This is a genomic window from Tritonibacter litoralis (assembly GCF_009496005.1).
Lineage (GTDB): Bacteria > Pseudomonadota > Alphaproteobacteria > Rhodobacterales > Rhodobacteraceae > Epibacterium > Epibacterium litoralis.
The window spans coordinates 1-56,805 of the sequence record NZ_WIBF01000003.1; the positions used below are offsets into that span (position 1 = coordinate 1).

Annotated in this window: 53 protein-coding genes and 1 tRNA gene (1 of these 54 only partly in view); 23 read left to right on the plus strand and 31 right to left on the minus strand. The window is 58.6% G+C overall.

What is annotated here, in order from left to right; translation table 11 throughout:
• Positions 1-159: 159 nt before the first annotated feature.
• The 3 genes from msrQ to GFB49_RS06285 form a co-directional block, all read right to left on the minus strand.
• Positions 160-792, minus strand: a complete 633-nt coding sequence (gene msrQ, locus GFB49_RS06275; RefSeq protein ID WP_153215009.1) for a protein-methionine-sulfoxide reductase heme-binding subunit MsrQ — start codon at positions 790-792, stop codon at positions 160-162.
• Positions 792-1,697 carry a protein-methionine-sulfoxide reductase catalytic subunit MsrP gene (gene msrP / locus GFB49_RS06280; RefSeq protein WP_153215010.1) on the minus strand — a complete coding sequence of 302 codons (906 nt, stop codon included), beginning with the start codon at positions 1,695-1,697 and terminating at the stop codon, positions 792-794. The genes msrQ and msrP overlap by 1 nt, the downstream gene beginning before the upstream one ends.
• Before the next feature lie 70 nt (positions 1,698-1,767).
• Positions 1,768-3,258 (minus strand): FMN-binding glutamate synthase family protein, encoded by a 1,491-nt coding sequence (locus GFB49_RS06285; RefSeq protein ID WP_153215011.1) that lies wholly within the window; start codon positions 3,256-3,258, stop codon positions 1,768-1,770.
• Positions 3,259-3,559: 301 nt separating this feature from the next.
• Between GFB49_RS06285 and GFB49_RS06290 the strand changes: the two genes are divergently transcribed.
• Positions 3,560-4,039, plus strand: coding sequence for a fasciclin domain-containing protein (locus GFB49_RS06290; protein WP_153215012.1), 480 nt, complete (start codon positions 3,560-3,562; stop codon positions 4,037-4,039).
• 66 nt (positions 4,040-4,105) lie between these two features.
• Here GFB49_RS06290 and clpB read toward each other — a convergent pair whose 3' ends face one another.
• Positions 4,106-6,724, minus strand: a complete 2,619-nt coding sequence (clpB, locus tag GFB49_RS06295; RefSeq protein ID WP_153215013.1) for an ATP-dependent chaperone ClpB — start codon at positions 6,722-6,724, stop codon at positions 4,106-4,108.
• Positions 6,725-6,956: 232 nt separating this feature from the next.
• On the opposite strand from clpB, the gene pyrF reads away from it, so the two are divergent.
• The gene (pyrF, locus tag GFB49_RS06300) at positions 6,957-7,685 is read left to right on the plus strand and encodes an orotidine-5'-phosphate decarboxylase (RefSeq protein ID WP_153215014.1); all 729 of its coding nucleotides are present in this window, start codon (positions 6,957-6,959) and stop codon (positions 7,683-7,685) included.
• Positions 7,686-8,097: 412 nt separating this feature from the next.
• On the opposite strand, the gene GFB49_RS06305 is transcribed toward pyrF, so the two are convergent.
• Entirely contained in the window at positions 8,098-8,517 is a 420-nt protein-coding gene (locus GFB49_RS06305) for an NUDIX hydrolase (protein ID WP_153215015.1), read from the minus strand.
• Between the two features lie 80 nt (positions 8,518-8,597).
• On the opposite strand from GFB49_RS06305, the gene GFB49_RS06310 reads away from it, so the two are divergent.
• Positions 8,598-9,851, plus strand: a complete 1,254-nt coding sequence (locus GFB49_RS06310; RefSeq protein WP_153215302.1) for a DNA polymerase IV — start codon at positions 8,598-8,600, stop codon at positions 9,849-9,851.
• A 1-nt stretch (position 9,852) separates the two neighbouring features.
• Here GFB49_RS06310 and GFB49_RS06315 read toward each other — a convergent pair whose 3' ends face one another.
• Complete coding sequence (locus GFB49_RS06315) at positions 9,853-10,713, minus strand: N-formylglutamate amidohydrolase (protein WP_153215016.1); 861 nt, start codon at positions 10,711-10,713, stop codon at positions 9,853-9,855.
• Between the two features lie 157 nt (positions 10,714-10,870).
• On the opposite strand from GFB49_RS06315, the gene GFB49_RS06320 reads away from it, so the two are divergent.
• The 3 genes from GFB49_RS06320 to GFB49_RS06330 all read left to right on the plus strand — a co-directional run bounded on the left by GFB49_RS06320 (position 10,871) and on the right by GFB49_RS06330 (position 12,405).
• Positions 10,871-10,945: transfer RNA gene (locus tag GFB49_RS06320), tRNA-Val, on the plus strand.
• Positions 10,946-11,032: 87 nt separating this feature from the next.
• Positions 11,033-11,158 (plus strand): type B 50S ribosomal protein L36, encoded by a 126-nt coding sequence (gene ykgO / locus GFB49_RS06325; protein ID WP_008755722.1) that lies wholly within the window; start codon positions 11,033-11,035, stop codon positions 11,156-11,158.
• Positions 11,159-11,391: 233 nt separating this feature from the next.
• Positions 11,392-12,405 (plus strand): extracellular solute-binding protein, encoded by a 1,014-nt coding sequence (locus GFB49_RS06330; RefSeq protein WP_153215017.1) that lies wholly within the window; start codon positions 11,392-11,394, stop codon positions 12,403-12,405.
• Between the two features lie 57 nt (positions 12,406-12,462).
• On the opposite strand, the gene GFB49_RS06335 is transcribed toward GFB49_RS06330, so the two are convergent.
• The 7 genes from GFB49_RS06335 to GFB49_RS06360 all read right to left on the minus strand — a co-directional run bounded on the left by GFB49_RS06335 (position 12,463) and on the right by GFB49_RS06360 (position 19,400).
• Positions 12,463-14,139, minus strand: coding sequence for an ABC transporter permease (locus GFB49_RS06335; RefSeq protein ID WP_153215018.1), 1,677 nt, complete (start codon positions 14,137-14,139; stop codon positions 12,463-12,465).
• Positions 14,140-14,286: 147 nt separating this feature from the next.
• Positions 14,287-14,412 (minus strand): hypothetical protein, encoded by a 126-nt coding sequence (locus GFB49_RS20995; protein ID WP_194269280.1) that lies wholly within the window; start codon positions 14,410-14,412, stop codon positions 14,287-14,289.
• 106 nt (positions 14,413-14,518) lie between these two features.
• On the minus strand, positions 14,519-15,715 hold the full coding sequence (locus GFB49_RS06340) for a phenylacetate--CoA ligase family protein (RefSeq protein ID WP_153215019.1): 1,197 nt from the start codon (positions 15,713-15,715) through the stop codon (positions 14,519-14,521).
• 13 nt (positions 15,716-15,728) lie between these two features.
• Entirely contained in the window at positions 15,729-16,565 is an 837-nt protein-coding gene (locus GFB49_RS06345) for an ABC transporter ATP-binding protein (protein WP_153215020.1), read from the minus strand.
• Between the two features lie 55 nt (positions 16,566-16,620).
• Positions 16,621-17,904 (minus strand): ABC transporter substrate-binding protein, encoded by a 1,284-nt coding sequence (locus GFB49_RS06350; RefSeq protein ID WP_153215021.1) that lies wholly within the window; start codon positions 17,902-17,904, stop codon positions 16,621-16,623.
• A gap of 90 nt (positions 17,905-17,994) precedes the next feature.
• Positions 17,995-19,071 (minus strand): branched-chain amino acid ABC transporter permease, encoded by a 1,077-nt coding sequence (locus GFB49_RS06355; protein WP_153215022.1) that lies wholly within the window; start codon positions 19,069-19,071, stop codon positions 17,995-17,997.
• 41 nt (positions 19,072-19,112) lie between these two features.
• Complete coding sequence (locus tag GFB49_RS06360; RefSeq protein ID WP_153215023.1) at positions 19,113-19,400, minus strand: hypothetical protein; 288 nt, start codon at positions 19,398-19,400, stop codon at positions 19,113-19,115.
• 99 nt (positions 19,401-19,499) lie between these two features.
• Here GFB49_RS06360 and GFB49_RS06365 point away from each other — a divergent pair, with 99 nt between their 5' ends.
• Positions 19,500-19,841 carry an SHOCT domain-containing protein gene (locus GFB49_RS06365; RefSeq protein ID WP_153215024.1) on the plus strand — a complete coding sequence of 114 codons (342 nt, stop codon included), beginning with the start codon at positions 19,500-19,502 and terminating at the stop codon, positions 19,839-19,841.
• A gap of 30 nt (positions 19,842-19,871) precedes the next feature.
• Here GFB49_RS06365 and GFB49_RS06370 read toward each other — a convergent pair whose 3' ends face one another.
• From GFB49_RS06370 to GFB49_RS06380, 3 genes are all read right to left on the minus strand, one after another.
• On the minus strand, positions 19,872-20,858 hold the full coding sequence (locus tag GFB49_RS06370) for a branched-chain amino acid ABC transporter permease (protein ID WP_153215025.1): 987 nt from the start codon (positions 20,856-20,858) through the stop codon (positions 19,872-19,874).
• A gap of 29 nt (positions 20,859-20,887) precedes the next feature.
• On the minus strand, positions 20,888-21,706 hold the full coding sequence (locus tag GFB49_RS06375) for an ABC transporter ATP-binding protein (RefSeq protein WP_153215026.1): 819 nt from the start codon (positions 21,704-21,706) through the stop codon (positions 20,888-20,890).
• 87 nt (positions 21,707-21,793) lie between these two features.
• Entirely contained in the window at positions 21,794-23,767 is a 1,974-nt protein-coding gene (locus tag GFB49_RS06380; RefSeq protein WP_153215027.1) for an AMP-binding protein, read from the minus strand.
• Between the two features lie 229 nt (positions 23,768-23,996).
• On the opposite strand from GFB49_RS06380, the gene GFB49_RS06385 reads away from it, so the two are divergent.
• The 7 genes from GFB49_RS06385 to GFB49_RS06415 all read left to right on the plus strand — a co-directional run bounded on the left by GFB49_RS06385 (position 23,997) and on the right by GFB49_RS06415 (position 30,613).
• Entirely contained in the window at positions 23,997-25,898 is a 1,902-nt protein-coding gene (locus tag GFB49_RS06385) for a hybrid sensor histidine kinase/response regulator (RefSeq protein WP_153215028.1), read from the plus strand.
• Positions 25,895-26,599, plus strand: coding sequence for a response regulator transcription factor (locus GFB49_RS06390; RefSeq protein WP_153215029.1), 705 nt, complete (start codon positions 25,895-25,897; stop codon positions 26,597-26,599). The genes GFB49_RS06385 and GFB49_RS06390 overlap by 4 nt, the downstream gene beginning before the upstream one ends.
• 87 nt (positions 26,600-26,686) lie before the next feature.
• On the plus strand, positions 26,687-26,926 hold the full coding sequence (locus tag GFB49_RS06395; RefSeq protein ID WP_153215030.1) for a WGR domain-containing protein: 240 nt from the start codon (positions 26,687-26,689) through the stop codon (positions 26,924-26,926).
• Positions 26,927-27,091: 165 nt separating this feature from the next.
• Complete coding sequence (locus GFB49_RS06400) at positions 27,092-27,745, plus strand: histidine phosphatase family protein (protein WP_153215031.1); 654 nt, start codon at positions 27,092-27,094, stop codon at positions 27,743-27,745.
• A gap of 19 nt (positions 27,746-27,764) precedes the next feature.
• The gene (locus tag GFB49_RS06405) at positions 27,765-28,379 is read left to right on the plus strand and encodes a glutathione S-transferase family protein (protein WP_153215032.1); all 615 of its coding nucleotides are present in this window, start codon (positions 27,765-27,767) and stop codon (positions 28,377-28,379) included.
• 13 nt (positions 28,380-28,392) lie between these two features.
• The gene (locus GFB49_RS06410; RefSeq protein WP_153215033.1) at positions 28,393-29,445 is read left to right on the plus strand and encodes a saccharopine dehydrogenase; all 1,053 of its coding nucleotides are present in this window, start codon (positions 28,393-28,395) and stop codon (positions 29,443-29,445) included.
• 25 nt (positions 29,446-29,470) lie between these two features.
• On the plus strand, positions 29,471-30,613 hold the full coding sequence (locus tag GFB49_RS06415; protein WP_153215034.1) for a saccharopine dehydrogenase family protein: 1,143 nt from the start codon (positions 29,471-29,473) through the stop codon (positions 30,611-30,613).
• Positions 30,614-30,649: 36 nt separating this feature from the next.
• Here GFB49_RS06415 and GFB49_RS06420 read toward each other — a convergent pair whose 3' ends face one another.
• From GFB49_RS06420 to GFB49_RS06450, 7 genes are read right to left on the minus strand one after another with little or no spacing between them, the layout of a single operon-like run.
• The gene (locus tag GFB49_RS06420; protein ID WP_153215035.1) at positions 30,650-31,987 is read right to left on the minus strand and encodes an adenylate/guanylate cyclase domain-containing protein; all 1,338 of its coding nucleotides are present in this window, start codon (positions 31,985-31,987) and stop codon (positions 30,650-30,652) included.
• Positions 31,980-33,395 (minus strand): DNA recombination protein RmuC, encoded by a 1,416-nt coding sequence (locus GFB49_RS06425; protein ID WP_153215036.1) that lies wholly within the window; start codon positions 33,393-33,395, stop codon positions 31,980-31,982. The genes GFB49_RS06420 and GFB49_RS06425 overlap by 8 nt, the downstream gene beginning before the upstream one ends.
• 13 nt (positions 33,396-33,408) lie before the next feature.
• On the minus strand, positions 33,409-35,322 hold the full coding sequence (gene mutL / locus GFB49_RS06430) for a DNA mismatch repair endonuclease MutL (RefSeq protein WP_153215037.1): 1,914 nt from the start codon (positions 35,320-35,322) through the stop codon (positions 33,409-33,411).
• Positions 35,323-35,378: 56 nt separating this feature from the next.
• Positions 35,379-36,308 carry a metal ABC transporter permease gene (locus GFB49_RS06435; protein ID WP_153215038.1) on the minus strand — a complete coding sequence of 310 codons (930 nt, stop codon included), beginning with the start codon at positions 36,306-36,308 and terminating at the stop codon, positions 35,379-35,381.
• Positions 36,305-37,510, minus strand: coding sequence for a metal ABC transporter permease (locus tag GFB49_RS06440; protein WP_153215039.1), 1,206 nt, complete (start codon positions 37,508-37,510; stop codon positions 36,305-36,307). The genes GFB49_RS06435 and GFB49_RS06440 overlap by 4 nt, the downstream gene beginning before the upstream one ends.
• Before the next feature lie 4 nt (positions 37,511-37,514).
• Positions 37,515-38,318 (minus strand): metal ABC transporter ATP-binding protein, encoded by an 804-nt coding sequence (locus GFB49_RS06445; RefSeq protein ID WP_153215040.1) that lies wholly within the window; start codon positions 38,316-38,318, stop codon positions 37,515-37,517.
• Between the two features lie 3 nt (positions 38,319-38,321).
• A complete protein-coding gene (locus tag GFB49_RS06450) occupies positions 38,322-39,275 on the minus strand; it encodes a metal ABC transporter solute-binding protein, Zn/Mn family (protein ID WP_153215041.1) in 954 nt (317 codons plus the stop codon).
• A 205-nt stretch (positions 39,276-39,480) separates the two neighbouring features.
• On the opposite strand from GFB49_RS06450, the gene deoC reads away from it, so the two are divergent.
• Together deoC and GFB49_RS06460 are read left to right on the plus strand one after the other, a co-directional pair.
• A complete protein-coding gene (gene deoC / locus GFB49_RS06455) occupies positions 39,481-40,464 on the plus strand; it encodes a deoxyribose-phosphate aldolase (protein WP_246149641.1) in 984 nt (327 codons plus the stop codon).
• Between the two features lie 14 nt (positions 40,465-40,478).
• Entirely contained in the window at positions 40,479-42,815 is a 2,337-nt protein-coding gene (locus GFB49_RS06460; RefSeq protein WP_153215043.1) for an aldehyde dehydrogenase family protein, read from the plus strand.
• 118 nt (positions 42,816-42,933) lie between these two features.
• Here the strand turns inward: GFB49_RS06460 and GFB49_RS06465 are convergent, their stop codons facing one another.
• From GFB49_RS06465 to GFB49_RS06495, 7 genes are all read right to left on the minus strand, one after another.
• A complete protein-coding gene (locus tag GFB49_RS06465; protein ID WP_153215044.1) occupies positions 42,934-44,250 on the minus strand; it encodes a M16 family metallopeptidase in 1,317 nt (438 codons plus the stop codon).
• Complete coding sequence (locus GFB49_RS06470) at positions 44,247-45,590, minus strand: M16 family metallopeptidase (protein ID WP_153215045.1); 1,344 nt, start codon at positions 45,588-45,590, stop codon at positions 44,247-44,249. Before GFB49_RS06470 ends, GFB49_RS06465 begins: the two co-directional genes overlap by 4 nt.
• 174 nt (positions 45,591-45,764) lie before the next feature.
• A complete protein-coding gene (locus GFB49_RS06475; RefSeq protein WP_153215046.1) occupies positions 45,765-46,268 on the minus strand; it encodes a DUF3035 domain-containing protein in 504 nt (167 codons plus the stop codon).
• A 52-nt stretch (positions 46,269-46,320) separates the two neighbouring features.
• On the minus strand, positions 46,321-46,794 hold the full coding sequence (gene lspA, locus GFB49_RS06480) for a signal peptidase II (protein ID WP_153215047.1): 474 nt from the start codon (positions 46,792-46,794) through the stop codon (positions 46,321-46,323).
• An 18-nt stretch (positions 46,795-46,812) separates the two neighbouring features.
• The gene (gene purH, locus GFB49_RS06485) at positions 46,813-48,402 is read right to left on the minus strand and encodes a bifunctional phosphoribosylaminoimidazolecarboxamide formyltransferase/IMP cyclohydrolase (RefSeq protein WP_153215048.1); all 1,590 of its coding nucleotides are present in this window, start codon (positions 48,400-48,402) and stop codon (positions 46,813-46,815) included.
• 24 nt (positions 48,403-48,426) lie between these two features.
• Positions 48,427-50,169: a heparinase II/III family protein gene (locus GFB49_RS06490; protein WP_153215049.1), complete on the minus strand. Its 1,743-nt coding sequence runs from the start codon at positions 50,167-50,169 to the stop codon at positions 48,427-48,429.
• A gap of 113 nt (positions 50,170-50,282) precedes the next feature.
• The gene (locus tag GFB49_RS06495) at positions 50,283-51,545 is read right to left on the minus strand and encodes an RsmB/NOP family class I SAM-dependent RNA methyltransferase (protein ID WP_153215050.1); all 1,263 of its coding nucleotides are present in this window, start codon (positions 51,543-51,545) and stop codon (positions 50,283-50,285) included.
• A 96-nt stretch (positions 51,546-51,641) separates the two neighbouring features.
• Between GFB49_RS06495 and GFB49_RS06500 the strand changes: the two genes are divergently transcribed.
• Together GFB49_RS06500 and GFB49_RS06505 are read left to right on the plus strand one after the other, a co-directional pair.
• The gene (locus tag GFB49_RS06500; protein ID WP_153215051.1) at positions 51,642-51,842 is read left to right on the plus strand and encodes a DUF1674 domain-containing protein; all 201 of its coding nucleotides are present in this window, start codon (positions 51,642-51,644) and stop codon (positions 51,840-51,842) included.
• 17 nt (positions 51,843-51,859) lie between these two features.
• Complete coding sequence (locus GFB49_RS06505; RefSeq protein ID WP_153215052.1) at positions 51,860-52,192, plus strand: putative quinol monooxygenase; 333 nt, start codon at positions 51,860-51,862, stop codon at positions 52,190-52,192.
• 150 nt (positions 52,193-52,342) lie between these two features.
• On the opposite strand, the gene dapB is transcribed toward GFB49_RS06505, so the two are convergent.
• Positions 52,343-53,152 carry a 4-hydroxy-tetrahydrodipicolinate reductase gene (gene dapB, locus GFB49_RS06510; RefSeq protein WP_153215053.1) on the minus strand — a complete coding sequence of 270 codons (810 nt, stop codon included), beginning with the start codon at positions 53,150-53,152 and terminating at the stop codon, positions 52,343-52,345.
• An 89-nt stretch (positions 53,153-53,241) separates the two neighbouring features.
• Between dapB and rbfA the strand changes: the two genes are divergently transcribed.
• The 5 genes from rbfA to GFB49_RS06535 all read left to right on the plus strand — a co-directional run.
• Positions 53,242-53,637 carry a 30S ribosome-binding factor RbfA gene (rbfA, locus tag GFB49_RS06515; RefSeq protein WP_153215054.1) on the plus strand — a complete coding sequence of 132 codons (396 nt, stop codon included), beginning with the start codon at positions 53,242-53,244 and terminating at the stop codon, positions 53,635-53,637.
• Positions 53,638-53,669: 32 nt separating this feature from the next.
• Entirely contained in the window at positions 53,670-54,389 is a 720-nt protein-coding gene (locus GFB49_RS06520) for a phosphodiester glycosidase family protein (RefSeq protein WP_343032516.1), read from the plus strand.
• A 90-nt stretch (positions 54,390-54,479) separates the two neighbouring features.
• Entirely contained in the window at positions 54,480-55,388 is a 909-nt protein-coding gene (gene truB, locus GFB49_RS06525) for a tRNA pseudouridine(55) synthase TruB (protein WP_153215055.1), read from the plus strand.
• A gap of 42 nt (positions 55,389-55,430) precedes the next feature.
• On the plus strand, positions 55,431-55,937 hold the full coding sequence (locus tag GFB49_RS06530) for a DUF1643 domain-containing protein (protein WP_153215056.1): 507 nt from the start codon (positions 55,431-55,433) through the stop codon (positions 55,935-55,937).
• 104 nt (positions 55,938-56,041) lie between these two features.
• Positions 56,042-56,805 carry the 5' portion of a calcium-binding protein gene (locus tag GFB49_RS06535; RefSeq protein ID WP_194269281.1) on the plus strand. 235 nt of this gene lie beyond the right edge of the window, so 764 of the gene's 999 nt are visible here — the first part of the coding sequence; the start codon lies at positions 56,042-56,044; the stop codon falls past the right edge of the window.

The window sequence follows — 56,805 nt, forward strand, 5'->3', positions numbered from 1 at the left end:
CTCCGGTGTGTCCCGCAGCGTCCCCGCCGCGCCCCGCAGCGCCTCAGCGCCGCCGGTGAAGGGGCTTTTACGGGTAAGGCGGGATAGGCGCAACCCCTTTTTTCAAGAATTTCGCATTTTTTTCATACGCACGTCACTTTGCGTAAAAAACTGACATTCTCAGAGTGTTTGCGCTGGTGACAAACGGCGCTTCACGAGGTCGACCAGAGGCATGCGCAGCAACAGCAGCACCGCGATCCCGCAGAGATAAGCCAAGGGCTCGATCTGGAACCCCTTTGCGAGCCAGACATAGTGAACTCCGCCTAAAACCGCTGCGGGATAGACCAGGCGGTGCAATTTACGCCAGCGGCTGCCCAGTTTGCGGATCGAGGCTGTGTTGGAGGTCACCGCCAGAGGCAGCAGAAGCAAGAAGCTGCCCATGCCAATGGTCACAAATGGGCGTTTGAGGATGTCCGTGACAATCTGTGAGAGGATCTGAACATCCAGGACCAGCCAGACCAGAAGGTGGCAGCACACATAGAAGAAACACAGCAAGCCAATCGCCCGGCGAAACTTCATCAGATTGAGCCCCAGATAGCGTCGCAGCGGGGTGATCGACAGGGATGCAATCAGGAACTGCAACGCAAGTTCGCCATAGCGGTGCTCAATCGCCTTTACGGGATCCACGCCCAAGCCGCCTGTAACCCCAAGGTAAAACAGCCAGGGGGCAGGCAATGCCCCCAAGACATATAAACACCAGGTCGGGATCCAGCGGACCAGCCGGTTCAGCTGGTCCCGGGCAATTGTGAGCATCAGTAGAACTTTCGCAGATCCATTCCATCGTACATATGCGCGACTTCTTTTTCATAACCATTGAACATTAACGTCGGCTGACGCTGGGCAAAGATGCCGCCCCCCAGAAGACGTTCGGAAGCCTGGCTCCAACGGGGGTGATCCACATTTGGGTTCACGTTGGAATAAAAACCGTATTCGCGGCCATTGGCCATGTTCCAGCTGGTATCCGGCTGCTCTTCGGTCAGGGTGATTTTGACGATCGATTTGATCGACTTGAACCCGTATTTCCAAGGCACCACCAGACGCAGGGGCGCCCCGTTTTGATTGGGGAGCGGTTTGCCAAAGATACCGGTGGCCATCAGCGTCAGCGGGTTCATCGCCTCATCCAGGCGCAGGCCTTCGCGGTAGGGCCAGTCCAACACAGGATAAGCGGTGCCGGGCATTTCCGCAGGGCGATACAGTGTTTCAAAGGAGACGTATTTCGCCCCATCCTGAACGCCTGCCAAATTCAACAGGTCGGCCAGTTCAAATCCGTTCCACGGCACCACCATGGACCAGGCTTCCACACAGCGAAAGCGATAGATGCGCTCTTCGATTGTCATCTCGGACAGGATGTCGCCCAACGCATAGTCACCGGGATTGTCCACCAGACCATCGATTGTCACGCTCCAGGGCGTGGTTGTCAGTTGACCTGCGTTATCTGCTGGGTCGGTTTTGCGGGTGCCGAACTCATAGAAATTGCAATAGTTCGTGACCTCTTCCCATGTATTGGGCGTCAGCGTCTCTTGGGCCTGCGCGGCGGTGCCCGCCATCCCGGACAAGCCGGCACCTGCCAGACCTGCCAGGATTTTACGGCGGTTCCAGAACAGATCTTCTGGGGTCACATCTGCGGTCGTGAGGTCGTTTTTCCAACGGTATGCCATGCCGGGCTCCTTTACGTGCTTAAGGCGAAGTCATAGCTAAGGCTACGCTCTGGGCTCAAAGAATATTCCATCACGACTCCGCGACAGCGCTGTAACTTGGCATCAGCTCGTTCATGGGACGCGAGTGCCCGCCCTCTTGCATGATGCGGACATGGCGGCGGCGGATCTGGCGCGGTTCCGCAACACCTACGGAATGTGCGATCACCTCAACCTCATGCACCAGCTCCTGGGCATAACGGGCGACACGCGCGTGTTTTTCCTCAACCACAAGACCTTTTTGAAACCGCGGGTCATGGGTAGTGATGCCGGTTGGGCAGGTGTTCTTGTTACATTTCAAAGCCTGGATACACCCCAATGAGAACATAAAGCCCCGCGCTGAGGTGACAAAATCTGCCCCCGCGGCCAGGGCCCAGGCCACATCGCCGGGGTTCACCAGCTTGCCACTGGCAATCAGACGGATACGGTCGTGCAGTGCATATTCGTCGCGCAGGTTACAAACCATTGGCAGTGCTTCGCGCACGGACATGCCGACCAGATCCATCAGGGGCATGGGGGCCGCGCCGGTTCCGCCTTCGCCGCCATCAATGGTGATAAAATCAGGCGCATCCTCGGTACGGCTGGCGATGTTCATGAACATCTCGCGCATCACCGCCTCTCCCCCCACCACGGTTTTGATGCCAACAGGCTTGCCGGTAACCTCACGCACATGAGCGATCATATCCAGTAGATCATCCCAGCTGGCGATCTCTGGATGGCGGTTCGGAGAAATGCTCGCCTCGCCTTCGTGGATCCCGCGGATTGCCGCGATCTCGGCGCTGACCTTCTCGGCTGGAAGGATGCCGCCCTTGCCCGGTTTGGCCCCCTGAGACAGCTTGATCTCAAACATACGCACCTGGTCATGGGCCGCAGCTGCGCGCAGCTTGTCGTCGCTGATCCCACCTTCGGGGTTGCGCACACCGTATTTAGCGGTGCCGATTTGGAAAACGATGTCACAGCCGCCTTCCAGGTGAAACGGGCTGAGACCACCTTCGCCCGTGTTCAGCCACACGCCTGCCTCTTTGGCCCCGCGGCTCAGCGCTTGAATAGCCGGTTTGGACAGCGCGCCATAGCTCATGCCCGAGATATTAAAAATCGAGGGTGCATGAAACGGAACCCGCGCCGTGGGACCAATTTCCAAAGGTTCCGTCTTGGCAAAATCGGCGTCCAGCTTGGGGAAGGGGTCGTTCACAAAGATCGCCGTGCCAGGTACCGCAATGTTACGCGTCGAACCAAAGGCAATGGTGTTGCCCGCCCCAACGGCGGCGCGGCCAACCCAATCACGTTGGGCCCGGTTAAATGGCAGCTCTTCGCGGTCCATGGCAAAGAAGTACTGGCGAAAGAATTCGCCCAGTTCGGAAAACAGATGCCGGAAACGCCCGATCACCGGGTAATTGCGCCGGATCGCATCCTTGGTCTGGCGGCGGTCGATGACAAACAGGCCCAGCCCCACAAAAGCTCCGACCCCAATCATCAATACAAAGACATAGACCAGCACTTCCAACGCGTGCAAAGCAAAACCCATGGCACCCTCCAAACAAATTCAGCATTAGGTCGCGCCCAACGCATGGCTTCTATATATAGGTGAAGTGATAACCGCGCCCTTTCCAGGCCGCGCCCTCACGGAACTTTGTTTGCCCTGCAAAGTCGCGAAACAAACATCACATCACCGTGAATTGAAATTTTTTCCCGACCGAGCTTAGGACATGCAGCTCCGTGGTCCAGAAAATCTTTTGCACAGGCTGCGTGAACCAAATCGCCAGATCCCCCGTAGCAGCGTCAATGTTTCCAACGCGGGAGCATTTTACTGCAACAGGAGATCACCCATGCTACGCCGTACTTTTATGACCCTCAGCGCCGTGACTGTTTTTGCTCTGCCCGCATGCGCGGACGGACATTCCAAAGACATCGTCGACACCGCCGTGGGCGCCGGCAGTTTCACCACGCTGGTTGCCGCTGTTCAGGCAGCAGGCCTTGTAGAGACCCTCAAAGGCGACGGACCCTTTACCGTTTTTGCTCCCACCGATGACGCCTTTGCCGCGCTGCCCGATGGCACGGTGGACTCACTGCTGAAACCTGAAAACAAAGATCAGCTGGTGTCGATCCTCACCTATCATGTGGTACCGGGCAAGGTCATGTCTGGCGATCTGAGCGACGGGATGAAGGCTGCCACCGTTCAGGGCAGCGAGGTGACCATTGGAACCTCCGACGGCGTAACCGTGAATGGCGCGAATGTGGTGCAGGCGGATATCGCTGCCTCAAATGGTGTGATCCATGTGATCGATCAGGTCATCCTACCGGAATAACCCATAAAAAGAACGCGCCGGAGATCCGGCGCGTCCTCACATCAAATATCGCTTCGTGCAAAGCGGTCAGTGCACAACCGCGTCATCCGGGCGGGGCTTGCCAGAGTTTCCAACCCGATCCCCGATCACCAGACCCTCTTTCCCAGCCGAGACCGTCACGGTATCGCCATCCATGATGTCACCGCCCAGCAGCATCTCAGCCAACGGGTTTTGCAGCGCGCGCTGGATCACCCGTTTCAAAGGCCGCGCGCCAAAGACCGGGTCATAGCCTTCGTCCGCCAGCCAGGTTTTGGCGGCCTCATCCAGCACCAGATCAATCTTGCGCCCGGCCAGACGTTTCAGCAGACGCGCCAGCTGGATCTTGACAATACCATCCATGTCTTCGCGCGCCAGGCGGTCAAAGATGATGGTCTCATCCAAGCGGTTCAGGAACTCAGGCCGGAAGTGCGCTTTGACCGCATCCATCACATCCCGCTTGGCATCCGAGGCATCGGCCCCTTCAGGCAGCTGGCTCAGCGCTTGTGCCCCCAGGTTCGAGGTCAGGATAATCAGCGTCTGTTTGAAATCCACAGTCCGCCCTTGCCCATCGGTCAGCTGGCCATCATCCAGGACCTGCAACAAGACGTTGAACACATCCGGATGCGCCTTTTCGACCTCATCAAACAAGACCACCTGATAGGGTTTGCGCCGCACGGCTTCGGTCAACACGCCACCCTCATCATAGCCGACATAACCCGGAGGGGCACCGATCAGACGCGCAACCGCGTGTTTCTCCATAAACTCGGACATATCCACGCGCACCATGGCGCTGTCGTCGTCAAACAGGAAATTGGCCACGGCTTTGGTCAGCTCAGTTTTACCGACACCGGTGGGGCCAAGGAACAGGAACGATCCCAGCGGGCGGTTTTCATCATTCAGACCCGCACGCGCCCGGCGCACCGCATTGGACAGGGCCGTCACCGCTGCGTTTTGGCCGATGACCCGCGCGTGCAGCTCCTCTTCCATCCGCAACAGTTTCTCACGCTCGCCTTCCAGCATGCGCGAGGTCGGAATTCCGGTCCAGCGCTCCACAACGGCGGCGATCTGTTCCGGGCGCACGGCCTCTTCGACCATCAGCCCCTGTTGTTCCTTGTCTTCGGCATCCGCCAGCTGTTTTTCCAGCCCCGGAATAACCCCATAGGACAATTCACCCGCGCGGGCAAAATCGCCGTTTCGAGTCGCAATCTCCAAGTCAGAGCGCGCCCTTTCCAGCTGTTCCTTGACCTCGGTCGCAGACGCCAGCTTGTCTCGTTCGGCCTGCCACTGGGCGGTCATCTCGGCAGACTGCTCTTGCAGGTCCGAGAGTTCCTTTTGTAGACGCTCCAGCCGATCCTGTGAAGCGGCGTCTTCTTCCAGTTTCAACGCCTCTTCCTCGATCTGCAGTTGCAGGATCTGGCGGTCCAACGCATCCAGCTCTTCTGGTTTGCTGTCCACCTGCATGCGCAGACGGCTGGCAGCCTCATCGACTAGATCAATCGCCTTGTCCGGCAGGAAGCGGTCGGTGATATAGCGGCTCGACAAGGTCGCGGCCGAAACCAGCGCCGCATCTGCGATCCGCACACCGTGGTGCAGCTCATATTTTTCCTTAATGCCGCGCAGGATGGAAACGGTGTCTTCAACCGTTGGCTCCTCTACCAACACCGGTTGGAACCGGCGGGCAAGGGCTGCGTCCTTTTCCACATATTTACGGTATTCATCCAGGGTGGTCGCGCCGATACAGTGCAACTCACCCCGCGCCAGCGCCGGTTTGATCAGGTTCGCCGCATCCATCGCACCGTCTGATTTCCCGGCACCCACCAGCGTGTGCATCTCATCAATGAACAGCACAATCTCACCAGCGGCTTCGCCAACCTCGGTCAGGATCGCCTTTAGACGTTCCTCAAACTCACCCCGGTATTTGGCACCGGCAATCAGCGCGCCCATGTCCAGCGACAACAGCTGTTTGTCGCGCAAGGATTCCGGCACGTCCCCATTGACGATCCGCAGGGCCATCCCTTCGGCGATCGCGGTTTTACCCACGCCGGGTTCACCAATCAGCACCGGATTATTCTTGGTCCGGCGGCTCAACACCTGCATGGCGCGGCGGATTTCCTCGTCACGTCCGATGATCGGGTCAATCTTGCCCTCACGCGCGCGTTCGGTCAGGTCCAGAGCGTATTTCTTCAGCGCGTCATAGCCTTCCTCGGCGGTGGCACTGTCTGCGGTTCGGCCTTTGCGAATGTCGTTGATCGCCTCGTTCAGCTTCTGAGCAGAAACATCCCCCGCCACCAGCGCATCCTTTGCCTTGGATTTGACCAAGGCCAGCGCCATCAACAGACGTTCCACCGGAACAAAGCTGTCGCCAGCCTTTTCCGCAATCTTGGCCGCCTCATCCAGAACCTTGGCGGTTTGGCCATCCAGGTAGATCTGACCGGCATCGCCCGAAATCTTGGGCAATTTATCAACCGCTGCCTGCGCCGCTTCGGCAACCCGGGCTGCATCGCCGCCCGCACGCGAAATCAGGTTGCTGGCCAGCCCCTGATCATCATCCATTAGTGATTTCAAAAGATGTTCCGGCATCATCCGTTGATGCCCTTCACGCAGCGCAATGGTCTGCGCCGCCTGCACGAATCCCCGTGCCCGCTCTGTGAACTTGTTCAAGTCCATCACGTTCTCCTTTTCCAAGCGCCCGGTTATGGTGGAACGCCCGCTTGGCAGCACGTCCCGGTTCGGGCCTCATCCTCAAATTTGGGCAGATTCCCCGCCACTTCAAGACTATGCGCCAAATTCGCTTAGATTTCCCTGATATGGCGCAAATTGGGGAAGGATCGGGGGTTTTCAGCCGCGCCCGTCCCGATTAGGAAAGCGCAAGTTCCCCTAAAAGCCCGGAGTACAAAAGATGACCCAGCCCACAGCAGACGACCGCCTGATTGTTGCCATGGATGTTCCCGACGCGCTGGCCGGGCTGAAGCTGGCGGAGCAGATCGGCGATGCCGTCTCCTTTTACAAAATTGGTCTGGGCATGCTGACAGGCGGCGGTCTGGCGCTCGCCAATGAGCTGAAACAGGAACACGGCAAGCGTATCTTCTTGGACATGAAGCTGTTTGATATTGGTGCCACGGTGGAGAACGCGGTGCGGGGGCTGGCTCAGTTTGATCTCGATTTCCTGACTGTGCACGGCGACCCCTATGTGGTCAAAGCCGCCAAAGAGGGCGCGGGCGGCAAGGATCTCAAGATCCTTGCAGTGACCATCCTGACCTCACTGGACCGTCAGGATCTGGACGGAGCACTGATCAAGGACGGTGCGGTCAAAGATCTGGTGATCGAACGAGCCGGGAATGCCCTGGCCGCGGGCGCAGATGGTGTGATCGCCAGCCCGCAAGAGGCCGCGCTGATCCGCGCCCTGCCCGAAGCCGAGGGCAAGCTGATCGTGACCCCGGGTGTCCGTCCGGCTGGTGCGGATCTCGGCGATCAAAAACGCGTTGCAACTCCTGCCAATGCCATTGCAGACGGAGCGGACCATATTGTTGTGGGACGACCAATTTGGAAGGCCGAAGATCCGCGGGCCGCAGCCGCAGCCATTCTGACCGAACTGCAAAGCCCCCAAGCACAAAAACCAAACCGATAACATGTGAGCCGCGCAGCTCAACTCAAGCGTTATCGAAGCAGTTAACCTTTTGCTAAGGAAATTGCTTAAATTTGCGCCGCCGAGAAATATTTTCCCGTCGGCTAAAGTCCGCCCAAATCACTTCAGTTGACGTTCACGGCAATTGCGTCAACTGACTGGGAATGCGGAATTTTTCCGATCCTCACCAGTTTTCCTAAAAAAATTGCATGTGATAGAAAAAGCACAGGTGATTCTTCCGCCTTTGATTCCGGAACCGCAAACCTTTGCGAAATGGCGAAAACTGCGGGAACCTGTGACTAGGACACTCCCCTGACGGGTTGTTCTTCCTGTAACCCGTCAACTTCCCCCGCATCTGCGGGGGACTTTGTTTTGGGGCGTTGGATTTCACTCACAAGCGGCAATACGCCCAAGCTCAATCCCAAAATTCTACGCTTTTGGCATCCAAGTAATCCTGCAAGCGCAGTTTGAAGTTGGGAACCGCCTTGGGATGTGCGCAGTAATCCTCGGGCGACATCATCTCCCAACGCTGACCTTCATCTCCCAGCCGCACATCATCGATGGCGCTGTCCGGTAGATGGGCCGCAAAGAACCATGTCACCTCAGCGCCGGATTGGTATTCCCGTGCCCAGACGATGTCGATCTCTTCCAGCGCAAGGCCGATTTCCTCCTCGGTTTCCCGCAAGGCGCAGGCCTTGGGGGTCTCATCCCCTTCACGCCCGCCTCCCGGCAGATCCCAAAAGGCCGGAAAAGGAATGTCAGGCTTGTCATCGCGCAGAATAACCACCAGTTTTGCGCCCAGAAACAGGGCCAGTTTTGCGCCAGTAAATGACATTCTCGCCTCGGTAATCGCTAAAGACAAATCCCTGCCGCATAGATAGGATGGGATGTTCCCTCCCGCAACCGGACATGAAAATGGAAGCCCTCTGCCGCGATTGTTTGAGCGTTATTGCGCCGGCCCGCCGCTGCCCGCATTGCGGCAGCCCCCGGATCCTAAAACATAAAGAGCTGTTTTCCCTGTCGATCGCCCATATGGATTGCGATGCCTTCTTTGCCAGTGTCGAAAAACGGGACAATCCGGAACTGGCCGACAAACCAGTCATTGTGGGGGGCGGCAAACGCGGCGTGGTCTCCACAGCCTGTTATCTGGCCCGTATTCGTGGCGTACGCTCGGCCATGCCGATGTTTCAGGCGCTGAAGCTCTGCCCGGATGCCGTTGTCGTCAAACCACGCATGCAGGCCTATGTGGAGGTCAGCCGACAGGTGCGCGCAATGATGGATGAGCTGACGCCGGTGGTGGAACCATTGTCACTGGACGAAGCCTTTATGGATCTGACGGGCACCGAAAAGCTGCACAATGCGCCCCCGGCCATTATGCTGGCGCGGCTGGTCAAACGGATGAAGGATGAATTGGGCATCACCGGCTCTATCGGTCTCAGCCACAACAAATTCCTGGCCAAAGTGGCCTCAGATCTCGACAAACCCCGCGGATTTTCGGTGATCGGCCTGGAGGAGACGCAGGAGTTTCTGCGCGATAAACCGGTGCGGTTGATCTGGGGCATTGGGCCGGCAGCCCAAGAATCGCTGGCCAAGGCTGGCATTCGCACTTTTTCAGATCTCATCAGATGGGAACAACAAGATCTGGTCCAGCGTTTTGGCAGCATGGGCGAACGGCTGTTTCACCTTGCACGGGGCCAGGACCGGCGCCGCGTGTCTTCTCGCACTCCGATGAAGTCCATTTCGACCGAGACGACATTCTTTGAAGACACCCAGAATCTGAAGGTGCTGGACGGTCATCTGTGGCGGCTGGCTGAAAAAGTCGCGGACCGCGCCAAGGCCAAGGGGTTGGCGGGCCGTGTGGTCACGTTAAAGCTGAAACGCGCCAACCACTCCACTCTGACCCGCCGCACCTCGCTGCGCGATGCCACTCAGATCGCCGATCAGATCTACCGCACTTCGCGGGACATGTTGGACAGCGCGGTGGCCGAAGGACCGTTTCGACTGATTGGCTGTGGGATTTCAGATCTGGTTCCAGAATCGCAGGCCGATATGACCGCAGACCTTCTGGACCCCAAGGCCGGGCAACGCGCAAATGCAGAGCGGGCCGCCGACAAGATACGTGCCAAATTCGGAGATGGCGCGATCCTGAAAGGGCGCGCTTTGCGCTAGGCTACTCTGCCGCAATGGGCAGCTGGTCTTGTCCCATGGACACCAAATCCGCCACCACATCCGTCAGCACCCGGCGCAGCGCGTCAAAACCGCCATGCGGCTCGATCGAGCGTTCGTCCATATAAAGCGAGCGGTCGATTTCAACCTGAACCGCGTGTTGATTATGGGAGGGCCGCCCATAGGTCTGGGCAATGTAAGCCCCCGCAAACGGCGCATTGCGTGCAACTGTCAGCCCCGCACGCACAAAGGCCGATTCGACCTGATCCATTACCTCCGAACTGCAGGATGCGCCAAAACGATCCCCCAATACTACTTCTGGTTTGCGCTGGTTGCGCAAATGCGGCTCACCGATGGCCTCGTGGGGCATCGAATGGCAATCAATCAAAACGCTCGCCCCAAACTGGCGTTTTCCCTGCTCCATGAGCTGTTTGAGCTGGCGATGATATGGGTGCCAATACTGCGCCAGCCGGTCTTCGGCTTCTTGCCGTGACAACTTGCCAGAATAGATGGCCCGGCCATTTGCAACCACCCGCGGGATCACCCCAAGGCCCGAGGCAACCCTCGGATTTTGCGCCTTTTTTGGTACATCCCGGATCAAGGCTGGATCCAGTTCATCCGGCGCGCGGTTCAGATCCACAAAAGCACGCGGCACCTTTGCGGCCAGCAAAGGCGCGCCAAATTTTGGAGCCATCGCAAACAGGGCATCCACATAGGCATCGGAAGAGCTGCGAATCTGCAAGTCGTTTAGAATCGAGCGATCCAAGAAGCTGCCGAGGTAATTGTCACCGCTGTGGGGTGAGGCAAATACAATGCCAGAACGCAGAACACGCGGCATTTCCAATCGAAAAGCTTTCTCCGTCATTCCGGCTCCGACAATTTGTTACAAGAAACACCTTAGACTGGAAATTCCTTTGCCAAAAGCTCTTGCGCCCGTCTGCGACTCTTATTATAGACCCCTTCACCGGCGCGGATCTCCGCGCCCCTTTACTTTGAGGGGGCAGTGAAGTGCAGGTAATCATGGGCGATTAGCTCAGTGGTAGAGCACTTCGTTGACATCGAAGGGGTCACAAGTTCGAACCTTGTATCGCCCACCATGATTTCATTGTTTTGATCTGACCGCAGATCGAAACACCCGTCAACCCAGGCGCTGGTTCGCGCGCCGCAGTAATAGGAGAGAGGCCATGAAGGTCAAGAACTCGCTCCGCTCGCTCAAGAACCGGCACCGTGATTGCCGCATTGTGCGTCGCAAGGGCCGCGTCTATGTGATCAACAAGACCCAGCGCAAATTCAAAGCGCGCCAGGGCTGAGTTAGATCCAAGGATCGACGCCACGGAATTTTCAGGAAACCGCATCATCCGATGCGGTTTTTTGCTGTTTGGGGGTCTGTTTTCTGCAGCTCCGTTTGATCTAGGACAACCCGCCCATCACATTTCTGACTATTCCTATCGGAAAACATTTGCATCCAACGCATAATACTTTAATTGACAGTTTCAGTCGGGTACCGACTCGAGAAATTCAGTCTGAAAACGGGACATTTCGAATGACCACAAAAACTTTCTTTCTTGGCGCGCTGACCGCAGCCGTTGCCACCACGGTCGCTGCCGAAGGTGAATTGAACCTCTATTCCTCACGTCACTACGACACTGACGAGCAGCTCTATACAGAATTCGAAGAGGCCACCGGTATCACGATCAACCGGATCGAAGGCAAGGCAGATGAGCTTTTGGCCCGTATGCAAGCCGAAGGCGCAAACTCGCCAGCAGATGTCTTTGTCACCGTCGACACCTCCCGCCTGTCCCGCGCAAAGAACGCCGGCGTTCTGCAGCCCATCGACAGCGCCGTTCTGGAAGAGAAGATCCCTGCCAATCTGCAGGATGAAGACAACCAATGGTTCGGCTTCTCCCAGCGCTCGCGCATCATCTTCTTTGACAAGGCTGACGTTGCAACCCCGCCTGCCACCTATCTGGATCTGGCGAAACCGGAATACAAAGGTCTGGTCTGCGTTCGCTCCTCCAGCAACACCTATAACCAGACCCTGCTGGCCGCCATCGTGACCAACCACGGCGAAGAGGTTGCCAAAGACTGGGCGGCAGGCATCGTTGAAAACATGGCCCGTGCGCCTCAGGGCGGTGACACCGACCAACTGCGTGGCATTGTCTCTGGCGAGTGCGAGATTGCGGTCTCCAACAGCTATTACTTTGCGCGCGCGATCCGCAAAAACGTCAAAGGTGTTTCCGATCACCTGGATATGATCGGCTGGACCTTCCCGTCCCAAGAGGCAGAAGGCGCACACATGAACCTGTCCGGTGCAGGCGTTGCGGCCCACGCCCCGAACAAGGAAAACGCGATCAAATTCCTGGAGTACCTGTCGTCTGACTCGGCGCAGAAATACTTCTCGGGTGGGAATGACGAATTCCCAGTTGTTGCAGGTGTTGAACTGGCCCCAAGCGTTGCCAAACTGGGTGCGTTCAAAGCGGACGATGTACTGCTGTCGGAAGTGGCGAAAAACATCCCCGTTGCACAGAAGATCTTTAACGAGGTGGGTTGGAAATAACGCCACCCTCCAAGGTCAGAACAAGGCGCAGGCATCCCCTGCGCCTTTTTTGTTTGCCTATCGGCGTCCGACCTGGCGACAGATCAGGATCACCGGAATAAGGCCCATGGCCACAATCACCAACGACGGCACCGCCGCCCCTTCCAACCGCTCATCCGAGGCCAGCCGATAGGCCTGAACTGCCAATGTGTCATAGTTGAAAGGACGCATAATCAGGGTCGCGGGCAGCTCTTTCATCACATCGACAAAGACGATCAGCAAGGCGGTCAACAGGCTGGGCGTCAACAACGGCAAATGCACCCGGCGCAACATGCCAAGCGGCGTCTGCCCCAGGGAGCGCGCGGCCGCATCCATATTGCTGTGCACCGTCGCCTGCCCGCCTTCATAGGCGCCCAACGCCGCTGACAGAAACCGCACCATATACGCAGCCACCAGCAACCAAATCGAACCGGTCACCAACAGGCCCGTGCGAATGTCAAATGTCGCCCGCATCCAAGCATCCAGCGCGTTGTCAAAGGCGGCAAAAGGCACCATCAGCCCCACCGCAATCACGCCCCCTGGCACCGCATAGCCCAACCGCGCGGCATAAGAAGCCCAGGCCGAAGTGCGACCAGGGCGCAAGCGTTGATAGATCCCCAGACACACGGCAGCTGTGACCGTAATGACGGCCGCCGTCCCCGCAAGGGTGAGAGAGTTCTGGATGAACTGCACATACCGACGGCTCATCAGGTTCTGCTCTGACTCCATCCCCATGCTAAAAAGGATCACAACCGGCAGTACAAACCCCAACAAAACCGGCAGGCCACACAAGATCCAAGCCGCAATCATACGCGGCCCGCTCAGCTCGGCCGGGGGCATCTTGGCATGTTGTTTGCCCGCCTGGTGATACCGCGCCTTGCCCCGGCTGATCCGTTCTCCAACCGACAGCATCAACGAAAACGCCAGAAGGCACAGTGCCAGCTGTGCTGCTCCGGTGCGATCCCCCAGCGAGAACCAGCTAGTGTAGATCCCAGTGGCAAAGGTCTGAACGCCAAAATAGGAAACCGTCCCAAAATCCGCGACCGTCTCCATAATTGCCAGCAGTACCCCGGTGGCAATGGCTGGCCGGGCCATGGGCAGGCTGACCCGCCAAAAGGCCTCTAGCGACGTTTTTCCCAGCGCACGTGCGGCCAGAAACGCGCCTGCGGATTGCTGCAAAAAGGCCGCGCGTGCCAGCAAATAGACATAAGGATAGAGCACAAGAATCAACATCAAAGCCGCGCCGGGCAGCGACCGCACTTCCGGGAACCAATAATCGCGCGGCCCCCATCCGGTCATGTCGCGCAATGTCGATTGAACAATGCCCGGGTGATCCAGAATATAGGTATAGGCATAGGCAAGCACATAGGCCGGGAAGGCCAGTGGCAAGACCAGCAGCATCTCAAACAGGCGCACCCCCGGAAACCGCGTCATGGTCACCATCCAGGCTGCACCCACCCCAATGGCAAAGGTTCCCACCGCGACCAGAGCCACCAGATAAACGGTCGCGCCCAGATAACGCGGCAACACCGTCTCAGCCAGATGGGTCACCGTGTCCAACCCGCCAGTCAGCGCCGCAATGGCCACGGCCACCATTGGCAAAAGACAGGCCAGTGCGATCCCAAAGCTGAGCGTCTTGAACAGCCCGCCACCCGCATGAGAGGTACGGCGGCGCCCGTGCGGGGCAAGGATTTTCTGCTGGTCAACGGCACTCATGCGTGGCCTCATCTGCGAATTGGTGGCCTTTTTTCTATCAATCCCACGAGGAAAGCCAGCGCAAAACCCCACCGACAGAGCGCACTGATGTCACAGCTCTAGCCCCACGGCCAATTGCGCCAGACTGCGAACATGTTTCTGCAAGTCTTATTGGGACATCTTCTGAAAAGCGCCAAGCTGGAAGTTTTTGCGCATCAAGGCGATTCCAAACAGGACAGACAAAACCAAGGCAATGCGGTCTGCCGCTTTTTCTACACCCAGTTCCTTGGCCATCGGCTCGGCAATGCCTTTTCAACCATGCCCCGGATACACGCGCCCATCTCGGGATCAATGACTTGGCCTCTGCAGCCACAGGGTCAGAGTGCTGGGTCAGCGCGCCTCAGTCATAGACGCGTTGATCCTCGATCACCAAACCATCGCGAGGGATGGCGCCAGGGGCCACAACTTCGATTTGGCCCTTCAGCTTCAGAACCTCGATGACGGAGCGTGCAAATTGGGTCTGATCGCCCCCTTCAGCCTCAATCTGCACCGTCATCCGGTCCATCTCCCCTTCCCGACTGGCAATAACACGGGCACGCTGGATTTCGCTGTGCTTGTCGACCAAAGCCGCAACCTGTTCGGGACGCACAAACATCCCCTTGATCTTGGTGGTTTGATCGGCCCGGCCCATCCAGCCCTTGATCCGCAGGTTGGTGCGCCCACAGGGAGACATGCCCGGCAGCACCGCGCTCAGATCCCCCGTGGCAAACCGCACCAGCGGATAATCCGGGTTCAATGTGGTCACGACGACCTCGCCCACTTCACCGGGGGCCACGGGGGTGCCGGTGCCAGGCGTTACAATTTCCAGCACCACATGTTCGTCGACAATCATCCCTTCCATCGCCGCAGATTCATAGGCGATATTGCCCAGATCGGCAGTGGCATAGCTTTGCAGGCATGAAATACCGCGATCCGCATATTCCTGGCGGAGCGAAGGAAACAGCGCACCACCGCCCACCACCGCTTTGGAAAAGGTGAGCGCAACGCCCATGCTGTCGGCCTTGTCCAAAATCACCTTGAGGTAATCCGGCGTCCCAGCATAGGCGGTGGCACGGGTGTCCCGCGCCGCTGTCACCTGCAGTTCGGTCTGGCCGGTGCCGGCCGGGATCACCCGCGCGCCCACCGCTTGTGCACCGCTTTCGAAAATCATGCCAGCCGGGGTCAGATGATAGCCAAAACAGTTTTGGATCACATCTGTGCGCCCAATGCCAGCCGCATGCAAGAACCGCCCCATGCGCCACCAGTCCCGGCGTGTTCCGCCCGGCTCATAGATCGGGCCAGGCGATTGAAACACATGCACAATTTCGCCCACCGGCACATTGCCAAAGGGTGGGTTTTCCTGTTGCGCGCGCACCAGATCCGATTTGCGCAGCACCGGCAGCCGCGCCAGCTCGGACAGATCCACAAGCGGCGCAATGTCCTGAAGGTAAGCTCCCGGAGCGGCGCAGACACGGGCGATCTGCTCATTTACACCTGCCAACAGCTGCGCCTGGCGTTCATCCTGCGAGCGGGTCTCCAATGTGTCGAAAAATGTCATATGGTTTACCCCCTTAACTCAGCCACCGCTTGCGCCGCCGATAAGACCGCACATCACGAAAGCTCTTGCGCCCGTCCTCGGACATGCCGAGGTAGAATTCTTTGACATCCGGGTTTTCCCGCAGCTCTGCCGCTGGGCCATCCATCACCACCCGGCCGGATTCAAGGATGTAACCATAGTGGGCATAACGCAGCGCCACGCTGGTGTTCTGTTCCGCCAACAGGAACGTCACGCCCTCTTGTTCGTTGACGGCCTTCACGATCTCAAAGATCTGTTCCACCAGCTGTGGTGCCAAACCCATGGAGGGCTCATCCAGCAAGACCGTCTCAGGCCGGCTCATCAGCGCGCGCCCCATGGCCGCCATCTGCTGTTCCCCACCCGAAGTATATCCCGCCTGACTTTTGCGTCGCTCTTTCAGACGCGGAAAATAGGAATAGACCATCTCAAGATCGCGTTTGATTTCAGCCGCGCCATCGGTGCGGGTATATGCCCCCGCCAACAGGTTTTCTTCGACGGTGAGATGTTCAAAACAATGCCGCCCTTCCATCACCTGCACCACGCCACGCTTTACCAGCGCAGCCGGATCCAGTTCGTGCACATTTTGCCCGTGATAGCTGACGGTGCCTTTGGTGACTTCGCCCCGTTCCGAATGCAACAGGTTCGAAATTGCCTTGAGCGTTGTGGTCTTACCTGCGCCATTGCCCCCCAAAAGCGCGGTGATGCCGCCTTTGGGGACCGACAGGCTCACCCCCTTTAGAACCAGGATCACATGGTTATAGATCACCTCAATATTGTTCACTTCCAGTAACCCGGCTGCGGGCGTCTGATCGGTTTTGGTCATATCCAACATGTGCATCCCTCCCGTTCAAAACCCCCGGCCAGCCACGCCAGCCGGGGGGTCGTGATCAATTGCAACGTTCTTCGATGCCGTTTTCCGACGCAAAGGCGGTGGAATCCTCGTTCACCAATGCGCCGATCACCTCGCCATCTGTCGGTTTAAAGTCCGAGATCAGCGACCAGGTCTGGTTGTCTGCATCCCATTGGGTCACGCCAACCAACCCCAGACCGCCGTGATTTTCACAGGACACATTGAAGGTCGGGCCAAAATTGGGCATGCCCAGCGCGCTCATTTTGGCTTCATCAATGACCAGCGCTTCCATACCATCCCGCATCATCGCCGCCGTGATGTCACCGGTGTCATGCATCTCTTGAGCGGTTTTGGCCGCTTCCACAGCCAGCATTGCCGCATACATGCCGCGGTTATACAGCACTTTGCCCACGTTATCGCCGGCACCTGCTGCAAGACCCGCATCAACCACATATTTGCGCATGTCATCAAAGACCGGGAAATCATCGCCCACATTGTGGAAGGTTACGGCCTTGTACCCATTGGCCTTGGCCCCTGCGGCGGCCACATCATGTTCGGCACCGGACCACCAGACCCCGATAAAGTTCTCCATCGGAAAGCGGATGTTGGCAGCTTCCTGAACCGCAACCTGGTTCATCACACCCCATCCCCACATCACCACATAGTCCGGGCGATCGCGGCGGATTTGCAACCATTGGGATTTTTGCTCCTGACCCGGATGATCCACCGGCAACAGCTTCAGCTCATAGCCGTGTTTCTCTGACAGCTCCTCCAGCGTGCGGATCGGCTCCTTGCCATAGGCCGAGTTGTGATAGACCAGCGAGATCTTCTTGCCCTTCAGATCGCCACCGTTTTCCTCCAGCAGGTGGTTGATCACGCCTGACGCCCCATTCCAATAATTTGCCGGATAGTTAAAGACATGGCTGAACACCTTGCCGTTAGCCGCCGATGTGCGGCCATACCCCATGGTATGAAGCGGGATGCCATCTGCCGTTACCTTTGGGATCAGCTGATAGGTGATCCCGGTCGAGAGCGGTTGATAGATCAGCGCGCCCTTGTCTTTGGTCGCTTCATAACATTCCACGCCCTTTTCGGTGTTATAGCCGGTCTCGCATTCGATCACGGTGGCTTTGACCCCACCAATGCCGCCGTCTCGTTCATTCACCAGGGTAAAGTAATCCTGATACCCGTCCGAAAACGGAACCCCGCCGGCCGCATAGGGTCCGGTGCGATAGCTCAGATCCGGGAAGACCAGATCCGCCGCCGCTGGGCCTGCTATCATTGCCGCCGCCACTGCGACGCTCATCAACTTGCGTGTCATCGGTATTCTTCCTCCCATGGTGTTTTCCGATGTTTGGGCGGGCCGCAACTCTTGCGTCCTCCTCCCGCCCCCGTTTCGTGCCCGCCCCGATCAATGCGGGAAGGGCCACAACCTCAGCTTTTCCTTGGTGACGCGCCACATCTGGGCCAGCCCATGTGGTTCAACAATCAGGAAAAACACAATCAACGCGCCCACAACCACCAGCTGGAAATGCGCCACAATATCCGTGGGCCAGCCCAGGACATCCACGCCCACAACCTTCAGGATCACCGGCAACAGCACCAGGAACGCCGCCCCGGCAAAGGAGCCAAAGATCGACCCCAGCCCGCCAATGATCACCATGAACAGAACCAGGAATGACTTCTGGATGCCAAAGGCCTCGCCCACTTCAACCGCCCCCAGATAGACCGAGAAGAACAGCGCCCCTGCGATGCCGATAAAAAAGCCCGAGACGGCAAAAGCGGTCATCTTGGCCTTCATCGGGTTCACACCAATGATTTCCGCCGCGATATCCATATCCCGGATCGCCATCCAGCTGCGCCCCACCGTGCCCCGCGTCAGATTGCGTGCCACCAGCGCGCACCCGGTCAGAAACAGCAGGCAAAACAGATAGGTCGCCCAGGCCGGCGCATTGGGGCCGGTAATCACCACCCCCATCACATGGCGTTCCGGCGCGCTGATCTGCCCCGAGGCGGAGTAATTGTAAAACCACGGCACCCGGTTGAAGAGCCACACCAGAAAGAACTGCGCCGCCAAAGTGGCGACCGCCAGATAAAACCCTTTGATCCGAAGGGATGGCAGACCAAACAGCACACAGACCGCCGCCGTGATGCCCCCAGACAGAAGCACATGCACGATCATCGAAACCTCAGGGAAGGCGGTCATCAGCTTGTAACAGCCATAAGCGCCCACTGCCATGAACCCGCCTGTGCCCAGGGACACCTGCCCACAATAGCCGACCAGGATGTTCAACCCGATTGCCGCAATCCCATAAATCAGAAATGGCAACAGGATCGCATTCGCCCAGTAATCGGTGATGAAAAACGGGATCACCCCAAAGGCCACCGCCAGCACCGCATAATAACGCATCCGGTCGAACCGAATGGGAAAGGTCTGGCCATCGGCCACATAAGAGGTCTTAAAATCCCCTGCCTCACGATAGAACATGTAATCCTCCCAATAGGGTGTGCGCCGCATTGGCGGTGGTCTCAGCCCAGCTCATGCCGCGTCTCCCATTTGTCCTGCGCCGCATCGCGCAATTCACGAGTCGTGCGCGCCGATGATTTGGCGTAACCCGACCGCTCTGTGGCGCGCACCAGCCGCAGATAGGTAAAAATGCCGGTAAATAGCCCCGCCGCCGCCAACAGGCTTGCGATTAAAATTTGGCTGTCTGAATGGGTTTCAGCACTCAGCGCCAAATAGCCAAAGGCCCAAAACCCCGCCCAGGCAATGACATTTACCACCGCCAACAGTTTCATTAAGCGCCTGCTGGACATGTTAACACTCCGTTTACCTGTTTGTCGGTTTTCCGCACTTGGCCACATTTTGCCCAATTCTCTGCGCTAGTCTTAACGTGGGAAAAGTGAGTGGAAGACATGACAGCTATATTGGAGGACCTCCGGCGGCTGGATGCTGCGCGGAAACGGGGAGAATTGTCCCCTGATGCATATGAAGACGCCAAACGCAGGCTGTTGGGCGACGTCGAAGACGTCCAGATCGTGGCGGAATCCCGCCCCAGACCCCAACGGTTGCGCACGGCCCGCGCCCAGATGCGCAGTGACGGCATGTGGAGCCTGCTGCTGCTGGGTATGTTTGGTGTCGGCATCCTGACACTGATCACCGCGCTGGTGATTGGCGACATGACCATTGCGGTGACCCTGGTCGTGACCATCTTTGCCGCCATTCTGGTCAAAGCCGCCAAACGGTTGGAGCACTGACCAGAGACAGGCACCCTGTCTGGGAGAGGATCAAACCCGCTCAATGATCTTCTCCCCAAACAGCCCCTGTGGGCGAAACACCAGGAACAACAGCGCCAGCACATAGGCAAACCAGTTCTCGGTCGCGCCGCCAACCATAGGACCGATGAGGAACTCAAACAGTTTCTCACCAACGCCAATGATCAACCCGCCCACAATTGCGCCGGGGATCGAGGTAAAGCCCCCCAGCATCAGAACCGGCAGCGCCTTGAGCGCGATCAGGGACAGTGAGAACTGAACCCCCGATTTGGTGCCCCAGACAATCCCTGCGACCAGGGCGACAAACCCCGCCAGCGACCAGACCAATACCCAGATAAAGTTCAACGAGATCCCAACCGACAGCGCCGCCTGATGGTCATCCGCTACAGCCCGCATCGCGCGGCCCTGTTTGGTGTATTGGCTAAAGATCACCAGCCCCGCCACCAGCAGGACCGCGATGACCGTGGCCACCAGATCCAAATTGTCGATAAAGAAGCCGTAGTCAAAGATCTGGAACGTGGTTTCATCAATCCACAGGTTGATGCCCTGCGGCAGGCCAACGTCCAGCGTTTTTAGCTCGGACCCCCACATCAGATCCGCAACCCCTTCCAGGAAATAGGCCAGCCCAATGGTCGCCATAAACAGGATAATCGGCTCTTGGCCCACCAGATGGCGCATCACCAGGACCTGAACCAGCCAGGCCAACAGAACCATCACACCAACCGTCAGGCAGATCGCGGCAAACCCCGGCAGGTTCCAACCAAAATGGGTGATGTGGCCACCAAAGATCGCATTGATCAAATGGGCAAAGGGAACCTGCCCATTCATAATTCCCACGAGCGTCATGGCCGCAAACAGCGCCATCACACCTTGGGCATAATTGAAAATGCCCGAAGCCTTGTAGATCAAGACAAAGCCCAGCGCGACCAACGCATAAAGAACCCCCGCCATCAACCCGTTCAGGGTGACCTCCATGGCAAAGACCAACTGTTCAGACATGGCGTTTCTCCGTCATTCCTGTGCTCTGCTTAATCATGGGCCACCCCCAGATAGGCATCGATGACCTCCTGGTTGCTGCGCACCTCATCTGGCGTGCCGTCCCCGATTTTCTTCCCGTAATCCATCACAACCACCCGGTCGGACAGATCCATCACCACGCCCATGTCATGTTCAATCAGGGCAATGGTGGTGCCAAACTCATCATTTACGTCGAGGATAAAGCGGCTCATGTCCTCTTTCTCCTCAACATTCATGCCCGCCATCGGCTCATCCAGCAGCAACAGCTTGGGCTCGGCGGCCAGCGCCCGCGCCAGCTCCACCCGTTTCTTCAACCCATAGGGCAGCCGCGCCACCGGCGTTTTCCGGATCGCCTGGATCTCAAGGAAATCGATGATCTCCTCCACCTTTTCGCGGTTTTCCACCTCTTCCGCCTCAGCCCGCCCTTTCCAGAAGGCCTGCTGAAACAGGTTGGCCGACATATGGTTCAGACGCCCGGTCATCACATTGTCCAAAACGCTCATGCCTTCAAACAGGGCGATGTTTTGAAACGTCCGCGCGATCCCCTGGCGCGCCACCTCATAGGGACGCAGCGGTTTGCGCTTCTTGCCGTGAAACCAGACTTCACCTTCCTGGGGCACGTAAAACCCGGAAATCACATTCAGCATCGAGGATTTCCCAGCCCCATTTGGCCCGATGATGGCACGGATCTCCCCTTCGCGAATGTCAAAGGAGATATTCTTGATCGCCTCCACCCCGCCAAACCGCAGGGTGATATGTTTCATCTCCATCACCACACCGCCAATGGTGCGCCCATCCTGGGTCAGAATTTCTGCAGATTGGTCCAACATCTCAGGCTCCATTGTTATGCGCTCCCCAACGGGAGGGTGGGCGGGGCGAGGTTCGGCGCAGCCGGACAAGCGTCGTCCCAGCCGCCCTCATTCCGCTGCCTCCAATCGGGCAACCTGTGCGGAAACAGCCGCGTCCTGAATGGCCAAAGTCGCGCTGATCGCACCTTTGCGCCCATCCTCATAGGTCACTTCTGTGCGGGTCGAGACCTCAGTCGCACCGCCATAAAGAGCTGCCAGAATGTCCTGAAACTTCTCTTCCACAAATCCGCGGCGCACTTTGCGGGTGCGGGTCAACTCTCCATCGTCAGCATCCAGCTCTTTGTGCAGAACCACAAAGCGATGCACCTGGCAGCCTGACAGCATCTCATCTTCTGCTACCGATTTATTGACCTCTGCCACATGGGCACCAATGGTCTTCAAAACCTCCGGATGGCCCGCCAGCTCCTGATAGGAGGCATAAGCGATATTGTTGCGCTCAGCCCAGTTGCCCACTGCCGTTAGGTCGATATTGATAAAGGCAACACAACGGTCCCGCCCGTTGCCAAACAGCACGGCTTCCAGAATATCCGGGTAAAACTTCAGCTTGTTCTCGACATATTTTGGCGCAAACATCGACCCATCGGCCATTTTACCCACGTCTTTGGCGCGGTCGATAATCCGCAGATGGCCGCTTTTTTCCTCGATGAACCCGGCGTCCCCCGTCGCCACCCAGCCTTCGGCATCCTTGGTCTTATGGGTGCTTTCCGGGTTGTTGAAATATTCGACAAACACACCGGGTGAGCGATAAAAGATCTCGCCGCTGCCATCGATTTTCAACTCTACCTTGGGCGAGGGCACGCCAACCGTATCTGCACGCACCTCTCCATCTGGCTGCTGGGTGATAAACACCGTCGCCTCGGTCTGCCCATAAAGCTGTTTCAGATTGATCCCAAGCGAGCGATAGAAATCAAAAATCTCGGGCCCGATCGCTTCGCCAGCCGTATATCCCACCCGGATCCGACCATAGCCCAGCGTATCCTTCAGCGGCCCATAGACCAGCACATTGCCCAGGCTGTATTTCAACCGGTCCCACAGACCCACGGGCTTGCCATCCAGAATGCGGCCGCCAACCTTTTTGGCATGGGCCAGAAAATGGTGGAACATCTGCCGCTTTAACCGACCGGCATCTTCCATCCGGATCATCACACTTGTCAGCTGACCTTCAAAAACCCGCGGCGGGGCAAAGAAATAACTTGGCCCGATCTCCCGCAGATCCGTCATCATCGTATCAGCGCTTTCGGGGCAATTGGTGCAGAACCCACACCAATAGGCCTGACCAACCGAAAAGATAAAATCGCCAACCCAGGCCATCGGCAGATAAGACAGAATACTGTCATCACTGCGCAGCCCGTCGAACTTGGCCGAATTCTTTGCAGTTTCCACCACATTGCGATTAGAGAGCACCACGCCTTTGGGTTTGCCGGTGGTGCCGGACGTATAAAGCATCACACAGGTGCTGGAGTAATCGAGACCGCCGCGCCGCGAGTTCAGCTCATCCGCCAGCGCCAGCGTCGCCTTGCGTCCCCGTGCCTGAACATCCTTGAACGCATGCAGATGCCCGTGATCATATTTCCGCATGCCACGCGGATCCAAATAGACCATCTGCTCCAGCCCGGTCAGCTGATCCTGCACTTCCAGAACCTTGTCGACCTGCTCCTGATCGCCCGCAATCACAAACCGCGCGCCGCAATGGCTCAGGACATAGGCCATCTCTTCGGCCACCGCGTCCTGATAGACCGGAACTGGAACCGCGCCGACGGATTGCACGGCGACCATGGACCAATACAGATAAGGGCGGTTACGGCCAATAATGGCGACAAAGTCTCCGGGACGCAGACCCAGATCCAACAGACCCAGCGCCAGCGCTTCCACTTCCTTTTCGGTCTCGGCCCAGGTCCAGCTTTGCCAGATCCCGTACTCTTTTTCTCTGTAGGCGGGCCGGTCCGCATAAATTTCAGCATTTCGCTGCAACAGGGCGGGCAAAGACATCTCTCCCCCCGCGCGCGTTCGCACGTCTGCCATGTTTTCTCCTCCCAACCCGCCCCCTGTCTGACCGCGCTTCCTCCCTCGCAACGGCCCCGGGGGCGGGACTGGGTGCCACCTTTATGGTTAATCGTGTCAGCAAGTTTTCCCAATTCTTACGAATTGTTTCAGCGCCAGCGAACATCGCAAAACCAGCAGAAACGTGACGACATAAACCTGCGGAAATCTTTGCCAAATGCAGGATCGGTGATAGCCATGGGGATCAAGAATGGATCGTCACAACACCACATATGCCGCCATGACCGAGGCCGGGCTCAATCTGATTGCCCAGGCCCTGTCGATCTATGACGCGAATCTGCGCCTCGCGGTCTCCAACCAGCGGTTCCAGGACATGTTCGACCTGCCGCAAGCGCTGGTCACCTCAGGCGCGCGGTTCGAAGACACCATCCGTTTCATTGCTCAAAGCGGCGATTACGGCCCGATTGAGGATCTCGATGAGTTTGTCGCCCAGCGCGTGGCCCAGGCGCAGACCTTTGATCCTCATTATTTTGAACGCCGTCGCCCCAATGGTCAGGTGATCTCGGTCGAGGGCGCGCCCCTGCCGCAAGGGGGATGGATCACCGTTTATACCGACATCACCCGCACCAAGCGGATCGAAGAGATGCTGCGCAGCCGGTCCGAAGAACTGTCGGACCAGTTGATCGCCCATACCGAGGAGCTGTCGGCCACCAACCGCAAGCTGGCGTCCTCGATCTCAGCGCTTGAGGTTGCCAAACATGAGGTCGCCACCAACGAACGCCGCATCCGTTTGACGGCCGAGATGATGCCAGCCCATATTGCGCATCTCGACAGCGATGGCGTTTACACCTTTACCAACCGCCGTCTCAGCAGCGTTTTTCCGGGCCGTCCTACCGAAATTCTGGGTATGCACATCTCACAAGCTTTGGGGCCCATGGCCTTTGGCAAGATCGAACCCCATCTGATCGCCGCCTACAAAGGTGAGCGTCCGGTGTTTGAGTTCAACGAAGACCATGACAGCCGCCGCATTCGCGTGGCTCTGACGCCTGATGGCGCGGGCGGGGTTTATGTGTTGTCGATGGATGTGACCGAAGAGACCCAGGCCCGTGTCGCCCTTCAACAGACCCGCCGCCGGGATATGGCCGCACAGATGACCAATGGGCTGGCGCATGATTTCTCAAATCTTCTGACCGTGATCCTGGGTATCCAAAGCAAGATGGCCAAAATGGATCTGGGCGCAGAAGCCGCCCAGCTGATCCGCGCCACCCAGTCTGCCGCCGAACGGGGCGGGCGACTGTTGCACCGCATTTCACAGATGACCGGCCACCGCCCGTTGCGGCCGCAGGCCACTGATTTGGCTGCGCTGCTCGAAGAGTTGAAGATCCTCGCCTCCCCCTCCTTGCCGCGGGGCATGGGCCTGTCTGTCGTGAACCACACCAAACCCCAGCCCCTGCTGTTGGACGCGGGCAAACTGCAAGACGCGGTGTTGAACCTGATCCTCAACGCACGTGACGCCTGCGGCAGTGGTGGGCAGATTACAGTCAGCGCGCATGAGGTGGGCCGCACCTGGATCGAAATCAGCGTCACCGACACCGGCCCCGGCTTTTCAGCCGAAGCTTTGGAACTGGGTCTGAACCCGTTTTTCACCACCAAGGGCAGCAATGGTTCGGGTCTTGGGCTGTCGATGGTCTATGACATGGTGAAACTGAACGGCGGCGATATGCAGCTGGGCAACACCATCTCAGGCGCCAGCGTTACCCTGCGCTTGCCCCTGCGCCTTGCGCCGGAAGCCAAAGGCGGCATGGCGCTGTTGGTGGAGGACAGCGCCGATCTGCGCGCCACCTATCGCGCCATGCTTGATGACCTTGGATACATGGTGGTTGAGGCGGAAACCGCCGCCGATGGGCGCGCATTGGCCCGCGACCTGCCCGAGATCGTGTTGATCCTGTCTGACATCAAACTCAAAGGCAGCGAAACAGGCCTTGACCTGCTGGAGGGGCTTGCGCCTGACCACGTTCCGGTCATTCTGATGACCTCTGCCGCCACCAGTGACTCTATCTTTCGGGCGGCACTCAAGAAAGCTCCTGTTTTGCAGAAACCCTTTACCACCGAGCAACTGGCTGCCCTGATCCGACCGGAGCCCTTGGCATGAGCGCGCTGGTCACAATTTTGGATGATGAGCCAGAGATCCGCCAGTTGCTGACGGAAACCCTGGAAGAGGCCGGGTTCAAGGTCCAAAGCTTTGGGCGCGCCCGCGAATTTGAAGCGGCGCTGAACCGGATCACGCCGGATGTCTGTCTGATAGATCTGTCGTTGCCGGATACTGACGGGCTGGCGCTGGTGCATCGGCTTGCCCAGGATCAGGGTGCGGCGGTGATCATCATCTCGGGCCGGGCGCAGGTGCAGGATCGGGTGGCGGGGCTGGAACTGGGAGCGGATGATTATATCACCAAACCCTTTGATCCGATCGAAGTAGTGGCCCGTGTACGCGCGCGCCTGCGCGGTGGCAGCCGCAGCCCCTCGGGCTCAACAAACCCCTCCAGCGCTCGGTTCACCGGCTGGCGCGCCCATTTCGACCGTTTTGTGCTGAGCGATGACACAGGCACCGAGGTACCGTTTTCCCAAGCCGAAGGCGAAGTGTTGCGCCTGTTTCTGGAAAACCCCAAACGGTTGATTTCACGCGCGCAGATGCAGGAACAACTGGGCGGCGGCGCAGGTGATAGCTTTGACCGCGCCATGGATGTGCGCATTTCCCGCCTGCGCACCAAGCTGCGCGACGATCCCAAGAACCCAACGCTCATCAAAACCATCTATGGGGCCGGGTATATTTTTCTGGACGACGTGGAATGGTAACGAAGATTAACAACATATAGTTGCCAAAATCCCACCGAGACCGACATATAGGTTGAACTTCTGCTGCTTTCGCGATAGGCTTTTCCTATGACGACCTGTTTGCTCTATCATAACAGCGAACGCCAGCTACCTCGGTTTTACCGGATCGAGCTGGCCATGAATCTCTTTTCCGAAGTCTCTGTGTTGCGCGAATGGGGCATTGCAGGCTGTGACGGCCATTGCATGATTAACATCTATGGCAACTTGCGCGAGGCGTCGCTGGCCGCCGATGAACATCGCAACCGAATGATCCAAAAAGGCTATTTCCGCGACACGCTGGATGCCTGATCCCGGCACACCCACCCGCCTGGCACATATTGATTAAACCTGCGTTCGGTCAAATTCCAGAAACACGTTTCGCGTGCGAAACATCTCGGAATTGAATGTGTTTTCCCTCTGTTAACAAATCGCCCAAGCCTGCTAAATCCGTGGTTTAACAGGCAGGAGACTTCAATGAGCCAGATTACCCTTGTCCGTCACGGGCAGGCCAATACCGGCGCACGTGACGAGGAAAGCTATGACCGGCTCAGCGATCTGGGCCACCAACAGGCGCGCTGGCTTGGTGAGCATCTGCGCGACACAGGTTATCACTATCCCCGCGTGTTTTCCGGCACCCTGAACCGCCATGTGGAAACCGCCCAATCCATGGGCTATGACGCAGGTGTGATCCAGGATCCGCGCCTAAACGAGATGCAGTATTTCTCTCTCGCCGAGGCGTTTGAGCTGCAATACGGCGTTCCCATCCCCACTGAACGAGAGGGGTTTGCCGACCACATCCCCAAAGTGTTCGACGCATGGTCCGAAGGTCGGATCGAAAACCCCTATGAACGCTGGCAAGACTTCCAGACCCGGACACAGACCGCCTTGACCGAAATCGCCCAGGGAGACGGCCCGGCACTGGTGGTGACCTCAGGCGGGGTCATTGGCATGATCATGCAACACTGTCTGGGTCTAGACTCCCAAGCCACGGCGCGCATTGTATTGGCCATTATGAACGCCTCCCTGCACCGGCTTTTTGTGATGAACGATGTGATCAGCCCCGATCTGTTCAACGCGGTTCCTCATCTTGAAGCACAGGATCGCAGGTACGCGCAGACCCACCTATGACCTTTTGACGGATCGTATCATGCAGCTTTATTTCACACCCCGCACCATTTCCATCGCCGTTCTGATCGCTCTGGAGGAAGCGGGGCTCGCCTATGATGCGCTTCCAATTGACTTTGCTAAGGCGGAACAGACCAAACCGGAATTCCTGAAGGTCAATCCAAAAGGCCGCGTCCCGGCCGTTGTGACCCCAGAGGCAACATTGACTGAGGCTGGCGCGCTGTTGGAATTGGTGGCGGATCTGGCACCAAATGCAGGCCTGCGCCCCACAGATCCCATTGCCATCGCCAAAATGCGCGAGGTGATGTTCTACCTGGCGTCCACCATGCATGTGAACCACGCCCATAAACTGCGCGGCCATCGCTGGGCGGATCAGGAGTCTTCGCATCGGGACATGACCGCCAAGGTCCCGGAAACCATGGCACAGTCCTGCGCCTATATCTCGGATCACGCGCTGCTTGGACCCTATGTTCTGGGCGACGTTTTCTCGCTTGCGGATATCTATCTCTATGTGGTCTGTACTTGGCTTCAAGGGGACGGGGTCAATCTGGATGATTTCCCCACGATCCAAAGCTTTATGACCACGATGGAAGCCCGCGAAACGGTTCAGGCCGCCAAGGCCCGCGGGATGCTGTAAAAGGACGACATATATGACTCACCTTTGGGTTCGCGCCGAACAACGGGCCAACGAGGATCGCGTGGGGCTGACGCCCAAAGGTGCCAAATCCCTTTTGGATGCCGGGATCCACATCACCATCGAACGTAGCCAGACCCGCGCCATCCCGTTGCAAGGCTATATTGATGCAGGCTGCGCAATTGCGGATGAAAACAGCTGGCCCACCGCACCGGGGGATGCGATCATCTTTGGCCTCAAAGAGCTGCCCGAAGACGGCACCCCCCTGCCCCATCGCCACATTATGTTTGGCCACGCGTTCAAAGGGCAGCATTCCGGCAAGGCGCTGTTGGAGCGATTCCAGGCCGGGGGCGGCACACTTTATGATCTGGAGTATCTGGTGGATGAGACTGGCCGCCGTGTTGCAGCCTTTGGCTATTGGGCGGGATATGCCGGGGCGGCCGTCACGCTCAAAACCTGGGCCGCGCAGCAGCGAGGTGACATTTGCGGTCCAGTTGGCGCTTATGAAAACAAAGACGCGCTGATTGCCGACCTCTCGGCTGAGCTGCTCGAGCTGAACACCACCCGCCCCACCGCAATTGTCATCGGTGCCAAGGGGCGTGTGGGCTCTGGCGCCGCTGATCTATGCGAAACCATGGGGATCAAAGTCACCAAATGGGACATGGAAGAAACCGCACACGGCGGCCCCTTCCCCGAGATTCTGTCCCACAATATGTTCCTCAACTGCATCTTTGCGCGCCCGGGCACGCCGGTCTTTGTCCCACGTGAAGCATTGACCGCAGATCGCGCGCTCAGCGCCATTGGCGATGTGGCCTGCGATCCTGACAGCGATTACAATCCGGTGCCCGTCTATGACCGCGCCACCACCTGGGACTCCCCGGCCCTGCGCGTGGCAGAGGAACCGGTGCTGGATGTGATGGCCATCGACAATCTGCCGTCGATGCTGCCCCTCGAAAGCTCAGAGGATTACGCCGACCAGCTATTGCCCTCACTTCTGACGCTGGGCGATCTCGACACCGGCGTCTGGGGCCGCGCCTATGCGACATTCAAACAACATGTGCCGGAGTAACCGGCCAATTTAAGGGAGCATTTTCATGACCATTCATTGGTGTGGCACCGGCCTTTCGGCCATCCCCGGCCTGCGTCGGCTGTTGGAACAGGGCCGTTCGGTCACCGTCTGGAATCGAACCACCGCCAAGGCGCAGGATGCGGTGGGCGATCTGACGTCTGACATCCGCGCCTTTTCGCTCGACGCCCTTGGCACGGCGCTGCAACCCGGTGATGTGATCATCTCGATGCTGCCCGGTGATCTACATGTGCCGCTGGCGGAACTGGCGATTTCAAAAGGGGCGCATTTTGTCTCCTCTTCCTATATCTCACCGGAAATGCGCAGCCTGGAGGCAAAGGCCAAAGCCGCAGGCGTGGCGCTGATCAATGAAATTGGCCTTGATCCCGGCATTGACCATCTGATGGCCCATGCGCTGGTGGCTGATTACACCGGATCGGAAGCCTTTGATGTCGAGAATGAGCTGAGCTTTATCTCCTATTGCGGTGGCATCCCCAAGGTTGCCAACCCGTTTCGCTATAAATTCAGCTGGTCGCCTTTGGGCGTTCTCAAGGCTCTGCGATCTCCCTCGCGCTCAATCCGCGATTTTGCCCCGCTGGATGTGGCGCGCCCGTGGGATGCGATTTCCAGCTATTCTGCGCCCCTGCCGGTGGCTGAGACTTTTGAAGTTTACCCCAATCGCGACTCGCTGCCGTTTATGGCGCAGTATGGTTTTGCACCGGACTGGAACGTGCGGGAATTTGTGCGCGGCACCCTGCGCCTAAATGGCTGGGCCGAGGCCTGGAAAGACGTCTTTGCCGAGGTGGAAACGCTCACCGGTGCGACAGGGGAGACCCGTTTGCAAGAGATGTCGGATCAGTTCTGGGCCAACAACGCCTATGACGCGGATGAGCCCGACCGGGTGGTGCTCTGTGTGGCGCTCAAGGCGGTGCGAAACGGGGCTGAGGTCTGGCACAAATCTTATGTGATGGACGCCTGGGGTGATGCGCGCGGCACCGCGATGGCGCGGCTAGTCTCGGTCCCCGTGTCCCTGGCCATCGAGGCGGTGCTGGACGGCAAACTGGCGGCCGGGTTGCACGCCGCAACCTCCGATCCTGAGCTAATCGACACATGGATGGGCGAAGTTGGCGCATTGGCGCAACATCTGGCCGTGACCAACCACGGCGCATGACCGGAGGCTTTCCAAGGGCCGCCACTTTCGCGGCCCTTACCCTTGGTCGTCGCCCGTCGCCCCAGTGTCCCGTGCAAAAAGGGCAACCGCCCCCGCCCGCCCGCGCAAGAGCTGACCGGGCAGCGCAGCCCAAGCCTCGCGCGCGGGCGCTCCGGTCTCTGCAGGGCCAAAAGCTGCGGTAAGCGCGGAGTCTGACACCAAAAATGGCTCACCTGTGGTTTTGCACATCTCCTGAATGCGCGCGGCCACATTAACCGTGTCGCCCAAAACCGTGTACTCCAGCCGGTCCCGTGTGCCCACAACGCCCACAAACACTTGACCATAGTGGAGCCCTACGCCAATCTTGACCAGTGTTTCGCCCCGCGACGCTCTGTCCTTGGACCATTGCGACATGGCCTCCAAAAGCGCCGCGCCACAGTTCAACCCTCGTTCTGCCGCGCCCTCATCCTCAAAGAACACCAGCGCCGCGTCGCCGATGTATTTGTCTACGATGCCACCGTGCCGTTTGACCGCTGCCTCCACATGTCGACGAAAATCCGTAATGAACCGTCCCACCTCTTCGGGATCGCGCCCCTCGGACCAAGTGGTAAAGTCACGGATGTCCACAAACAGAACCGCCGCCTGGCGATCGCGTCCCTGACGCAGCGCATTGGGATCCAGAACAGCCAGATCTCCGGCGACCTGAGCCGGCAGATATCGGGTCAGGTTGGCCCGTTTCTGTGCCTCTTCGATCGAGCGGCGCAAAAGGTCCCGCATGCGCAACGCCGCCACCACCAAAACGCCACCGGCCAATGCGATCATTGCCAGACGCACCATATTGGGCGGCAGCTCCATCGCAACAGCCACACGTTCCATCGTTGGTCCATTTTGGCCCGCCACACCCGGCAGAAACTGCAGCGCCCCAAGGCCCAGCACCACCAGGACCACGGAATAGATCTGCACGGCGGGGTTAAACCGCAAGACTGCAAACGCCAGCACAATTGGCACCAGCCAGACCGAAGGCATAGCAAAGGCCAGCTTGCCGCCAAAACCAGTGTTCATAACGCTAAGCGCACTGTTGAGCACCATGAACCCGCAATCGATCGTGGCCACAACCCAGATCATCCAGGTTTGAAACCACCCCCGATGCAACAGCCAGATGCTGAGCAATCCGAGCAACAGATACCCCGCCAATGTCATACCAGCGAGTAAGACCTGACGGATCACATGGCTGCGGCCATCGCTTGGCAATTCCCCCACCGCGAGAAACAGGGTGGCAAACAATCCAAGCGCGACACCAATGCGCAGCAGGGCAACCAGATGTTCCGCATCCAACTGCGCCCGCCGGATCACTGCGCTGTCGATGGCGTCACCTCGCGGGATCAGGTCAGACATTGTCGCTAATCAGCGTCATCTGGCGGGGTTCAACCTCAACCGGGCCGGGGTCTTCCAAAACATCTCCAGATGCGACAACCCCCATCGCTTCAAACCGTCGAGCCGAAGGCAGGACGCGGGCCTCTAGCGATCCAACCGCTTTGTTGTAGTGATTGACCGAAGATGACAGCGACTTTCCAACCGAGGATAGATTGCGCGAAAACACATTAAGCCGGTCATAAAGATCCTTGGCCGTTTTCTGCACCTCAATGGCGTTCTTTGCCATTTTTTCCTGCTGCCAGCCATAAGCAATGGATTTCACCAAGGCCATCAAGGTTGTGGGAGTGGCGATCAAGACCTTGTGTTCAAAGGCATATTCAATGAGACCTGCGTCTGCCTCCAATGCGGCAGAGACAAAGGTTTCGCCGGGGATAAACATCACCACAAAATCCGGAGTCTCGGCCAGGGTCTTTTGATAATCCTTGCTCGCTAGCTGTTTCACATGCGTGCGCACATGCTGGGCGTGGCGGGCCAGATGAGTGGCCTGCTCCTCGGGGGTTTCCGCCTCGATCGCGTCCAGATAAGCCTCCAGCGGGGTTTTGGCATCGACAATAATGGAGCGCCCACCGGGAATACGTACCACAGCGTCCGGTCGACGCTGACCGGCGTCAGTGGCAACAGATTTCTCCAGTTCAAAATCCACATGTTCGCTCATGCCAGCCATTTCAAACACCTGGCGCATCTGCATTTCGCCCCAGCGGCCCCGGGTTTTGGGCGCGCGCAGCGCCTGCACCAGACGGCGGGTTTCACCGCCCAAAGCAGCCTGACCATCGGCCAATGTCTTGACCTGTTCTTTAATCGCACCATAGGCCTCATTGCGGGCCTGTTCGATCTCTTTGATACGCTCACCAAACTGGCCAAGTTTCTCATCCAGAGGCTTGACCAGGCTTTCAATCGCCTGATGACGTTTGGTCAGGTCTTGCTCGGCGGCTTTTTCATGAGTTTGAAAGCGTTCGCTCACCAGGTTCAAAAAGCTTTCGGAGTTCTGTTTCAGCACGCCCGAGGCCAGCGCTGAAAACTTGTGTTCCATCTGCTGGTTCATCTGGCGCAGCTCTTCCAGACGGGCGGCATGCTGTGCGGTCATCGCTTTGATCTCGGCCTCGGCCTTGTGGCGCGCGACCAGCTCGTTTTCGTGGATGCGGCGCAGGGTCTTGTTTTCGCCTTCCAGATCCGGAAGGCGCGCGGCCTCGGTTTCCAGCGCGGCAACGTGGCTGCGCAGATCGCTGTTTTGCGCCTGCGCCGCTGTCAGAGTAGACCGATTACGCCCCAAAATGACCAGCAGGAACAGGGTCACCAAAACCAGCCCCGCAACCACATAGTGCAGCGGCGTCAGGGTGGCGGGGTCAAAGGATTGGAGCAAGGTTTCCATATCGCGCGCCCTTTCAGCTGCGGCCAAAAAGCCGTTCGATATCTGCAAGTTTCAGTTCGACATATGTCGGGCGACCATGGTTGCATTGGCCGGAATGGGGCGTGGCCTCCATTTCCCGCAACAGCGCATTCATCTCTTCGCCGCGCATCCGGCGGCCCGAGCGGATGGAACCATGACAGGCCACCCGGCTGAGGATCGCTTCAAGCCGGGCTTGAACCAGCTGGCTTTCACCTTGGTCGGCCAGTTCATCCAGGATATCGCGGATCATAGCCTCGGCGTTCACCTCACCCAGGATCGCCGGTGTTTCGCGCACGGCCACCGCGTTGCCGCCAAAGGCTTCAATGCCCAGGCCGAATTTACGCAGGTCCTCAGCGACCTCCAGCAGCCGGGTGCAATCACCATCGGACAGCTGCACGATTTCGGGGATCAGCAGACCCTGTGCGGTGACCCCATTTTCTGCCATCTGGGTTTTAAGCTTCTCATAGACCAGACGTTCATGGGCCGCGTGCTGGTCGACGATGACCATGCCGTCCTGGGTCTGGGCGATGATATAGTTTTCATGCACTTGCCCACGCGCCGCGCCCAAGGGGAGCTGTTCCGGAGCAGTGTCTGGTTCTGCTTCGGGTGTAGGGGTGTCGACCACGCGGCCGCTGAAGCTTTGTGCCATTTCGGCAAAACCCGGATCCGCAGGCGGCGTAGGATAAGCAGGCGCTGGTATGAACTCCGGACGCTGCGCTGCATAAGAGGCGCTGCGGGCTGCCATCGAGGGCCGCTCCATCTGATACACACGAGGGGCGCCGGTGGCGGTGGGTTCCTCGGGCCGCATGGCGCCCAATGTTGCGCCTGCAACGGTGGTAGAGGCACGATGCCCGGCCTCAGCCAAAGCGTGGCGCAGCGAAGAAATGATCATGCCGCGCGCCAGCCCTGGATCACGGAAACGCACCTCGGACTTGGCCGGGTGCACGTTCACATCCACCAACGTTGGATCGCAGTCGATAAACAGCGCTGCCGCCGGGTGACGGTCGCGGCTGAGGAAATCCATATAGGCGGCCCGCAACGCGCCGGTCAGCATCTTGTCCTTCACGGGACGTGTACTCACAAAGAGGAACTGGCTGACTGCGGCCCCGCGGGAATAGGTCGGCAGCGCCGCATATCCATAAAGGCGCAGGCCTTCGCGGGTGGCATCAATGCGCAGGGCGTTTTCGGCAAAATCCCGGCCGATCACATGGGCCAGACGTCCATGCAGCGCATCAAACAGATCGCCAGACAAGGGATCGGCGCGAAAGGTGACGCGGCCATCGCCCCCACCAGAGACATCGCGCAGGGTAAACCCAATCGCCGGTTCCGCCATGGCCAGCCGTTTGATCGTGTCCGAAATCGCTTGCGCCTCGGCCCGGTCCGATCGCATGAATTTCAGGCGGGCGGGCGTGGCAAAGAACAGGTCGCGCAACTCTACTATGGTGCCTGCGCGCAGGGCGGCGGGTTTGACGGGTTCCACCTTGCCACCGGCCACCCGGATCTGCGCGGTATCAAACCCGGCGGCGCGACTGGTGATTGTCAGGCGGCCCACGGCACCAAGGCTGGGCAGCGCTTCGCCGCGAAAGCCAAAGGTGTGAATGTTCAGAAGGTCCGAGCCATCAATTTTCGACGTCGCATGGCGGGACAACGCCATGGGCAGATCCTCGGGCGTCATGCCAACGCCATCGTCGGTCACCCGGATCAGGGTCTTGCCACCGTCGGCAATGTCGACCGTGATCCGCGTGGCTCCGGCGTCGATGGCGTTTTCAACCAGCTCCTTGACCGCTGAGGCCGGGCGTTCCACCACTTCACCTGCCGCAATACGGTTGATGGCGCTGTCATCCAGCTGGCGGATAACCGGGCGCTTATCTTGTGAATTGGAGCTGATTTGGGGGTCGGCGGTGTTCATACCGCTAAATTTAGCATGGACACCGATGATTCCACCAGCGGCGAATTTGGCGGCCGTCAGACGCCCGCGGGGGCGCCTGCGCGGGTGCGGCAGGGGCCAAAGATCGCGGCCAGTGCCAGGATCACGCCTGAAATCGTGGCGATCATCCCCGCGGCAGAGACTGCATCAGAAAGACCCAGCCACAGTGGCCCATAGCCCGCCAGCACATAGCCTGCAATGGCTGACAGCGCGGCGAACACAAGGCTCCAGGCGACCTGACGCTCCAGCCGGTTGGTCATCATACGTGCGGCAGCGGGGGGGCAGATGAACATAGCAATGACGATAATGGATCCGACCGCATCAAATGCCGCAACCGCCGCAACTGCAGCCACCACCACCAGGGCAAGACCCAAGGGCGTGGTTTTGATCCCCACAGCCTGGGCAAAACCCTCGTCAAAGGTTGAGATTTTGAGCGCCCGCCAAAAGATACCGGTAAAGAGGCTTGTCAGTCCAAGAACCGCCGCCATGCGCGTCAACTCGGATGGCAGACCAGCCAACGCCTGCAGGTCAAACAGCGAAGACCAGCCGGTGGCATCCAGCCAGATCAGGCTTTCAAGGTTGCCATAAAGCGCATGTTCCACGTCCAGATGCACGCTGGAGGTATCGCTTTGCTCGAGCAACAGCACACCGCCCGCAAACATGGTGGTAAAGACAACGCCCATCGCCGCGCCGGGTTCGATGCGGCCCAGACGACGGATCGCCTCGATCAGCAGGACCGCGACCAGGGCGGCCCCAGCGGCACCGATCATCATCGGCCAGGTGGAAATCACTCCGGTCAGGATAAAGGCCACCACAATCCCCGGCAGCACAACATGGCTGATGGCATCGCCAATCAGCGCCTGACGGCGCAACAGCAGAAAATTCCCCGGCAGCGCACAGGCCATGGCCGCGCAGGTTCCGATCACCATCGGCGGCAGGGACAAAGGCACAAATTCCGCACCATTCATGTGGCTACCCCCTGTGGTCCGCCAATTTTCGCGTCCAGCGCGCGGATTTCATCCGGTGTCAGCACGGTTTCAATCTCACGCAGGCCATCATAAAGCTCCGCCGCGCCCTCATGCGCGTGATCTCGGCGCAGGATCTCCCAGCGTTTCTCATCACGCAGCGCTTTGGCCGCGCGGGCCCGTCCCTTGTCGGTGGCCACGCCATCCGGGCGCACCAGACCGGCACGTCCCAACAGGCGCAGGGTCAGCGCCTCATAGATTGGCTGGCCCTGCGCCAGAGCCAACAGTCCCTGACGCAGATGGACCCGGCGTTGAAACCGCTGTTGGCGGATGACGGCAGCCAGAACACCGCGGCTGGGGGCGAAAAACAGTGATAGGATAAACAGCGCGCCGCTCATCAGAACAATCAATGGGCCGGTTGGCAGGTTTGGCGCCGTGGCCGAAAGCCCCGCGCCCAGATAAGCTGCCAGCGCGCCAAAACCGCCCGCCAGCAGGACCACAACGTCAGAGCGTTCAGACCAAAACCGCGCAGTCACCGCCGGGATGATCAAAAGGGCGACAATCAGGATCAGGCCAACAATCTTGAGCCCTACCACAGTGACTGCCATCACCAAACCCATCATCAACAGGTCGATCTGTGGCACATTGATCCCCTGCGCCGCTGCGTATTCGGGATCAAAAGACACCAGCGTCAGCGCCCGGCGCGTCAGCGCGATGATCAGCAATGTTGCAGCCCCGCCACCCGCAATCAGCAGCGCGTCGCTGAACAACATGCCTGCGGTGGAGCCCAACAAAAACCCTTCAAGCCCGGCCTGACGGCCAATGCCTGCGGTCTGAATCACCGTCAACAGCACCACACCAAACCCAAAGAAGGTCGACAAAATCGCGCCGATGGCCGCATCTTCGGCCAACCGGGTGCGTTGGGTCAGCCAGTTGAGGCACCACAAGCCAACCCAGGCCGACAGGGCCGAGCCGACAAGCAAGCCAATCAGATTGCGTCCGTCGCCGCCCAAACTGGCCATCACCAGAAAGGCGAGGCAGACGCCGGGCAGTGTCGCATGGCTGACAGCATCAGCCACCAATGCGCGCTTGCGCAGGAACAGAAAAGTGCCAGTGATCCCCGCCGCAGCACCCAAGAGTGCTGCACCAACGGAGACAAGGGTGGCGTTATAGCCAAGCTGCAGAAAAAGCGCCTGCCAGATCATGGGATCAGCCGGTGATCTGGTTCAGCTGTTCCACCTGTGTCGCCGCCAGTCGCCCGCCATAGGCCGCTTGTAAAGTGACCGTGTTAAAGGTGGTTGCAACGGCGCCTTCGGCCACTTTGCGGGTGTTGATCAGGAAGACATTGTCAAAATACTCGGTCACGGTGGCCAGATCATGGTGCACAACCACCACCGTCTTTCCGGCGGCGCGCAGGGATTTCAGCACTTCGATGATGGCTTTTTCCGTGGCCGCATCGACCCCAGCAAAGGGTTCGTCCAGAAGGTAGAGATCGGCGTTTTGGGCCAGCGCACGCGCCAGGAACACCCGCTGCTGCTGGCCGCCGGACAATTGGCCAATCTGGCGATCGGCAAAATCACCCATGCCCACCCGGTCCAGACAATCCCGCGCAGCCGCGCGATGTTGGCCCCGGATCCGGCCCAAAAGTCCAACCTGACGATAAAGACCCATCAGAACCACATCGATCACCCGGGTGGGAAAGTCCCAGTCGACACTCGCCCGTTGCGGCACATAGGCCACGCGGGCCCGCTGTTCACTAAGGGGTTTGCCAAAGACTTGAACCCGACCAGAGACCGAGGGGATCACGCCAAGGGCCGCCTTGAGCATGGTGGATTTACCGGCACCGTTGGGGCCAATAATTGCCGTCATCTCACCGGGCTGGACGGTCATGTCCACCGAGAATACGGCCGGTTTCTGGCCATAGGTGACGGTCAGACCCCGAATGGCCAGCGGGCAGTCGGCCAGAGTATGTTCCGAGAACGTCGCACCGTTTTCGCAAATCAGATCAAGCATTGTTTAGTATCCAGCCGAAAGTTTGCCATCCATGCCACGCGCAGGCACATCCGAGCCCAAGGCGCTGGCAATGGTGGTGTAATTGTGGTCCAGCATGCCGATCAGCGTGCCCTCATAGGTGCCATCAGCGCCCATCGCGTCCGAGAACAGCTCCCCCCCGATTTTCACGGTATGACCTTGGGCGGCGGCCCCTTCGATCAGCGCACGCACCGAACGATCCGACACCGAGCTTTCGACAAAAACCGCGCTGATCTTGCGGTCAACCAAGAGGTTTACCAGTTCCGAAATACGATTCAGACCAGCCTCGGATTGGGTCGAGATGCCCTGAACGCCCAGGACCTCGAACCCGAAATCCCGGCCAAAATAACCAAAAGCATCATGCGCCGAGAGCAAAACACGGGTGTCCGCAGGCACTTTGCCCAACACATCGTGGCCATAGTTATTCAGACGGCTGAGCTCTGCAATATGGGCGGCTGCATTGGCGGCGAATTGATCGGCCGCGTCAGGACGGGCCTCGGTCAGGACGTGCTGTACCTCGATGACCACGCCTTTCCACAACTCTGGGCTCATCCAGACATGGGGGTCGAATTTTTCGGCGTAATCATCATGACCGCGCAGCACCTCTTTGGGCAGTGCTTCGGCGACCGCCACAACGGTGCGTTTGTCGCCCAGATCCCGCATGAAATCTTCCATCTGCGCTTCGAGGTAGAGACCGTGCCACAGCACCAGATCCGCGCGGGTCATCGCCAGGATGTCGGTGCGGGTCTGGCGGTAAGCATGCGGATCCACGCCCGGCCCCATCAGCGCCGTCACTTCAACTGCATCGCCTCCAACCTGACGTGCGGCGTCCGCGATCATGCCGGTGGTGGCCACAACTTTCAACGGTGCAGCCAAGGCTGCAACCGGCAGGGCCAGAAGGGCAGAAACAGCGGCAATGGTCAGGCGGCGGGTCAGCATCGGAATCGGCATCCTTTTGTCGTACTGTTGATGATATTGAGAACGATTTGCATCTATGTCAACGCTATTGCGAATTATTCTCAAAAAGAAACCGTGATCGCGGCGTTATTTTCCGAATGGTCAAAAATTCTGCCTAATCAGAGGGCGTCTGGTTGATCCTGAGCCACCCACATGCGAGGTTCGCGGCAGATATGCGAGGATGACCATGAACCGTCAAACCGACCCCGAAACCGCTCATACGCTGGCAGAGCCCCGCAATCCGGGCACTGCGCTGGATATGAAATGGGTGGCCGCCGCCCAGGCCAATACATCCGCGATCGAACGTCGCTGTGCCCAATTGCCGGGCCGCCGCTCGATCAAAAAGGATCACCAGGCGGCCTGGCTGTTAAAAGCCATCAGTTTGATCGATTTAACAACGCTGTCGGGTGACGACACCGCGGCACGGGTGCGTCGTCTCTGTGCCAAAGCCCGCCAGCCAGTGCGCGCGGACCTGCTGGCCGAACTTGGGTTCGAGGGTCTGACCACCGGCGCAGTCTGCGTCTATCACGAGATGGTCGAAGCGGCGGTGACCGCTCTCAACGGCACCGGGATTCCGGTCGCTGCGGTCTCAACCGGGTTTCCGGCCGGTCTGTCCCCTTTCCCGCTGCGATTGGCGGAAATTGATGCAAGCGTCGCGGCCGGTGCCGAAGAGATCGACATCGTGATTTCACGTCGTCACGTGTTAGAGGGCAACTGGCAAGCGCTATATGATGAGATGAAAGCGTTTCGCGAGCATTGCGGTGAGGCCCATGTCAAAGCAATCTTGGCCACGGGTGAGCTGGGCACGCTGCGCAATGTGGCCCGGGCCTCGCTGGTCTGCATGATGGCCGGCGCGGATTTCATCAAGACTTCTACCGGCAAGGAAAGCGTTAACGCCACCCTGCCTGTGTCGCTGGTGATGATCCGGGCGATCCGCGACTATTATGAACGGACCGGTTTCCGGGTTGGCTATAAACCTGCTGGCGGCATTTCCAAGGCCAAGGACTCGCTGATTTACCTAAGCCTTATCAAAGAAGAGCTGGGCGACCGCTGGTTGCAGCCGGATCTGTTCCGGTTTGGCGCATCCTCACTGCTGGGGGATATTGAACGCCAGCTGGAGCATCACGTCACCGGCGCCTATTCTGCCGCCAACCGCCATGCGATGGGCTGATCGGGGAAGAGACAATGACAGTAAAAGAGATCTTTGACACCATGGATTATGGCCCTGCCCCGGAAAGCGATACCGAAGCGCAGACCTGGCTGGATCGCCATGGCCGCAGCTTTGGCCATTTCATCAATGGTGAAATGACGGCGGCCAACAATTCATTCGCCAGCCGCAACCCAGCCACGGGCGCTGAATTGGCACAGCTGAGCCAGGCCAGCGCGGCCGACGTCACAGCAGCTGTGGCCGCTGCCCGGGCCGCGCAGCCCAAATGGGAAGCTTTGGGCGGACCAGGCCGGGCGCGCGTCCTTTATGCATTGGCGCGGCTGCTGCAAAAACACGCGCGGCTTTTTGCAGTGCTGGAAACGCTGGACAATGGCAAACCCATCCGCGAAAGCCGGGACATCGACATCCCGCTGGCACAGCGCCATTTCTACTATCATGCGGGCATGGCGCAGCTGATGGAAACCGAGCTACCCGGGGCCCAGGCGCTGGGGGTCTGCGGTCAGATTATCCCCTGGAACTTCCCGCTCTTGATGCTGGCCTGGAAAATCGCACCTGCTTTGGCAATGGGCAACACGGTGGTGCTGAAACCTGCGGAGTACACCTCATTGACGGCGCTGCTGTTTGCCGAGATCTGTACTGAGGCTGGTGTGCCCACAGGTGTGGTCAACATCGTCACCGGCGATGGCGCCGTAGGAGAGTTGATCGTTGACTCCGAAGTCGACAAAATCGCCTTTACCGGCTCCACTGCGGTCGGGCGCAAGATCCGCCAGGCAACTGCGGGCAGCGGCAAAAGCCTCACCCTCGAGCTGGGCGGAAAATCACCGTATATCGTGTTTGATGACGCCGATCTGGATTCTGCGGTTGAAGGGCTGGTTGATGCGATCTGGTTCAACCAGGGTCAGGTCTGCTGTGCGGGCTCCCGCCTGTTGGTACAGGAGAGCATCTCGGACGCGTTTCACCGCAAGCTCAAGGCGCGCATGGACCGTCTGCGCATCGGCAACCCGCTGGACAAATGTGTTGATGTCGGCGCGGTTGTGGACCCGGTGCAGCTCAACACGATTCAATCCCTGGTGGCCGCCAATACCGCAGGCCAGTTGTATCAGCCACAGATCGAGATGCCCGATACCGGTTGTTTCTTCCCACCCACGTTGATCGAGGATCTTCACCCCGCTGACACTTTGATGCAGGAAGAGATTTTTGGCCCGGTCCTGGTCTCCACCACCTTCCGCACCCCGGCCGAAGCCGTGCAATTGGCCAACAACACCCGTTATGGGCTGGCCGCAACGGTCTGGAGCGAGAATGTCAATCTGGCGTTGGATGTTGCCCCCAAACTGGCGGCCGGCGTGGTCTGGATCAACGGGACCAACCTGTTTGACGCCGCCGCTGGGTTTGGCGGTGTCCGCGAAAGTGGGTTTGGCCGCGAAGGCGGTTGGGAAGGGCTGCAGTCCTATTGCAAACGCTCGGCCGCGACCAAACCGCTGACACCCGCTGTGGCATTTACCGGAAACGGCGCGCCCGCCTCCGGTTTGGACCGAACCGCAAAGATGTACATTGGTGGCAAACAGACCCGCCCGGACAGCGGCTATTCACAGGCGGTGTATGGCCCCAAGGGCGACCTGCTTGGCCACGTGGGGCAAGGCAGCCGCAAAGACGTGCGTAACGCAGTCGAAGCCGCCGCCGGAGCGGCAGGCTGGGCCAAAACCACCGGCCATATGCGGGCGCAAATCCTGTATTACATCGCAGAAAATCTTTCGACCCGTGCCGCAGAGTTTACCTCACGGATTGACAGCATGACCGGCGCGGCATCCGGCGCGGCCGAGGTTGAGGCAGCCATCCAACGTCTGTTCACTGCCGCAGCCTGGGCTGACAAATATGATGGTCAGGTGCACGGTGTTCCCATTCGCGGCGTGGCTCTGGCGATGAAAGAACCTGTGGGAGTCATCGGCGCACTCTGCCCGGATGAGGCTCCGCTGTTGGGATTGGTCTCCCTGATGGCGCCAGCCATCGCGATGGGCAACCGAATGGTCCTTGCGGCCTCCTCCGTCTTCCCGCTGGCGGCGACGGATTTCTATCAGGTTCTGGAAACCTCGGATGTACCGGCTGGTGTTGTGAACATTGTGACAGGGGCGCACAGGGATCTTGCCGGTCCCTTGGCAAGCCACATGGCGGTCGACGCGCTTTGGTCGCAGTCCTCAAGCCCGGTCAGCCAGGAAATTGAAACCCTGGCGGCTGGAAACCTGAAACGGAGCTGGGTCAACAACGGCCAAGGACTGGATTGGATGCAAGACCACAGCAAAGCAATCCTGCAGGAGGCTACAGAAGTTAAAAACATCTGGGTGCCTTACGGCGAATAACCGTCGCGACTTGTCCAAATCGGACCCTGTTTCAGAAGATCTGAAACAGGGTCTTATCAAGTAAAAGAGCGCCCCTCGGGCGCTCTTTTACCGTTTAGGAGAGGTCGCGATTTAACGCTTACTGCGTGGCCTGCAATCCTTCGGGACGGCCAACGATGACAAATTGCAACCGGCTTGGATCATAAAGCCGCGCCGCAACGCGGTTGGCCTCTTCCAAAGTAATCGCGTTGATCTTGTCATTGCGGGTATCAATGTACTCCCTTGGCAGATCATCCATTTGCATGCCGACCAAGATCGACGCGATGCGACCATTGCCATCAAACCGCAACGGATAAGCCCCGGTCAGATAGGTCTTGGCGTCCTGCAGCTCCTCGGCGGTCACACCTTGGGTAGCGATCCGTGCCCACTCATTTTGAACCACATCAACCGCCTCTGCCATCTTGCCATTGTCCGAAGCAAAAGAGCCCAGATAGACCGCCGCCAGATCGCGCGGCAGCAGGTAGGAATAGATGCCATAGGTCAAGCCGCGCTCTTTGCGCACCTCATGCATCAGTCGGCTGTCAAAAGACCCGCCGCCGATGATCTGGTTCAACACATAGGCAGCAAAGAAATCCGGATCATCGCGCTCGATCCCGGGCTGGCCAAAAATTGCAACCGACTGCGGTGTGTCAAAATCAACAACATCGATCCCTTCGGCAAAGCTTGGCGCAACCGGTCCGGGCAGCGCGCCGCCTTGGTCAGGAAGTGCGTCCAAAAGCACATCCATCAATGCTCCCAGTTCAGCGGCAGTGATGTCCCCAACGGCACTGACGTAAACCCGGTCTTTGGCAAACACCGCCTCATAGGCGTCAAAGATATCCTGGCGGGTCAGCTCGGTCACCGAGGTAATGGTGCCCTCTTCTGGCGTACCATACGGATGATCGCCATAGGTCTTGGCAGCAAAGACCTTGCCTGCGATCTCTTCCGGATCGGTTTCATTGGAACGCAGGCCAGCCAGCACCTGCGCGCGCACCCGGTCCAAAGCATCCTGATCAAAGCGTGGTTCTTGCAGTGTCTGGCGCAGCAATTCCACTGCTTCATCACGGTTTTCGCTAAGGAAACGGGCCGAAATCGACACAGTGTCACGATCGGAATCAAATCGGAAACTGGCCGCCAGGCTTTCCAGCGCACGAGCATAGTCCTGAGCCAGAAGATCCCCGGCCCCTTCTTCCAAAAGGCCTGTCATCAAATTCACCGCTCCGCGTTTTTCGGGCATATCCAAGGATGTACCGCCGCGAAACCGCAGTTCCAGCGCCGCAAAGGGAATCGAGTGATCCTCGACCAGCCATGCCGTGAACCCTGCAGGAGAGGTGACTTCCTTTATATCAATGGCACGGGCGGGCAAAGCCGTCAGAATCACCAGCCAAGCGGCGGCAATGATTTTCAACGCACTCATTGGGTAACCTCCTGAGCATCACGCGTCAGCCAGCCAGTGACCGAGGCTTCGGGAACCAGGACTTCGCGCGCAACGGCAATAATTTCATCTGCGGTGACCGATTGAAGGATCTGTGGCCAGTCCTGCACATCCTGAACCGTAAGCCCCATGGTCAGCGCCCGGCCATAGCGATTGGCGATCCCATCCACATTGTCGCGCGCATAGATCTCATCCGCGCGCAATTGCAATTTGATCCGATCCAACTGCGCCTCATCCACACCTTCTTCCAAAAAGGCCGCAAGAGTTGCGTCCAGCGCTGCTTCGGCCTCTTCCAGCGAAACATCCTGTGCCGGCACCACCAGGAAGGTGAACGTCGTGTCATCCAGCGAGGCACCACGATAGTAAGACGTGGTATAAACGGCCAGCTGCTGATCGAACTGCAGAGCATTGGTGAGATAAGATGTGCTGCCGCCACCGAGGAGTTGGGCCAATAGGTAAAGTGCAGCCGCTTTTTCCTGGGCCCCACTGTCGCGTTCTGGCGCCAAATAGCTGCGCATGACATAGGGTTGAGCAACCCGTGCATCCTTGAACGTGACCCGGCGCGCGCTCAGCTGAGGTGGCTCGTCCGGACGCAGACGCTCTGGCAGATCTGGATTGGCCGGGATCGCACCGTAATATGTCTCTGCCAGCGTACGGACGTTTTCGGGGTCTACGTCGCCGGACACCACAAGGATCGCGTTGTTGGGAGCATAATACATTTCATAAAAGGACAGGACGTGTTCCATATCCAGTTGTTCCATCTCGTGGCGCCAGCCGATGATCGGCTGCCCGTAACGATGGTTGAGATATTGAACCGCGCGCATCTGCTCGTTGAACAAAGCGCCCGGATCACTGTCTGTGCGTTGGCTGCGTTCTTCCAGAATGACCTGACGTTCGGTTGTGATGTCATTTTCAGTCAGACGCAGGTTCACCATCCGATCTGCTTCCATCTGCATCATCAATTCCAGTCGATCGGCTGCGACTCGTTGGAAATACGCGGTGTAGTCATAGCTGGTGAAGGCATTGTCCCGCCCGCCATTGGCCGCAACGGTTGACGACAATTCACCGGATTCCAAATTCTCGGTCGCTTTGAACATCAGATGTTCAAGAAAATGCGCAACACCGGACACGCCCGGTGTCTCATCCGCTGAGCCGGTCCGGTACCAGACCATCTGCTGGACCACCGGGGCGCGGTGATCTTCGATCACCACAACATCCATTCCATTGTCCAAAGAGAAGCTGGTGACCTTTGCCTCTGAGGCGTGAACACCTGCTGAAAGGGCCAAAACCAGCGCAATGGCGCTTGTGATCCTGCGGATCATATGTCGTCCTCCGTCATCCTGCGGCGCATTGTCATGCGGTCCGCGCCGGAACTGCTCATAAACCCCGCAACGCGGGATTAGCATCGGTATACCCGTTACTACTGCCTTTCAACCTACGTTTCTTCGTCGTGGGAACAAGGCCGCTGGCGGGGTTGTGAGCGGACTTTAAGAAGTTTATTGGGCCGGCGGTGCGGATGGCGTGCCGGTTTGCGCATTGCGATAGGCTTGGTTCACCGCAAATGGATCCAGCGACTGACGCTTGTAAGCGTCGCCATAACGATCCACTGGGAACAGTTTAATCCGCGCTGTGCGCTGTTCGCGACGGCGGAATTTTGCGTCTTCTTCGGCCAGATCTTCGCGGATGTCGGGCTGAACCCCATACCGCCCCGTCGCCGCCAACAAGGCGCTGTCCGACGCAGGCACGCCTGATGATCCCGGATTGCCGCCCAAGGCCACAATCGCATCAGCGCGCGGGTTTTGGTCAGTGCGGTTGATCCCACCCGGCGTCGGCTGCGGAAGCTCTGCGAAATTCGCTGGATTTTCCAAAGGCTTCACAGGTTGGACCAGAAACTCATCCGGGCCCGAACTGTTGTTGCGCAGATCATGCAGGCCACCTTTGCTGCAGGCAGAGGCGATCAGAACAAGCGCCAGCGCGCCAAGGCTTTTTGAGATCTGCATCCGAAACAACTCCCGTCCGTTTATCGCGTCTTAGCGGATTTTCTGGGCAAGGTCACGCGGGCTTTTTCAGCTGGCCTTCAAACAGGATCAAACCAGCCGCCCCGGCAAAGATAAAGACATCCGCGACGTTGAACACAAAGGGGTTGTTGATCCCGCAGCAGGACATGTTCAGGAAATCAAGCACATAACCATAAAGCACACGGTCATAGACATTGCCAAGCGCACCGCCGATGACCAGCCCCGCCGCCAGCCGCAGGCCGCGGTGGGCCGGCTGGCGTGTGGTCCAAATTGTAAGCGCCGCACAAATCACCAGCGACACCCCGATCAAAATCCAGCGCCCGGTGTCCGCACCGCCATCAAACAGTCCAAAATTGATGCCGGTGTTTTCGCCATAGCGAAAGTTCAGGATCGGCGGCCACACGTCGATAGCATAGCGGTCAATCAGCCCCAACCGGTAAACCACCAGATATTTGGTGAGCTGATCCAGGCCAAAGGCCAGCGCAAAGGCCGCAACGATCAAACGCATGTCGCCGATCCTGTTTGCTTAGTGACGGAAGTGGCGCATGCCGGTGAAGACCATCGCGATGCCATTTTCATTGGCTGCATCGATGACTTCCTGATCACGCATGGAGCCACCTGGCTGAATCACGCAGGTCGCACCCGCAGCAACGGCTTCCAACAGGCCATCGGCAAAAGGGAAAAACGCATCAGAAGCCACGGCAGAACCTTTGGCGAGGCTTTCGTCCAGCCCCAGCTCTTTGGCCATGCGCTCGGCTTTGGAAGCGGCCACATTAGCGCTGTCAACGCGGGACATCTGGCCCGCGCCCACACCCACGGTCGCGTTGGATTTGACATAAACGATCGCGTTGGATTTGACGTGTTTGGCAACTTTCCACGCAAACAGAAGATCTTGCATCTGTTCGTCCGTCGGTTTGGCCTCGGTCACCACTTTCAGGTCGTCGATACCGACATATCCCACGTCCTTGTCCTGAACCAGAACGCCGCCAGCAACCTGTTTATAGGCGGTTATCGCAGCACGCGGTGCGGGCAGAGCATCGGTCAGCAACAGACGCAGGTTTTTCTTCTTGGCAAAGATCTCTTTGGCCTCATCCGACGCGCCGGGAGCGATGACCACCTCGGTGAAGATCTCAACGATCTTTTCGGCGGTGGCCGCATCCAGCGGCTGGTTCAGCGCCACGATCCCGCCAAAGGCAGAAGTGCGGTCGCAGTCAAACGCTTTCTGGTAGGCGTCCAACAAGGTTGCGCCGGTTGCTACACCACATGGGTTGGCGTGTTTGATGATGGCAACAGCCGCGGTTTCCGCCGGGTCGAACTCGGCCACCAGCTCATAGGCAGCATCAGTGTCGTTGATGTTGTTGTAGCTCAGTTCCTTGCCCTGCAGCTGCTCGGCCGTCGCCACACCGGGACGGGCGGTCCCATCGGTATAAAAGGCCGCTTTCTGGTGGCTGTTTTCACCATACCGCAGGGTTTGTTTGATCTCACCTGCGAACACCCGGCGGCGCGGGGTTTCTTCACCAATGGCATTGGCCATCCAGGTGGAGACAGCCGCGTCATAGGCACCGGTGCGGGCATAGGCGATCTGGGCCAGTTTCTGGCGGAAGGCATAGGTGGTCTGACCATCATTGGCGTCCAGTTCGGCGAGCAGCGCGTCGTAATCTTCGACGTCGACAACCGTGGTGACAAAGCCGTGATTTTTGGCCGCTGCGCGGATCATGGCAGGGCCACCAATGTCGATGTTTTCGATCATTTCAGCATAATCCGCACCGCGTTCCAGCGCGGCTTCGAACGGGTAGAGGTTCACAACCAGCAAGTCGATCTCACCAATGCCGTGTTCAGTCATTGCAGCAACGTGGTCGTCATTGTCGCGCAGCGCCAACAGGCCGCCATGCACCTTGGGGTGCAGGGTTTTCACACGACCGTCCATCATCTCCGGAAACCCGGTTACATCCGACACGTCTTTGACGGTCAGGCCTGCATCACGCAACGCTTTGGCAGAACCACCGGTGGACAGAAGCTCAACACCGCGCTGAGCCAGCGCCTTGCCCAGGTCAATAAGACCGGATTTATCGGAAACAGAAAGCAACGCGCGGCGCACGGGATGGAGATTGGTCATGGGTGTGGCAGTCCTTTGTCAGGCTCAATCAAAACTTTCGGGCTCGTCCCGGTTGATGTCACGCACGGCAACGGCAGTATCTTGTGCCTTGCTCAGCACCCACCGGACGCGCGTCGCATACTCTATTGCGTAGCCAGATAGAATGATTTGTTGCGAAGCGCGAGGCTTCAAGCGGCCTTTTTCCAGATAAAAACTGGGTTCCAGCCGCAAATTAGCCCCGCCGCCATGGCGAAACACCCAAATTTCACCACTTTTAAGGGCCAGCGACACGGCAGAGCCGCCCATATCCAGACGCGCATCCACATCCGGATGAAGATGGAATCTGAGATCATAACCGATGCCTGTGGCCCCGGTCGTGCGTTTGGTGCGGTCAAACCGCTGCTGCGCGGCCTCATCCAGCGCCAATAGCATGTCATCACCCGTAAGAGAGCGCCCATCATCGCTCAGCTCCAGGGTCCGAGCATGGGTCAAACCAAAGGCCGCCTCATATCCATCATGGGCCATTTCGATCTTGGTCTCATGGGTCTGTTCTTCGACCTCAATCGGCACCCGCGTTGGGCCTTCGATTAAGGCTTCGCGGTTGGAGACTTTGTGCGGGCTGGCCAGTCGGGCCATGGAATGCCCCGCAAGACACAGGGTCGAATGGGAGGGTGTGGCACGCCCAGCGCGACGCCATTCCAGCCCAAAAGTCTCGCCCGAGCCGCAATTGACCACCAATGGTCTGCGCCCGGACGTCAGCTCAAACGCCAGGGTGGAGGCATGCGCATTATAGGATGCTGTGCCTGTCGGTGGCAGGGCTGCATCCACAATCACCGAGGTGCGGCGCGCATAAAGGCGGGCATAGCCCATCGCCAGACCTTTGGGTTTGGCCCGGCTTTTGGGTCCCGCCGCCAGCGCATGATCAATCCGCCCTTCCATGCCCCGACCACCACCGTGGAACCGGGCCAAACCGCCATCCGTATGACGCAGATTGCGCAGGGCCGGGGCAATACGTTCAATCGCGTTTTGATGGGCAGGCGCAACCCGGCGGCCGGATTCGATCAGCGCTGCCGAGGCCCAGGTCAACAGGGTGAAAACCTCCAGCAATTCTTCTGGATTGCGGGTCAACAGCCCCCCTTGGGCGTCGATCTGGCTTTCGCACTCCTGAGACAGCGCTTTGATCGCAGGCTCTGCCAGCTCTTCGCGCCCCTCCAGGGCAAGCCCTGCATAAATCAATCCGGTCAGAGCCTCAAACCGAGGCAAACCCGGAATAGCCCCTTGCCAACGATGAGAGAGAAACCAAGTCTGGCGCGACAGTGAAGCATAAAACGCATCCGACGCCTGCTTGTCCTGCCCCGCCAACAGAAACAGCGCGTGGTTGATCCAGCGAATGACCCGCCGCCCGGTCAAATCCGCAGTCCAGCCGATCCCGCCGCCGTCACCATGCGCCTCGATCCAGCCCCAAAGCCAGGTCTGGGCCTTTTTGCGCGCGGCCAGATCGCCCACAGCAACCAGATCATCCAGCCAGGCAAAGCCGTGACGCTCCGCGTCAAAAGCCTGATCAGGGGCGTCCACTTCCCACAGACCCGTGGTCTCTGATTCCAATAGGTAGCCGGCAAACAGCAAATTGCCCGACACCAGCTGTCGCCCGCGCGCAAAGCTGCCGATGGTGCGCGGCTCCGGTTGGGACACAAACCCGGTCGCCGAGGGCTGGCGACGGGATCTATAGGCGTACCAACGGTTCAGCAGAACTGTTCGATTGGTGGAAATCCGGCTGTAATGTGACATGCTCAAAACGTCTCAATCCGGCCTTAGAGATGTAAAATTGCAGGCCTTTTCCCGCGAGCATAGCGCGCGGCCTGACACAAGTCACCGGGATTGAACGTCTTGGGACACCGCGCTCAAGCGGATTTGCGCAGAAGGGCCATGTAAAACCCATCCATACCGCCGCGATCCGCCCAATAATCGGGACGCAGCCGCAGGCCGCCTTCCTCGGTGATCCAGTTCGAATCGATGCCCAAGGCGTGGATCGGTGCCGGATCGGCGGTCATGTCGGGGAACATATCCAGTGCGTCTTCGATCTGGCATTCGCCTTCATCCGGCAACAACGAGCAGGTGCAAAACACCATCCGCCCACCGGGTTTTACAAGGCTCCAGGCATGGGCCAGCATCTGGGTTTGCAAGTTGATCAACGCACCAAAGTCACTGCCATCCTTGGCGTGGGGCAGGTCGGGATGGCGGCGAATGGTGCCGGTGGCGGAACAGGGCGCGTCCAGAATAACCGCATCATATTGCCCGTGATGTTCCAACGCGTCCCTCGCGATGACCTGCGCGGACAATTTCGTACGGGTCAGGTTTTCCTTCAGCAGCGCCAGACGTTTTTCCGATATATCAACGGCCGTTACATCTGCGCCTGATGCCGCAAGCTGTAGGGTTTTGCCGCCAGGTGCCGCACAAAGATCCAGCACCGCCTCTCCCGCCTGCGCCTGCAGAAGGCGCGCGGGCAGGGCCGCGGCCGCATCCTGCACCCACCAGTCTCCGGTCTCAAACCCCGGCAAGGTCGAGACCTGCACGCTGTCTTGGACCCGAATCGATCCGCTTGGCAGGGTGTCGCCTTCGGGCAGGGCTCCGTGGCCGGGAGCCTTAGGCGTCACATCCAGCGGTGCGCCCGCCTGATGCGCGGCTTCGATCCCACGCAGAGCGTCACTGCCCCAGGCCTCAACCAAAGGCGCGCGCAGCCATTTGGGCAGACGAGACGTACGCAGTTTTGCCCATTCAGCCGGTCCATGTTCCGCAACTTTGCGCAGAACCGCATTCACCAGGCCTTTCAGCGCGCCATGGCGTTTGTGGCGGGCAATAATATTGACAATTGTGTTCACCACACCATGCGCAGCGCCGCCGGCGCAGAGCTCATAAGCTCCTAGCCGCAAAGCATTTTTCACGTGCAACGGCGGCGCCTTTTTCAGGTATTTGGCGAGGATCTTGTCGCAACGCTCCAGATTGCGCAGCGTATCCGTGGCCAGCCTTTGCGCCCGCGCGCGATCTTGCGGCTCGAGCCGCTCCAATGCCCCGGCCGCATAACATTCCGCCAACAAGCGACCCTCGCCCAGAACCTGGTCGAGCAAAAAGACAGCCGTGCGGCGAGCGGGGGTGGCATCAGACATTTCGGGCAGCCCTTTGAGGTGCAATTGCTCCTGAGAACGGGTTGTTCCCAGTAAAGCCGCGCGTATATCATGCCCAGAGCATAAAGGAACCCGTCAATGACCGACGCGACGCCGGAGATCAAACCCGAGTGGAAACACCTGCCCCCTGCCGCCCAACGCGCCTTGGCCGAAGCCGAAGCGCGTAGGCAGGCTGAGCAGGAAAAAGAGCCGCTGCCAACAGAATTGGGCGGGCGAGATGGCCCCGAACCCGTACGATATGGCGATTGGGAGAAAAAAGGCATTGCGGTCGACTTCTGACCAGCATCGACAGGTTCATGATCATCGAAATCCGCCGATACACCCTGCGCCCGGGGAAACGAGAAGAGTTCATTCGTTTCTTTGAAACCGTGAACCGGCAGGCGCTGCGCGAGGCAGGTATGCAGGTTTTTGGTCCGATGCGCGATCTGGAAGACCCCGACAAAGTGCACTGGATGCGTGCTTTTCCCAGCTTGGAAGCGCGGGAAGAGATCAAGAGAGCTTTTTACGATGGTCCCGTCTGGAACCAGGACGTTGAATCCAAAGTCATGCCAATGATCGCGAATTTTGAAGCATCACTGGTGGAAACAACCGACGGGTTTGAAGGGTTTTCTGGCACGCCTACGCCTTGAAAACTGAGGTCTTCGCCCTGGCGATCAGCTCGCGGGGGCCAGCCCCCGCACCCCCGAAGTATTTTCAAAAAGATGAAAGCAATAGCGTGTCGCCGACCTTTCATCTTTTCTCAAATACTTCCGCCGGAGACAGCGGCCCAAAGGGCCGCTTCAGAGTCCCAGAACGTCCACCATATCATATTCACCCGGGGCCTTGCCCTGCCCCCAAAGCGCGGCTTTGACAGCACCGCGCGCGAAAATAGCCCGGTCGGTGGCCATGTGGCGCAAAATGATACGTTCGCCTGCGGCGGCAAAAAGAACGTCGTGTTCGCCCACAATGTCACCGCCCCGGATCACCGAGAACCCGATATCGCCCTTCTTACGTGCGCCAGTGATCCCGTCGCGCGCGCGGTCTTCAACGTCCGTGAGCTTGACGCCACGTCCTTCGGCGGCGGCTTCGCCCAGCATCAATGCGGTGCCTGACGGCGCGTCGACCTTGTGATGGTGATGGGCTTCGATCACTTCGATGTCAAAGTCTTCATCCAACGCAGCCGCGACCTTTTTGGTGAGCTGCATCAAGAGGTTCACGCCCAAACTCATATTGCCGGCACGTACAATCGGCGTTTTCTGCGCCGATGGTGCCAGCTGAGCGATCTGATCTTCGGTCATGCCAGTGGTGCCAATAACATGAACGCACCCGGCCTGGGCTGCCAGCTTGGCAAACGCAATCGTAGCCTCGGGGGCGGTGAAATCGATCACCGCCTCGGCTTGTGTGAAAGCCGCCAACGCATCATCGGTGACAGTAACGCCCAAGGGAGTCCCCCCCATCGCTTCGCCCAGATCGCGGCCGACCCAGTCATGGCCTGTACGTTCCACTGCGCCAGCCAGCCTTGCCTTGTCGCTCTCCAGAACCGTCTTGATCAGCATTTGTCCCATACGCCCCGAGGCGCCGGTGATCACAATTCCGGGGAGGTCAGTCATGGCTCTGGTCCTTTGATAAACGTGCTGAAATCCTCCTACAGCGGCTGGCAGCGCTTGGCAAAGGGAGGAAATCGGCATAAATCGGAAATATGGCAAAGAACAAATTTCATGATGGTCCCGGTCCTTCACAACGTCAGCTCCGTGTGGGAGAGCTGATCCGCCGCACCCTGTCTGAGGTGCTGGCGCGTGGCGATATTCATGACCCCGACCTCAACCGTATGTCGATCACTGTGGGAGAGGTGCGCACCTCGCCGGATCTGAAAATCGCAACCGCCTATGTGCTGCCCTTGGGTGGACAGGGCCAAGATCAAGTGGTGCAGCTGCTGGCGCGCAACAAAGCAGAGCTGCGCAGGGTCATTGGCAAGAAACTGGGGTTGAAGTTCACTCCTGATCTGCGCTTCCAGCTGGATCAGACCTTTGATCAGATGGATGAGACCCGACGGATGCTGGATCAGGACGCGGTGCGCCGCGATATCGACGAGTGATCCGTGTCGCCTGCTTTTTTCTGTGCTTTTGCATAGCGTTGGCAGGCGGGGCACCGCGCGCCCAGGCGGTTGAATGCCGCAACATCTCATATGAGAGCAATCGCTATTCGATCTGCGAAGTCGACGCAGTCCACGAGCAGCTGCGGCTGTTTCTGCGGGATGATGCCGGCAATGTGATCGGTCATTTCTCAAGCCTGGACAAGCAGCTCGACGCGGTTGGACAAGTGCTGAGTTTTGCCACCAATGCCGGCATGTATCACGCGGACCGCTCACCGGTTGGTCTGTTTGTCGAACAGGGCGAAGAGGTCATGCACCTGGTGCCCAATGCGGGTCCGGGCAATTTTGGATTGTTGCCTAATGGGATCTTTTGCATCCGTCAGGGGCGGGCGGATGTGTTTGAAACGCTCGCCTTTCGCGACAGCGGCGTGACCTGTGATTATGCCACCCAATCGGGTCCGATGCTGGTGATCGACGGTGCACTGCACCCTCGTTTTCTGCCTGATTCGACCTCCTATTATGTGCGCAACGGGGTTGGCACCTCGGCGGACGGCACCCGTGTGGTTTTTGTGATCTCCCGCAATGCAGTGACCTTTCACCAGTTTGGCAGCCTGTTTCGGGACCACCTGGAACTGCCCAGTGCCTTGTATTTTGACGGCAATATCTCGCGGCTGCATGCACCACAGATCGGACGTAGCGATGCGGGCTTTATGATGGGGCCGATCGTTGGCGTTGTAGAGGACAAAGTCAATTGACCGAAATCCTCCTTTGGCCGCCCGTTTGAATTGACAGCACCGGAGGCTTGGGCTACCTCGCGCGCCTCATCACAGACACAAGGGTAGGCAATGGCACGCAAACGCAAAGGGCGCGATATTTCTGGCTGGCTGGTTATCGACAAACCGGCTGGGATGACCTCGACCGCGGTTGTGAACAAGGTCCGCTGGGCGATGGAAGCGCAGAAGGCAGGCCATGCGGGCACGCTGGACCCTGAGGCTACGGGCGTTTTGGCCATTGCTTTGGGTGAAGCCACCAAGACCGTGCCGTTTATCACCGATGCGATGAAGGCCTATACCTTTACCGTGCGGCTGGGTCAGGCCACCAATACGGATGATGCCGAAGGCGAAGTCATAGCCGAAAGCGATGCGCGCCCGACGGATGAACAGATCAAGGACGCTTTGCTGCCGTTTCTGGGTGAGATCCAGCAGGTGCCCCCCAAATTTTCCGCCGTGAAGGTTGATGGGGAGCGCGCCTATAAGCTGGCGCGCGACGGGGAAGACGTCGAACTGGCGGCGCGCCCCTTGTGGGTGGAAGAGCTGTTCCTGATTGACCGTCCCGACGCCGATCACGTGGTATTGGAGATGACCTGCGGCAAAGGCGGCTATGTCCGCTCTATCGCACGGGATCTGGGTGAGGCTTTGGGGTGTCACGCCCATGTCAAAGAACTACGCCGGATCTGGTCCGGTCCCTTCGAAGTCGAGGATGCGTTGAAATGGCCGGATGTGGAACGGATGGAACGCACGCCAGAACTCGACACGCATATGCGTCCTTTGGAACAGGGGCTGGATGGTCTGCCCGAGGTCAAATGCACGTCCGAGGGCGCGGTGCGCCTCAAAAACGGCAATCCGGGCATGGTCATGCCCAATGATGAGGTCGAATACGGGGATGAAGCCTGGGCCTCGATCGAAGGCAAAGCTGTGGCTGTAGGCATCTACAAATCCGGAAGCCTGCATCCCAGCCGGGTGTTCAACCAGTAACCCTGCTTGCGTCATAGCCTCGCCCATGGCATGGCGCGGGGCATGTTTACACGCCATCATACCAAGGGCGATGCGCCCTCCTCTGCGGTGTATTCCGAATGCGAGACCTATCGCTATGCGCTGACACGGGTCTGGGATACTTCCGGCAGACGGGTGATGTTTGTGATGCTGAACCCGTCCAAGGCAACCGAGGTTCAAAACGACCCGACCATAGAACGCTGTGAACGCCGCGCCCGCACCCTAGGGTTTGGAGGTTTTCGGGCCACAAACATCTTTGCCTATCGCGCCACCGATCCTCGCGATATGCGCGCTGCAGATGCGCCTGAGGGGCCTGCAAATATGGAGACCCTGCGCGAGGGCGCGGATTGGGCGGATACAGTGATCTGCGCCTGGGGCACACATGGGGCCTATCGAAACCAGGGCCCGCAGGTCGCGGAATTGCTGCGCGGGACAGGGAAACCCTTGTATCATCTTGGTCTTAGCAAGGCGGGGCACCCAAAACACCCGCTGTACATCGCCTATGTCCAACAGCCACAGCTGTGGGTATAGTTTACAGCACTCGCCAGATGTTCTCTTTTTGTTTCACGCAATTTAAAGGTGTTTGACGCACAATTTGGCGACCCTGACTGATTTCAGTGTTGGAGATGGTGCTGATGTTCTTGATTGCCAGTGTTATGACCCTCGTCGCTGCAAGCGGTTTTTTGTTTGTGGGCCAATCTGACGACGACACCGATTCTGACGGCGGTGAGGGGCGCGCAGAACCCTCTGAGGACGCCAGCCGCCCTGCCGATCTTGATGTCACGCCTTTGGATGAGTTTCTGGGCGATGAGGCACAAGACCAACCGGTGCTGGGCAGCATTGGTGCCGACACAATGGAAGGCGGCATGGGGGATGATCTGCTGCACGGCCTCGACGGGCCAGATCAATTCAATGGCCGAGAGGGCGCTGACACAGTTCTGGGCGGCGCAGGTCAGGACATGATCCATGGCGCTGAGGGCGACGACAGTCTGATGGGCGGGGCCGACGCAGATGTGTTGCACGGCGAAGATGGCGATGATTGGTTAAGCGGCGGATCTGGAGACGATCAGATCTTTGGGCATTTTGGCAATGATGTCATTGACGGCGGAGCCGGTGACGACAGCGTGCATGCGGGACAAGGCAGTGATTATCTGGACGGCCAGGACGGCGACGATGCGCTGCACGGCAATGATGGGGACGACACATTGGTTGGCGGATTGGGGGCTGACACTTTGTTTGGCGGCTATGATGCCGATCTCATTCTGGGGGACGATGACGATCTGCAAGATTATTTGAACGGCGGCGCAGGGGCAGACACGCTGTTTGCCGGAACAAATGACATTGTTACCGGCGGCAGCGACGCAGATCAGGTTGTGGTCAGTGACGCCGAAGACAGCGA

Excerpts from the sequence above, each read along its gene's own strand:
- GFB49_RS06405 (WP_153215032.1), top strand. The coding sequence starts at position 27,765 with ATGCAGCTTTATTTCACACCCCGCACCATTTCCATCGCCGTTCTGATC.
- clpB (WP_153215013.1), bottom strand. The coding sequence starts at position 6,724 with ATGGACTTGAACAAGTTCACAGAGCGGGCACGGGGATTCGTGCAGGCG.
- GFB49_RS06345 (WP_153215020.1), bottom strand. The coding sequence starts at position 16,565 with ATGTTGGATATGACCAAAACCGATCAGACGCCCGCAGCCGGGTTACTG.
- GFB49_RS06460 (WP_153215043.1), top strand. The coding sequence starts at position 40,479 with ATGACAGTAAAAGAGATCTTTGACACCATGGATTATGGCCCTGCCCCG.
- msrP (WP_153215010.1), bottom strand. The coding sequence starts at position 1,697 with ATGGCATACCGTTGGAAAAACGACCTCACGACCGCAGATGTGACCCCA.
- GFB49_RS06470 (WP_153215045.1), bottom strand. The coding sequence starts at position 45,590 with ATGATCCGCAGGATCACAAGCGCCATTGCGCTGGTTTTGGCCCTTTCA.
- GFB49_RS20995 (WP_194269280.1), bottom strand. The coding sequence starts at position 14,412 with ATGGCCAAGGAACTGGGTGTAGAAAAAGCGGCAGACCGCATTGCCTTG.
- GFB49_RS06380 (WP_153215027.1), bottom strand. The coding sequence starts at position 23,767 with ATGGCAGACGTGCGAACGCGCGCGGGGGGAGAGATGTCTTTGCCCGCC.
- GFB49_RS06475 (WP_153215046.1), bottom strand. The coding sequence starts at position 46,268 with ATGCAGATCTCAAAAAGCCTTGGCGCGCTGGCGCTTGTTCTGATCGCC.
- GFB49_RS06425 (WP_153215036.1), bottom strand. The coding sequence starts at position 33,395 with ATGGAAACCTTGCTCCAATCCTTTGACCCCGCCACCCTGACGCCGCTG.
- GFB49_RS06420 (WP_153215035.1), bottom strand. The coding sequence starts at position 31,987 with ATGTCTGACCTGATCCCGCGAGGTGACGCCATCGACAGCGCAGTGATC.
- GFB49_RS06495 (WP_153215050.1), bottom strand. The coding sequence starts at position 51,545 with ATGTCTGATGCCACCCCCGCTCGCCGCACGGCTGTCTTTTTGCTCGAC.
- GFB49_RS06340 (WP_153215019.1), bottom strand. The coding sequence starts at position 15,715 with ATGACATTTTTCGACACATTGGAGACCCGCTCGCAGGATGAACGCCAG.
- GFB49_RS06465 (WP_153215044.1), bottom strand. The coding sequence starts at position 44,250 with ATGAGTGCGTTGAAAATCATTGCCGCCGCTTGGCTGGTGATTCTGACG.
- GFB49_RS06390 (WP_153215029.1), top strand. The coding sequence starts at position 25,895 with ATGAGCGCGCTGGTCACAATTTTGGATGATGAGCCAGAGATCCGCCAG.
- msrQ (WP_153215009.1), bottom strand. The coding sequence starts at position 792 with ATGCTCACAATTGCCCGGGACCAGCTGAACCGGCTGGTCCGCTGGATC.
- GFB49_RS06490 (WP_153215049.1), bottom strand. The coding sequence starts at position 50,169 with ATGTCACATTACAGCCGGATTTCCACCAATCGAACAGTTCTGCTGAAC.
- GFB49_RS06400 (WP_153215031.1), top strand. The coding sequence starts at position 27,092 with ATGAGCCAGATTACCCTTGTCCGTCACGGGCAGGCCAATACCGGCGCA.
- GFB49_RS06360 (WP_153215023.1), bottom strand. The coding sequence starts at position 19,400 with ATGTCCAGCAGGCGCTTAATGAAACTGTTGGCGGTGGTAAATGTCATT.
- GFB49_RS06440 (WP_153215039.1), bottom strand. The coding sequence starts at position 37,510 with ATGATCTGGCAGGCGCTTTTTCTGCAGCTTGGCTATAACGCCACCCTT.
- GFB49_RS06310 (WP_153215302.1), top strand. The coding sequence starts at position 8,598 with ATGGAAGCCCTCTGCCGCGATTGTTTGAGCGTTATTGCGCCGGCCCGC.
- GFB49_RS06450 (WP_153215041.1), bottom strand. The coding sequence starts at position 39,275 with ATGCTGACCCGCCGCCTGACCATTGCCGCTGTTTCTGCCCTTCTGGCC.
- lspA (WP_153215047.1), bottom strand. The coding sequence starts at position 46,794 with ATGCGTTTGATCGTTGCGGCCTTTGCGCTGGCCTTTGGCCTGGATCAG.
- GFB49_RS06305 (WP_153215015.1), bottom strand. The coding sequence starts at position 8,517 with ATGTCATTTACTGGCGCAAAACTGGCCCTGTTTCTGGGCGCAAAACTG.
- GFB49_RS06355 (WP_153215022.1), bottom strand. The coding sequence starts at position 19,071 with ATGTTCTATCGTGAGGCAGGGGATTTTAAGACCTCTTATGTGGCCGAT.
- deoC (WP_246149641.1), top strand. The coding sequence starts at position 39,481 with ATGAACCGTCAAACCGACCCCGAAACCGCTCATACGCTGGCAGAGCCC.
- rbfA (WP_153215054.1), top strand. The coding sequence starts at position 53,242 with ATGGCAAAGAACAAATTTCATGATGGTCCCGGTCCTTCACAACGTCAG.
- GFB49_RS06285 (WP_153215011.1), bottom strand. The coding sequence starts at position 3,258 with ATGGGTTTTGCTTTGCACGCGTTGGAAGTGCTGGTCTATGTCTTTGTA.
- GFB49_RS06335 (WP_153215018.1), bottom strand. The coding sequence starts at position 14,139 with ATGAGTGCCGTTGACCAGCAGAAAATCCTTGCCCCGCACGGGCGCCGC.
- GFB49_RS06395 (WP_153215030.1), top strand. The coding sequence starts at position 26,687 with ATGACGACCTGTTTGCTCTATCATAACAGCGAACGCCAGCTACCTCGG.
- GFB49_RS06500 (WP_153215051.1), top strand. The coding sequence starts at position 51,642 with ATGACCGACGCGACGCCGGAGATCAAACCCGAGTGGAAACACCTGCCC.
- GFB49_RS06350 (WP_153215021.1), bottom strand. The coding sequence starts at position 17,904 with ATGACACGCAAGTTGATGAGCGTCGCAGTGGCGGCGGCAATGATAGCA.
- GFB49_RS06385 (WP_153215028.1), top strand. The coding sequence starts at position 23,997 with ATGGATCGTCACAACACCACATATGCCGCCATGACCGAGGCCGGGCTC.
- GFB49_RS06410 (WP_153215033.1), top strand. The coding sequence starts at position 28,393 with ATGACTCACCTTTGGGTTCGCGCCGAACAACGGGCCAACGAGGATCGC.
- GFB49_RS06290 (WP_153215012.1), top strand. The coding sequence starts at position 3,560 with ATGCTACGCCGTACTTTTATGACCCTCAGCGCCGTGACTGTTTTTGCT.
- mutL (WP_153215037.1), bottom strand. The coding sequence starts at position 35,322 with ATGAACACCGCCGACCCCCAAATCAGCTCCAATTCACAAGATAAGCGC.
- truB (WP_153215055.1), top strand. The coding sequence starts at position 54,480 with ATGGCACGCAAACGCAAAGGGCGCGATATTTCTGGCTGGCTGGTTATC.
- GFB49_RS06375 (WP_153215026.1), bottom strand. The coding sequence starts at position 21,706 with ATGTTGGACCAATCTGCAGAAATTCTGACCCAGGATGGGCGCACCATT.
- pyrF (WP_153215014.1), top strand. The coding sequence starts at position 6,957 with ATGACCCAGCCCACAGCAGACGACCGCCTGATTGTTGCCATGGATGTT.
- dapB (WP_153215053.1), bottom strand. The coding sequence starts at position 53,152 with ATGACTGACCTCCCCGGAATTGTGATCACCGGCGCCTCGGGGCGTATG.
- GFB49_RS06530 (WP_153215056.1), top strand. The coding sequence starts at position 55,431 with ATGTTTACACGCCATCATACCAAGGGCGATGCGCCCTCCTCTGCGGTG.
- GFB49_RS06365 (WP_153215024.1), top strand. The coding sequence starts at position 19,500 with ATGACAGCTATATTGGAGGACCTCCGGCGGCTGGATGCTGCGCGGAAA.
- GFB49_RS06315 (WP_153215016.1), bottom strand. The coding sequence starts at position 10,713 with ATGACGGAGAAAGCTTTTCGATTGGAAATGCCGCGTGTTCTGCGTTCT.
- GFB49_RS06505 (WP_153215052.1), top strand. The coding sequence starts at position 51,860 with ATGATCATCGAAATCCGCCGATACACCCTGCGCCCGGGGAAACGAGAA.
- GFB49_RS06370 (WP_153215025.1), bottom strand. The coding sequence starts at position 20,858 with ATGTCTGAACAGTTGGTCTTTGCCATGGAGGTCACCCTGAACGGGTTG.
- purH (WP_153215048.1), bottom strand. The coding sequence starts at position 48,402 with ATGACCAATCTCCATCCCGTGCGCCGCGCGTTGCTTTCTGTTTCCGAT.
- GFB49_RS06445 (WP_153215040.1), bottom strand. The coding sequence starts at position 38,318 with ATGCTTGATCTGATTTGCGAAAACGGTGCGACGTTCTCGGAACATACT.
- ykgO (WP_008755722.1), top strand. The coding sequence starts at position 11,033 with ATGAAGGTCAAGAACTCGCTCCGCTCGCTCAAGAACCGGCACCGTGAT.
- GFB49_RS06415 (WP_153215034.1), top strand. The coding sequence starts at position 29,471 with ATGACCATTCATTGGTGTGGCACCGGCCTTTCGGCCATCCCCGGCCTG.
- GFB49_RS06330 (WP_153215017.1), top strand. The coding sequence starts at position 11,392 with ATGACCACAAAAACTTTCTTTCTTGGCGCGCTGACCGCAGCCGTTGCC.
- GFB49_RS06435 (WP_153215038.1), bottom strand. The coding sequence starts at position 36,308 with ATGAATGGTGCGGAATTTGTGCCTTTGTCCCTGCCGCCGATGGTGATC.